The sequence below is a fragment of the Marinobacterium marinum genome (assembly GCF_013868415.1).
Taxonomy (GTDB): Bacteria; Pseudomonadota; Gammaproteobacteria; order Pseudomonadales; family Balneatricaceae; genus Marinobacterium; species Marinobacterium marinum.
This window is the reverse complement of sequence record NZ_JACEMT010000043.1, coordinates 57,672-115,342: the sequence shown is the minus strand read 5'-3', so window position 1 is coordinate 115,342 and position 57,671 is coordinate 57,672. Positions and strand designations below refer to the sequence as shown.

At 55.0% G+C, this 57,671-nt stretch carries 47 protein-coding genes, 1 tRNA gene and 1 pseudogene (2 of these 49 cut by a window edge); 21 read left to right on the top strand and 28 right to left on the bottom strand.

All coding sequences use genetic code 11. The features are described from left to right. From nosP to H1S06_RS07605, 7 genes are all read right to left on the bottom strand, one after another. A protein-coding gene (gene nosP, locus H1S06_RS07635; protein ID WP_181738853.1) for a nitric oxide-sensing protein NosP crosses the window boundary here: on the bottom strand, window positions 1-226 show its start. The gene continues 935 nt to the left of window position 1, outside the view; only the first 226 of its 1,161 coding nucleotides appear in the window; its start codon is at window positions 224-226; its stop codon lies off the left edge, out of view. Window positions 227-524: 298 nt separating this feature from the next. Then, window positions 525-1,670 carry a porin gene (locus H1S06_RS07630; RefSeq protein WP_181738851.1) on the bottom strand — a complete coding sequence of 382 codons (1,146 nt, stop codon included), beginning with the start codon at window positions 1,668-1,670 and terminating at the stop codon, window positions 525-527. 321 nt (window positions 1,671-1,991) lie between these two features. Next, a complete protein-coding gene (locus H1S06_RS07625) occupies window positions 1,992-3,764 on the bottom strand; it encodes a PQQ-dependent methanol/ethanol family dehydrogenase (RefSeq protein ID WP_181738849.1) in 1,773 nt (590 codons plus the stop codon). Window positions 3,765-3,972: 208 nt separating this feature from the next. Beyond that, window positions 3,973-4,905: a DMT family transporter gene (locus tag H1S06_RS07620; RefSeq protein ID WP_181738847.1), complete on the bottom strand. Its 933-nt coding sequence runs from the start codon at window positions 4,903-4,905 to the stop codon at window positions 3,973-3,975. Between the two features lie 101 nt (window positions 4,906-5,006). Continuing rightward, entirely contained in the window at window positions 5,007-5,714 is a 708-nt protein-coding gene (locus tag H1S06_RS15725; RefSeq protein ID WP_181738845.1) for a helix-turn-helix domain-containing protein, read from the bottom strand. Between the two features lie 149 nt (window positions 5,715-5,863). Further along, window positions 5,864-7,357 (bottom strand): CoA-acylating methylmalonate-semialdehyde dehydrogenase, encoded by a 1,494-nt coding sequence (locus H1S06_RS07610; RefSeq protein ID WP_181738843.1) that lies wholly within the window; start codon window positions 7,355-7,357, stop codon window positions 5,864-5,866. A 36-nt stretch (window positions 7,358-7,393) separates the two neighbouring features. Then, complete coding sequence (locus H1S06_RS07605) at window positions 7,394-8,716, bottom strand: aspartate aminotransferase family protein (protein ID WP_181738841.1); 1,323 nt, start codon at window positions 8,714-8,716, stop codon at window positions 7,394-7,396. Window positions 8,717-8,884: 168 nt separating this feature from the next. On the opposite strand from H1S06_RS07605, the gene H1S06_RS07600 reads away from it, so the two are divergent. The 5 genes from H1S06_RS07600 (at window position 8,885) to H1S06_RS07580 (ending at window position 13,380) form a co-directional block, all read left to right on the top strand. Further along, on the top strand, window positions 8,885-9,814 hold the full coding sequence (locus H1S06_RS07600) for a LysR family transcriptional regulator (protein ID WP_181738839.1): 930 nt from the start codon (window positions 8,885-8,887) through the stop codon (window positions 9,812-9,814). Window positions 9,815-9,947: 133 nt separating this feature from the next. Continuing rightward, the gene (gene dctP, locus H1S06_RS07595) at window positions 9,948-10,967 is read left to right on the top strand and encodes a TRAP transporter substrate-binding protein DctP (protein WP_181738837.1); all 1,020 of its coding nucleotides are present in this window, start codon (window positions 9,948-9,950) and stop codon (window positions 10,965-10,967) included. A 64-nt stretch (window positions 10,968-11,031) separates the two neighbouring features. Next, complete coding sequence (locus H1S06_RS07590; RefSeq protein WP_181738835.1) at window positions 11,032-11,604, top strand: TRAP transporter small permease; 573 nt, start codon at window positions 11,032-11,034, stop codon at window positions 11,602-11,604. After that, complete coding sequence (locus H1S06_RS07585) at window positions 11,601-12,908, top strand: TRAP transporter large permease (RefSeq protein WP_181738833.1); 1,308 nt, start codon at window positions 11,601-11,603, stop codon at window positions 12,906-12,908. Before H1S06_RS07590 ends, H1S06_RS07585 begins: the two co-directional genes overlap by 4 nt. 154 nt (window positions 12,909-13,062) lie before the next feature. After that, the gene (locus H1S06_RS07580; RefSeq protein WP_181738831.1) at window positions 13,063-13,380 is read left to right on the top strand and encodes a hypothetical protein; all 318 of its coding nucleotides are present in this window, start codon (window positions 13,063-13,065) and stop codon (window positions 13,378-13,380) included. 56 nt (window positions 13,381-13,436) lie between these two features. Here H1S06_RS07580 and H1S06_RS07575 read toward each other — a convergent pair whose 3' ends face one another. The 3 genes from H1S06_RS07575 to H1S06_RS07565 all read right to left on the bottom strand — a co-directional run bounded on the left by H1S06_RS07575 (window position 13,437) and on the right by H1S06_RS07565 (window position 16,182). After that, complete coding sequence (locus tag H1S06_RS07575) at window positions 13,437-14,240, bottom strand: ABC transporter ATP-binding protein (RefSeq protein ID WP_181738829.1); 804 nt, start codon at window positions 14,238-14,240, stop codon at window positions 13,437-13,439. Next, on the bottom strand, window positions 14,237-15,142 hold the full coding sequence (locus tag H1S06_RS07570) for an ABC transporter permease (RefSeq protein ID WP_181738827.1): 906 nt from the start codon (window positions 15,140-15,142) through the stop codon (window positions 14,237-14,239). The genes H1S06_RS07575 and H1S06_RS07570 overlap by 4 nt, the downstream gene beginning before the upstream one ends. A 65-nt stretch (window positions 15,143-15,207) precedes the next feature. Further along, a complete protein-coding gene (locus H1S06_RS07565) occupies window positions 15,208-16,182 on the bottom strand; it encodes an ABC transporter substrate-binding protein (RefSeq protein ID WP_255482938.1) in 975 nt (324 codons plus the stop codon). Window positions 16,183-16,460: 278 nt separating this feature from the next. Between H1S06_RS07565 and H1S06_RS07560 the strand changes: the two genes are divergently transcribed. Beyond that, on the top strand, window positions 16,461-17,384 hold the full coding sequence (locus tag H1S06_RS07560) for a TerB family tellurite resistance protein (protein ID WP_181738825.1): 924 nt from the start codon (window positions 16,461-16,463) through the stop codon (window positions 17,382-17,384). Between the two features lie 8 nt (window positions 17,385-17,392). On the opposite strand, the gene H1S06_RS07555 is transcribed toward H1S06_RS07560, so the two are convergent. Continuing rightward, window positions 17,393-18,124, bottom strand: a complete 732-nt coding sequence (locus tag H1S06_RS07555) for a DUF3465 domain-containing protein (RefSeq protein WP_181738823.1) — start codon at window positions 18,122-18,124, stop codon at window positions 17,393-17,395. Between the two features lie 170 nt (window positions 18,125-18,294). On the opposite strand from H1S06_RS07555, the gene H1S06_RS07550 reads away from it, so the two are divergent. Next, entirely contained in the window at window positions 18,295-18,915 is a 621-nt protein-coding gene (locus tag H1S06_RS07550) for a LysE family translocator (RefSeq protein WP_181738821.1), read from the top strand. Window positions 18,916-19,158: 243 nt separating this feature from the next. Further along, window positions 19,159-21,405, top strand: coding sequence for a TonB-dependent receptor (locus H1S06_RS07545; protein ID WP_181738819.1), 2,247 nt, complete (start codon window positions 19,159-19,161; stop codon window positions 21,403-21,405). A 56-nt stretch (window positions 21,406-21,461) separates the two neighbouring features. On the opposite strand, the gene H1S06_RS07540 is transcribed toward H1S06_RS07545, so the two are convergent. After that, window positions 21,462-22,484, bottom strand: a complete 1,023-nt coding sequence (locus H1S06_RS07540; protein ID WP_181738817.1) for a TRAP transporter substrate-binding protein — start codon at window positions 22,482-22,484, stop codon at window positions 21,462-21,464. 13 nt (window positions 22,485-22,497) lie between these two features. Further along, on the bottom strand, window positions 22,498-23,268 hold the full coding sequence (locus tag H1S06_RS07535) for a class II aldolase/adducin family protein (RefSeq protein ID WP_181738815.1): 771 nt from the start codon (window positions 23,266-23,268) through the stop codon (window positions 22,498-22,500). 113 nt (window positions 23,269-23,381) lie between these two features. Here H1S06_RS07535 and H1S06_RS07530 point away from each other — a divergent pair, with 113 nt between their 5' ends. Together H1S06_RS07530 and H1S06_RS07525 are read left to right on the top strand one after the other, a co-directional pair. After that, window positions 23,382-24,326, top strand: coding sequence for a LysR family transcriptional regulator (locus H1S06_RS07530; protein WP_181738813.1), 945 nt, complete (start codon window positions 23,382-23,384; stop codon window positions 24,324-24,326). 300 nt (window positions 24,327-24,626) lie between these two features. Then, a complete protein-coding gene (locus H1S06_RS07525) occupies window positions 24,627-26,756 on the top strand; it encodes a BCCT family transporter (RefSeq protein ID WP_181738810.1) in 2,130 nt (709 codons plus the stop codon). A 216-nt stretch (window positions 26,757-26,972) separates the two neighbouring features. Here the strand turns inward: H1S06_RS07525 and H1S06_RS07520 are convergent, their stop codons facing one another. From H1S06_RS07520 to H1S06_RS07505, 4 genes are all read right to left on the bottom strand, one after another. Further along, a complete protein-coding gene (locus H1S06_RS07520; protein ID WP_181738808.1) occupies window positions 26,973-27,623 on the bottom strand; it encodes a peroxiredoxin in 651 nt (216 codons plus the stop codon). A 273-nt stretch (window positions 27,624-27,896) separates the two neighbouring features. Next, window positions 27,897-30,266, bottom strand: coding sequence for an efflux RND transporter permease subunit (locus H1S06_RS07515; RefSeq protein ID WP_181738806.1), 2,370 nt, complete (start codon window positions 30,264-30,266; stop codon window positions 27,897-27,899). Beyond that, the gene (locus H1S06_RS07510; protein WP_181738804.1) at window positions 30,263-31,351 is read right to left on the bottom strand and encodes a WD40/YVTN/BNR-like repeat-containing protein; all 1,089 of its coding nucleotides are present in this window, start codon (window positions 31,349-31,351) and stop codon (window positions 30,263-30,265) included. The genes H1S06_RS07515 and H1S06_RS07510 overlap by 4 nt, the downstream gene beginning before the upstream one ends. A 168-nt stretch (window positions 31,352-31,519) precedes the next feature. Then, window positions 31,520-32,575 (bottom strand): AraC family transcriptional regulator, encoded by a 1,056-nt coding sequence (locus tag H1S06_RS07505; RefSeq protein WP_181738966.1) that lies wholly within the window; start codon window positions 32,573-32,575, stop codon window positions 31,520-31,522. Between the two features lie 272 nt (window positions 32,576-32,847). Between H1S06_RS07505 and H1S06_RS07500 the strand changes: the two genes are divergently transcribed. Continuing rightward, window positions 32,848-34,788 carry a DUF1302 domain-containing protein gene (locus H1S06_RS07500; protein ID WP_220183802.1) on the top strand — a complete coding sequence of 647 codons (1,941 nt, stop codon included), beginning with the start codon at window positions 32,848-32,850 and terminating at the stop codon, window positions 34,786-34,788. A 22-nt stretch (window positions 34,789-34,810) separates the two neighbouring features. Then, window positions 34,811-36,151, top strand: coding sequence for a DUF1329 domain-containing protein (locus tag H1S06_RS07495; RefSeq protein WP_181738800.1), 1,341 nt, complete (start codon window positions 34,811-34,813; stop codon window positions 36,149-36,151). A 125-nt stretch (window positions 36,152-36,276) separates the two neighbouring features. Here the strand turns inward: H1S06_RS07495 and H1S06_RS15720 are convergent, their stop codons facing one another. After that, window positions 36,277-36,831 carry a Spy/CpxP family protein refolding chaperone gene (locus tag H1S06_RS15720; protein ID WP_220183801.1) on the bottom strand — a complete coding sequence of 185 codons (555 nt, stop codon included), beginning with the start codon at window positions 36,829-36,831 and terminating at the stop codon, window positions 36,277-36,279. Between the two features lie 226 nt (window positions 36,832-37,057). On the opposite strand from H1S06_RS15720, the gene H1S06_RS07485 reads away from it, so the two are divergent. Together H1S06_RS07485 and H1S06_RS07480 are read left to right on the top strand one after the other, a co-directional pair. Then, window positions 37,058-37,134, top strand: a tRNA-Val gene (locus tag H1S06_RS07485). A 301-nt stretch (window positions 37,135-37,435) separates the two neighbouring features. Further along, window positions 37,436-37,777: pseudogene (locus tag H1S06_RS07480) on the top strand (transposase); the annotation flags it as partial. A 114-nt stretch (window positions 37,778-37,891) separates the two neighbouring features. Here H1S06_RS07480 and H1S06_RS07475 read toward each other — a convergent pair. From H1S06_RS07475 to uvrB, 5 genes are all read right to left on the bottom strand, one after another. After that, on the bottom strand, window positions 37,892-38,389 hold the full coding sequence (locus H1S06_RS07475) for a hypothetical protein (RefSeq protein WP_181738793.1): 498 nt from the start codon (window positions 38,387-38,389) through the stop codon (window positions 37,892-37,894). A 360-nt stretch (window positions 38,390-38,749) separates the two neighbouring features. Next, window positions 38,750-40,510 (bottom strand): sensor histidine kinase, encoded by a 1,761-nt coding sequence (locus tag H1S06_RS07470; protein WP_181738791.1) that lies wholly within the window; start codon window positions 40,508-40,510, stop codon window positions 38,750-38,752. Continuing rightward, window positions 40,464-41,603 carry a substrate-binding domain-containing protein gene (locus tag H1S06_RS07465; RefSeq protein ID WP_181738789.1) on the bottom strand — a complete coding sequence of 380 codons (1,140 nt, stop codon included), beginning with the start codon at window positions 41,601-41,603 and terminating at the stop codon, window positions 40,464-40,466. Before H1S06_RS07465 ends, H1S06_RS07470 begins: the two co-directional genes overlap by 47 nt. Window positions 41,604-41,636: 33 nt before the next feature. Then, window positions 41,637-42,374, bottom strand: a complete 738-nt coding sequence (locus tag H1S06_RS07460; protein WP_181738787.1) for a sulfite exporter TauE/SafE family protein — start codon at window positions 42,372-42,374, stop codon at window positions 41,637-41,639. A gap of 36 nt (window positions 42,375-42,410) precedes the next feature. Continuing rightward, window positions 42,411-44,423, bottom strand: coding sequence for an excinuclease ABC subunit UvrB (gene uvrB / locus H1S06_RS07455; RefSeq protein ID WP_181738785.1), 2,013 nt, complete (start codon window positions 44,421-44,423; stop codon window positions 42,411-42,413). Window positions 44,424-44,621: 198 nt separating this feature from the next. Between uvrB and H1S06_RS07450 the strand changes: the two genes are divergently transcribed. The 7 genes from H1S06_RS07450 (at window position 44,622) to H1S06_RS07420 (ending at window position 54,123) form a co-directional block, all read left to right on the top strand. Further along, entirely contained in the window at window positions 44,622-45,809 is a 1,188-nt protein-coding gene (locus H1S06_RS07450; protein WP_181738783.1) for a pyridoxal phosphate-dependent aminotransferase, read from the top strand. A 58-nt stretch (window positions 45,810-45,867) separates the two neighbouring features. Continuing rightward, window positions 45,868-47,034 carry a GGDEF domain-containing protein gene (locus H1S06_RS07445; RefSeq protein WP_181738781.1) on the top strand — a complete coding sequence of 389 codons (1,167 nt, stop codon included), beginning with the start codon at window positions 45,868-45,870 and terminating at the stop codon, window positions 47,032-47,034. Window positions 47,035-47,119: 85 nt separating this feature from the next. Further along, window positions 47,120-47,725, top strand: a complete 606-nt coding sequence (locus H1S06_RS07440; protein ID WP_181738779.1) for a TetR/AcrR family transcriptional regulator — start codon at window positions 47,120-47,122, stop codon at window positions 47,723-47,725. Window positions 47,726-47,748: 23 nt separating this feature from the next. Beyond that, window positions 47,749-48,801: an efflux RND transporter periplasmic adaptor subunit gene (locus H1S06_RS07435; RefSeq protein WP_181738777.1), complete on the top strand. Its 1,053-nt coding sequence runs from the start codon at window positions 47,749-47,751 to the stop codon at window positions 48,799-48,801. Continuing rightward, the gene (locus H1S06_RS07430) at window positions 48,798-51,854 is read left to right on the top strand and encodes an efflux RND transporter permease subunit (RefSeq protein WP_181738775.1); all 3,057 of its coding nucleotides are present in this window, start codon (window positions 48,798-48,800) and stop codon (window positions 51,852-51,854) included. Before H1S06_RS07435 ends, H1S06_RS07430 begins: the two co-directional genes overlap by 4 nt. A 22-nt stretch (window positions 51,855-51,876) precedes the next feature. After that, a complete protein-coding gene (locus H1S06_RS07425; RefSeq protein WP_220183809.1) occupies window positions 51,877-53,178 on the top strand; it encodes a TolC family outer membrane protein in 1,302 nt (433 codons plus the stop codon). Between the two features lie 108 nt (window positions 53,179-53,286). Then, complete coding sequence (locus H1S06_RS07420) at window positions 53,287-54,123, top strand: AraC family transcriptional regulator (RefSeq protein WP_181738771.1); 837 nt, start codon at window positions 53,287-53,289, stop codon at window positions 54,121-54,123. Here the strand turns inward: H1S06_RS07420 and H1S06_RS07415 are convergent. The 5 genes from H1S06_RS07415 to apbC form a co-directional block, all read right to left on the bottom strand. Further along, window positions 54,109-54,699 (bottom strand): LysE family translocator, encoded by a 591-nt coding sequence (locus tag H1S06_RS07415; protein WP_181738769.1) that lies wholly within the window; start codon window positions 54,697-54,699, stop codon window positions 54,109-54,111. The genes H1S06_RS07420 and H1S06_RS07415 overlap by 15 nt on opposite strands. Window positions 54,700-54,865: 166 nt before the next feature. Then, window positions 54,866-55,657 (bottom strand): hypothetical protein, encoded by a 792-nt coding sequence (locus tag H1S06_RS07410; RefSeq protein WP_181738767.1) that lies wholly within the window; start codon window positions 55,655-55,657, stop codon window positions 54,866-54,868. A gap of 33 nt (window positions 55,658-55,690) precedes the next feature. Further along, the gene (locus H1S06_RS07405) at window positions 55,691-56,338 is read right to left on the bottom strand and encodes a hypothetical protein (RefSeq protein WP_181738765.1); all 648 of its coding nucleotides are present in this window, start codon (window positions 56,336-56,338) and stop codon (window positions 55,691-55,693) included. 21 nt (window positions 56,339-56,359) lie between these two features. Beyond that, window positions 56,360-56,926 (bottom strand): dCTP deaminase, encoded by a 567-nt coding sequence (dcd, locus tag H1S06_RS07400; RefSeq protein ID WP_181738763.1) that lies wholly within the window; start codon window positions 56,924-56,926, stop codon window positions 56,360-56,362. A 112-nt stretch (window positions 56,927-57,038) separates the two neighbouring features. Beyond that, on the bottom strand, window positions 57,039-57,671 hold the 3' portion of the coding sequence (gene apbC, locus H1S06_RS07395) for an iron-sulfur cluster carrier protein ApbC (RefSeq protein WP_181738761.1). Its footprint extends 465 nt past the window's final position; 633 of the gene's 1,098 nt are visible here — the last part of the coding sequence; the start codon falls outside the window, past its right edge; it ends in the stop codon at window positions 57,039-57,041.

The following is a 57,671-nucleotide window of genomic DNA, read 5'->3' as shown; positions in this document are numbered from 1 at the left end:
GCGTCAACTCGCCGGCCGTCGTGCATCCTGCCAGGCGTATGTCAGGAAATACGGCTGTCAGGCTGGAAGAAAGCGCTTCCAGATCATACTCCGCAGAGCAGAAAAAGAGTACAAATCCCAAATCGGGGTTGCACAACTGGGCCGCCAGCTCGGTTGCGGCGCACGCGGGGTCGCGCGAAGAAGACATGGCCGAACGAATAGGATCTTTGAACAAGGGCGCGTTCATGTGCAGGTACTCGCACTGAAAATATGGCAATCTGAATTGTAATCGGAGTGGGCCCTTGGAGGTAATTCTACTTCAGTACCTTGTACAGCGCCAAAAATAAATTCCAACTACTTGATATTAAAAGATAATTTAAAAAAATCCGGCTCTATCGGCTCAGCCTCGGGTAAAATTACTACCAAAGCACTAGCTGCATCTACCGAAACCTGCTCATCAGGGGCATCTTTTTGCTTCCAGACATGAAAAAGCCGCGTAACCGGTGAAGGGGTCCAGTTACGCGGCCAGCTGTCACATTAGGGACTTACCAGGTCAGTACGGCCCCAAGTGCAACGGTATCGTTTTCCTCAGTGCCCAGCGTGGTGCCGCTGATTTCGGTTTTGTCATACTCGGCTACCAGCTTCAGGTTGCTGTTAACGGTATAAAACCAGGCCACTGCCGTATTTTCATACGTGAAGTCAGAGCTGTTCTCGCCTTCGTTCTCACCGTAAGACAAGGCAATGCGGTTAGGACCAAAGGTATAGGACCCCTGCACCAGATACCCATCCATTTCGGCACTATCGGATACAATAAAGTTGTCGATGGCGGCCGGGTGAATACCCTCACTCTGGAAACCCGAGGCTGTCAGAGACAGATCACCCAGCTTAACGTTGGCACCATAGGATACCCCGGTCGAATCAATGCTGTTCACCTCTGTGCCATCAGGATCATCGGAGCTTTGGTACAACCCGCCCAGCCAGGCCTTGAAGGCTCCGTTATTGAAATCGGTTGCATAGGTCAGCTCACCCTCAAAGCGAGGTGTATCCTCGGACGAGTCCGAATCGGACTTGCTGGGGTCAAAAATACCGACCGCCAGCTGGAAACCGTTCTTGGTCGGGCTTCTATAGGTAATCTGCGCTTTCGGGAAAGGGTAGGTGTAGCCACTGCCGATGTTGCCGAAAGATACGTTGCCACCATCAATCAGCCCCAAAGCATCTGATGTCTGACCATATCCCAACAGCAATTCGTCTGACATGATGTTGGTACGGTTGAACAGACCAAAGTCCTTACCGATCAACACCTGCCCCCAATCGGCGTCGATGGTGCCGTAAAACTGACGGACATCGATACCGGTATCCGTGCCCAAAGACTCGCCACGCCCCTGGGCATTGGCGCGTACCACATCCGAATCATTGATGCTGACCCAAAACGAGGAGCGGGCACCCAGCGTCAGATCACCCGTCTCCTTGCCGAAATTGAAGCCGATCCAGTTGGGCAAAAAGCCCATTTTTACACGCGACTGTTCACGACCGTCGTTATCACTCTGGACATAAAAGGCGTTGATCATACCATCGGTACTGAATGTGGTGCCGTCCTGGTCATACAAGGTAATGCCCGCCTGGGCCTGTGTCGCCATGCCCAGTGCAATCATTGCAGGCAGCAGCTTGGTGGTCAGTTTCTTATTGTTCATGGTTTCCCCCAGATTGAAACGTCAGTCATGACATCGTGATTGCGATGGCTTGATATTCACGTTTGCGGGAGGGCAAACCCATGCTGCAAAGGCATTGTTGAACTGCCACTTTGGCGCCATGAAAGGGGCATTAATACCGGTACTAGGGCAGCGGTCGTACGACCCGACCCCAAAGTATCAGACGCGGCTACAACATAATGCTGCCCGAACGATTTCTCGTAACAGCCGGTATCAATGGAGAATGGAATTGCAGAAAAGTTCAACGCAAAAAGCCCCGCCGAAACGCCGGCAGGGCTTTGAAGAACGGAGGCTAATGGCTGATCAGCTGTCTTTCGGCAATTTGAACGTCCAGACAGAGCCACCCTGGTTCAAATGCTTGACGCGCTTGGCAACTTCCCCGCCCCAAAGCGGTACAGCACCACCCCAGCCGGAGACAACAGATACGTATTGCTCGCCGTCCATTTCCCAGGTAATGGGTGAACCGACAATGCCTGAGCCTGTCTGAAACTTATACAGCATTTCGCCGGACTTGGCATCGAACGCCATCAGATAGCCTTCCGGGTTGCCGGTGAATACCAGGTTCCCCTTGGTAGCCAGAACACCACCCCACAGGGGCGCATAGTTCTCGTAACGCCAAACTTCCTGGCCGCTTTTCGGATCTATCGCACGCAACACCCCGATATAGTCCTCATTCATCGGCCGGATGGTAAAGCCTGCGCCCAGATAAGCCGCGCCTTTTTTATAGGAAATCGGTTCATTCCAGATATCCATCGCCCATTCGTTGGATGGAACATAGAACAGTCCCGTATCCTGACTGAAAGCCATCGGCATCCAGTTTTTCCCGCCCAGGAAAGACGGGGCGGACATGACAGACTCACCTTTGCCACCGTCTTCGGCATCAGCCGGATTGCCTGGACGCCCCCCGTCCTTGAAGATAGGCCGCCCTTTTTCATCCAGTCCTTCCGCCCAAGTGATTTTGTCTACGAACGGGAAGCCGCGAATGAAGTCGCCATTTTCACGGTTCAGTACATAGAAGAAGCCGTTGCGGTCTGCGGTTGCAGCCGCCTTTACAGTCTGGCCGGCCTCTTCGTAATCAAACGAGATCAACTCGTTTACGCCATCAAAGTCCCAACCGTCATGTGGCGTGGTCTGGAAATGCCATACGATTTTCCCGGTATCCGGATCGATCGCCAGACGGGAAGAAGAGAACAGATTATCGCCCGGACGCAAATGAGAGTTCCAGGGTGCCGGGTTACCGGTTCCGAAGAACATCAGGTCGGTTTCAGGATCATAAGTACCGCCCAACCAGGTTGCCGCTCCCCCTGTTTTCCAGAGATCGCCCGGCCAAGTCTGGCCCGGCTGGCCACCTGACAGCCCGTTCTCCACTTTTTTTCCATCCTTCCAGATGTAACCCATATGACCTTCAACGGTCGGTCGCGTCCAGATGATATCACCGGTCTTGGCATCGTAGGCTTCAACCTTGCCAACGACACCAAATTCACCGCCGGAAACACCCGTAATAATGTTTCCCTTCACGATCAAGGGAGCGGCGGTAAGAGAGTACCCTTCCTTGTAATCGGCGACGGTTTTTTTCCAGACGACCTTGCCGGTGTCCTTGTCCAATGCCACCAATTTGGCATCCAGAGTACCGAAGATGACCAGATCGCCATACAAAGCGACCCCGCGGTTGATGACGTCACAGCAGGGCATGATCCCGTCCGGCAAACGGGCATTGTATTCCCACAGTTCTTCACCGGTGCGGACATCAACGGCAAAGACCCGGGAATAAGACCCGGTGACGTACATGACGCCATCCTTCACCATCGGCTGGGATTCTTGTCCACGCTGCTTTTCACCGCCAAACGAAAACGACCAGACCGGGCGCAATTCCTTAACGTTTTCAGTATTCAGAGTGTCCAGCGGGCTATAACGCTGACCACGTGGACCCAAGCCATTCGAGACCACATCATCGGTCGTTATTTGGTCGTCCAGGATATCCTTGTCTGTAATGCCGGCCTGCGCCGCACCGGCACAGGACATGGCGACTACCAGAGCGGTCAAGGCAAAGCCTTTGCTGCGGCCAATCTTCTTCATCTCGGTCCCCTTTCAGGATTTTTTTGTTGTCCGGGAGCTTTCGGGATTTTTTCCCGATCCGTACAGGCATTCTTGAACCTGGCCCCCAATCCAACAATTGAACCGGCGCAGCAGTTTTCTCCTCACTTGGTAGTAATACCTCGCCTTTCGACACGACCGGTACACAAACAGTCGGCATAGGCACACCGACCGCGACGACACGCTCTGGTCAGGCCCCTGCTTCAACGGTTGTCGCCGATACACCTGGCCGCTTGACGATCTGCATCAACAGCGATATCAGAATCAGTCCGACACCACACCAGCCCATACCCATAAAGCGTTCACCGACCACCACAACCGCCAACATCATGGCAACTACCGGTTCAAGCAATGTCAGCAAGGTCGCATGGCTGACATCCACATAACGGAGGCCATAACTGAAACAGAGATAACCCAGGAACATGGGCACTACTGCCATGTAAACTGCAACACCCGCATTAACGGGTGTCACAAACAGATTGCCACCGGTAAACGTCAGTGTTGGCAACAGGACGAGCGACGCCAGGCCAAATACTGCCGCCATGGCCGATTTTGAGTGTACGCCCCGTTCAATCAGTTGCTTCGCGGCCCATGAATACATCGCATAGGTCAAACCCGCAACCAGCCCCAATACGATTCCCAGTTGCTGCCCGATGCTGGAGCTTGACGCACCATCGGTACTCGGTGACTTTCCCAAGGCCAACAGCAGAATGCCCACCGCTCCGACAGTAAAGCTCGCCAACCACTGTGGAGACAGTTTTTTCCGGTTGATCAGACGCTCCAACAGTGCAGCAAACAAAGGTGCGCTGGCCAGAGACACCACCGTTCCTATGGCCACACCCGAGAGTCGCATGGAGGAATAAAATGCCAGAGGGTAGATGGCCACCGCCACCCCGCCCACGAACAGTATGCGTGGATTGGCCAGCAGCAAGGCACTATCCTTGAGCAAGGCTTTCAGTGCATTCAACACCAGCAAAACGCCTCCCATACCCATGGCAAAGGCGCCAATAGCCAGTGCACTGATGTCCGGTGCAAAACTGGCAGCAGTCCCCGTGGTACCCCACAAGAAACAAGCAAAAATAATCGCCAGAATACCGCCTCCGGCTCCTTTCATATCTCGCATCGTGCAGGACTCTCCTCACTGGTATGTTCGGACGTAGTCTACTCGGATACATTGACAAAATTATGCTGAAAGGACGCTCTTGCCTGCTGTTCGGACGGATATCACTGCGTTAACCGACTCGGTGTCAGACCAAAACAGGCCTGGAAACGTCGACTGAAAGCCGACAAATCCGTATAGCCGACCTGCCCGGCAATGAACTGCACGGAATAATCCGTGTGCTGTAACATCGCACGGGCCTTGTCCATGCGCTGGCAGGTTACGTACTGCATCACCGTTTGACCGAGTTGCTCCCGAAACAGTTTCTTGAATTGTGTCTCGCTCAGGCAGGCCACCGCCGCCAGCTCGCGAATGGCCATTTTGTCAGGCAGGTGAAGATCAATATGCAACAGCACCCGTTGAATGCGCGGATCAGCCTGTGGCATCGGTTTCTGTTCAGCCAGCAACAACGCAAACGTGGCAAACATGGAACGCTCGACCTCGGCATTAATCTGATGCTCCAACTGGGCCTCGATAAAGTCGAGATAGCGCACCAGGGGAGCATTAATGGCGAAGGCAATCCGATCGGCACCGACAAGGCCTTCCGGTAACACGTCCATATCCGCAATCACGAAGCGCGCTTCGGTATTGGCGGTAAAGTGATGCAGCTTTCCGCGTGTAATCACAACACATTCGCCCGGTGCCACCTTGCCGGCAAACCCGTCCAGCTCGATATTGATGACCCCGCGCAACGGCAGTACCAGCTGGTGAAAGTCATGCGTATGGCCGCGCCGCCGACGGCTGTAGGAGCGAATGGACAAGTGATTGGACACCGGCAACCCCGAGAATCGAGAAATAGGCAGGCGAAACACGATATGCCAGCAGCCGTTTTTTTACAATCCGAACACAAAAAAGCCCGGACCTGGTCCGGGCAAAGTGCTAGGCAGAGAGGTGGAAACCAGGGATTAGCGGAGCCGCCCGCTCAACTTGGGAACGCGAACTGAGCGCCTTCTCGCACACCGGCCGATGGCCAACGCTGAGTGATGGTTTTGCGTTTGGTGTAGAAACGCACGGCATCCGGTCCATAGGCATGCAGGTCACCGAACAGGGAACGCTTCCAGCCGCCGAAACTGTGGTACGCCACCGGAACCGGCAAGGGCACGTTGATACCCACCATGCCGACCTGGATGTTGTCGGAGAAGTAGCGGGCCGCCTCACCGTCACGGGTGAAAATACAGGTGCCGTTGCCGTATTCATGGTCATCGATCAAAGCCATCGCGTCCTGCATGCTGTCAACACGCACCACCTGCAGCACCGGCCCGAAGATTTCCTCCCGATAGCTGGTCATTTCCGGGGTGACCCTATCGATCAGGGTACCGCCGACAAAGAAACCGCCCTCATGACCGGCCACCTCGGGGTTGCGGCCATCAACCACCAGAGTGGCGCCCTGCTCTACCGCGCTGGTGATATAGTCATTGACCTTGTCCCGGTGCGCACCGGTGATGACCGGACCGAAATCATTACTACTGTCGGTGAAGGCCCCCACCTTCAGGCCCTGCATCGCCACCTGCATTTTTGCAATCAGTGCATCGGCCGCCTGGTCACCCACGGCAACGGCAACGGACAGTGCCATGCAACGCTCGCCGGAGGAACCGAACGCAGCGCCCAGCAACTGATTCACGGCGTTATCCATGTCCGCATCCGGCATGATGATGGCGTGATTTTTGGCGCCTCCCAGTGCCTGGCAGCGCTTGCCATGGGCGTTGGCGGTCGTGTAGATGTACTCGGCAATGGGTGTTGAACCGACAAAGCTCACCGCCTTGATGCGAGCGTCGGTCAGCAGCGTGTCCACCGCCTCCTTGTCACCGTTGACCACATTCAACACACCATCCGGCAGGCCAGCTTCCTGCAGCAGCTGGGCGATGAACAGCACCGAACTGGGATCACGCTCGGACGGCTTGAGAACAAAGCAGTTACCGCACACCAGTGCCATCGGGTACATCCACAGCGGCACCATGGCCGGAAAGTTGAACGGCGTAATGCCGGCCACTACACCCAGCGGCTGAAACTCGCTCCAGGAATCGATATCGGGACCGACGTTCTTGCTGTGTTCGCCCTTCAGCAACTGCGGTGCACCACAGGCGTACTCCACGTTTTCGATGCCGCGCTGAAGTTCACCGGCCGCATCATGGAAAATCTTGCCGTGTTCTTCGCCGATCATGCGACAAATTTCGTCACTGTGCTGTTCCAGCAATTCCTTGAAGCGGAACATGATACGGGCACGCTTCAGTGGCGGCGTGTTACGCCAGGCCGGAAATGCCGCTTCTGCCGCCGCAATCGCCTCTTCTACCGTACTCTTGCCGGCCAGGGCGACCTGACGCGAAACCTCGCCAGTCGCGGGGTTGAATACGTCCTGGGTACGCGCGGCATCGGTGCGCAGGTCGCCGTTGATCAGATGTCCAACCAGTGCTGTCATGGATATGTCCTCGTGTTTCTTATCATTAATGTCGGGTTATCGGCTCAGTTCGTGCAAGGTGTCGCCCAGCGCATTCATCAGGCGATCCATTTCCTCCGGCTCCACCGTGAACGGCAGTCCCAGCTGGATGGTGTCGCCGCCATAGCGGACGTAAAAACCCTTCTGCCACATTTTCATCGCCACCTGGTAAGGACGCAGCGCAGGCTCGCCGGGAGCATGTTCCAGCGTGATGCCACCCGCCAGGCCGTAATTGCGGATATCCTGCACGAACGGAGCCCCTTTCAACGCATGAATGGATTCGGCAAACAGGGGAGCCATCTGTCTCACGCGCGGAATCAATTGGTCGTGTTCCAGAATATCCAGCGAAGCCAGGGCCGCCGCACAGGCCACCGGGTGGGCGGAGTAGGTATAACCGTGTGGCAGTTCCACCATGTACTCCGGCCCGCCCTGTGCCATGAAGCAGTCATAGATGTCGTTCTTGACGATCACCGCCCCCATGGGAATAGCACCATTGGTGAGCTGTTTGGCCACGTTCATGATGTCGGGCGTAACACCAAACTCCTCGGCCCCCGTGTAAGACCCCATGCGGCCAAAACCGGTAATGACTTCATCGAAAATCAGCAGGATCTGGTGCTGGTCGCAAATATCACGCAGCCGCTGCAGGTAGCCCTGGGGAGGCGGAATAACACCGGCAGAGCCGGCCAGGGGCTCCACAATCACCGCAGCGATATTGGAAGCATCATGCAGTGCAATCAGCTCCAGCAGTTCATCGGCCTGATCGGCGCCGCGCTCCGGCATTCCCTGAGTAAAGGCATTTTCAGCCTTCAAGGTGTGCCCCAGGTGGTCAGCATCCACCGCCTGACCATAAAGTGTGCGGTTGGGACCTATGCCGCCGACACTGATGCCGCCGAAGTTCACGCCGTGATAGCCCTTGGCACGTCCGATCAGCTTGGTTTTGGTCGGCAACCCTTTCTTGCGCCAGTAGGCTCGGGCAATTTTCAGGGAGGTATCGGCAGATTCGGAACCGGAACCGGTAAAGAACACATGATCCAGTCCTTCCGGCGTCAGTGCCTTGATGCGATTGGCCAACTCGAACGACAACGGATGTCCGAACTGGAATGCCGGTGCGTAATCCAGTGTGTTCATCTGACGTGCCACCGCCTCGTTGATCTCGGGGCGGTTATGACCGGCACCGCAGGTCCAGAGGCCGGAAAGACCGTCGAAAATTTTGCGACCGTCGCTATCGGTGTAATAGTTGCCTTCGGCGGCCACGATCATGCGCGGATTCTGCTTGAATTCGCGGTTGGCACTGAAGGGCATCCAATGCGCATCGAGAAACGCCGGGGTGTATTGACTCATAAGGCACTCCTGACAGAAGCCGGTTCTGTGTTGTTATTGTGTGTGGGCTGAAACGGGCCTTTTCGTGCTCTCGCCCTCAACCGTGTATAGACTTTGCAACCCGACATCAGTTAAATAAATCTAAATTTCCTAACCTTCAATTAATCTTTTACTTACCTGAGGAGTCGTATGAAAGGGTCAGAGTTCAAGGGCCAACTCAGCGATGTGGACCTGCGCATGCTGCGTATTTTCCGCGCCGTTGTAGAGTCCGGCGGTTTTTCGGCGGCCGAAGTTGAGCTGAATATCAGTCGTGCGGCTATCAGCATCGCCATGGCCGATCTGGAGGTACGGCTGGGGTTCAGGCTGTGCCAGCGTGGTCGTTCCGGGTTTTCGTTAACCGACGAGGGGAAGCAGGTTTACGAATTCACGTTACAACTGCTGTCTTCGCTGGAGGAGTTCAAAACCCGTGTCAATTCACTGCACGCCCACCTCAAGGGCGAGTTGAATATTGGTATTACCGACAACCTGGTGACCATGCCGCGAATGCAGATCACCCACGCCCTGTCACGCCTGAAACAGGTCGGGCCGGAGGTCAAGATCAATATCCGCATGAGTCCACCCAACGAAATAGAACTGGCGGTGCTGGATGGCCGCCTGCATGTGGGCATGGTCCCCCACCATCGCGCACTGGCCGGATTGGATTACCTGCCCCTGTACGACGAGGAGTCCCGCCTGTACTGCAGTAACGATCACCCCTTGTTCGACATGGCCGATACCGATATTGCCTCGCTTGCAGACTGGGATGCGGTCGTGCCCGCCTATGCCCAGAGCGCCGACATCAAACGCCATTATCAGCCCCTGCACGGAGTGGCCACGGCCACTGACCGCGAAGGCGTCGCCTTCCTGATTCTGACCGGTGCCTACATCGGTTTTCTACCGGAACATTTCGCCGCACTCTGGGTGGCCGAAGGACGGATGCGGGCCATTGCACCGAAGGCCCATCATTTCGTCACGCCCTTTGCCGTAATCACCCGTAAGGGCGCCCGTTCCAACCTGGTACTGGATACCTATCTGGAGTCCCTGCGCCAGATTCAGACAGATATCGAAAAAGGTAAGTAAAAAGTTATCTTTAATTAAACAAATATAGATTTAATTAACAATTTACGGGCCGCAGACTGCCTTGACACCTTTGGCAAACGCAACGGTTGCCAAGGTGTGATGACCACATATAAAAACAACACCGGAGGTCACAATGACTATTAAACCCAAACTTTCCGCTCTGCTCACATCCTGCGCACTGACGGCGGCACTGAGCCTGCCGTTTGCTCCGGCCGCACAGGCCGACGACAGCTTCATCCTCGCCCAAGCCATGAACACGGATCATATATTTCATGCCGCATCCGAACGTTTTATCGACGAGTTGAAAGCACAAAACTCCTCTTATGCCGTTGCCTACCACCCGGGAGGAGACCTGGGAGACTGGACATCACTTTTTGAGCAAACGGTTGCGGGGGCCATTCCGATGACCATCACATATGGCCACTCGGAATTTGACCCGCGTCTGGATTTGACCTGGCTGGGGTATGTCGTAGACAGCTGGGCATCTGCCCGCGAGGTTTACGGCCCCGGCGGCCCTATGGTTGATGTCTACAACCGGATCCTGGAAGACAACGACCTTGTATCACTCGGCGTTATTCCCACCGGTTTTGGCTCTATAACCATGCGCAAGGGCACGGGTAAGGTGCCTACCAATTTCCCCGAAGATGCCAAGGGCATCAAGATCCGCGTCGTTCCCACACCTTTGGCAGTGGAGCGCTTTAACAACCTTGGCTTTAGCGCTGTTCCCATGCCGCTTGCCGAGGTCTATACCTCCCTGCAACTGGGCACTGTTGATGCACGCGCTTTCGGTGCCGCCGTCGAAATCTGGCAAATGCGCGATGTGCTGGAGAGCTATATTCTGACCCGTGACTATTTCGAACACGCCTTCTGGCTGGTTAATCGCGACTGGTGGATCTCATTGCCGGCCTCTGAACGCGACAAGATCCAGACTGCAGCCAATGCCACACTGAGTTCTGTCTGGGACACCGCCCAATCCATCGACGAGAAATACCTGGATAAGGTTCGCGACCATGGCATTAATGTTGTTGAACTGACTCCCGAACAGATGCAACAGGCCAAAAACAGCCTCTATACTCACGAATGGCCTTACATGGAAGAAATTGTAGGCTCTGAAATCATGCAGATGATGCGAAAAATCGCGGCTATCGACTGAGCACTCCATGCCACTGTGCTGCCACACTCCGTGGCAGCCACGCTGCTTTTTAGAGGCTACCACCATGCAACACTATTCGCCTGTATTGGCGACCTCCGACAAGGTAGAGGTCGCACGAATCAACCTGGCATCCATCACCGAATTTTTGCATACCGCCTATAAGGTCATGATGTTCCTGGCCGGATTCGGACTTGCCGCACTGATGTTTGCTCAAGTCATCCTGCGTTACTTTTTTGACTCGCCTTTCGCCGGGGTAGAGGAAGTTTCCATCCTGTTGGGGGTGTGGGTCTATTTCCTCGGTATGGGTTATGCCACTCTGACTCGAGAGCATATTCAGGGAGGCATTGTTTCCCTGCTGGTGCAGGACCCCTGGAAACTGAAGCTGATCGAGCTGCTGGCTCTACTCATAAGCCTCACGGCCGCCATTATATTTGGTTATTTCGCCTGCAAATACGCAATTTTCGTCATTGAAAAGGGCCGCAGCAGCATCTATTTGCGGTGGCCAAAAGGCTTGTGGAGCGCCAGTATGATTGCCGGTTTCGGCATGATGTGTATCTGCTTCCTGGTCCAGGCAGGAAAGGCCTGGAACGAACTGCAACAACTGAGCCGTAACAAGACGACAGGAGGTACGGAATGACCCTTTTCCTGATCGCCATGACGGTCATTGTGGTCCTGCTGCTGGCACAGGTACCGGTGGCCTTCTCGTTCGGTATTGGCGCCCTGCTGTTTGCCTTTTTGACCGACAACAACATTTCCTTCCTGATACCACACGGCTTCAAAACATCCAGCGGTTTCGCCCTGCTTGCCCTGCCCCTGTTCATCTACGCCGGTATTCTGATGGCCGAAGGCGGCATTTCAGAGCGGTTGCTGAACTTCGTCAACTCGATCGTGGGACGCATCAAAGGCGGCTTGGGCGCAGTAACCGTGGTCACCTGTGCCCTGTTCGGGGCAATCTCCGGTAGTTCGACAGCCGCCATTGCCGCAATCGGCCAAGTGATGATCCCACGCATGGTGCGAGAAGGCTATCCGGCCGGCCATGCCACGGCGCTGGTCGCCTGTTCATCGGTACTGGCGTTGATGATCCCGCCCAGTATTCCGATGATCGTATTTTCCATTACCGGAGGTATTTCCGTTGGCGCGGCCTTCCTGTCCACTATCATTCCCGGCATCCTGCTGGCTTTGGTATATTGCGGCCTGAACTTCTGGTTCCTCAAGGACAACAACCAGATCAAGGTGGACGCACCGCTTCCCATGACCGCAGCCGCCAAGGGCGTCATGAAGTCAGCTGGCAGCGCCGGTTTTGCACTGCTGATGCCTCTACTGATTCTGGGCGCCATCTACAGCGGTATCGCAACTCCAACCGAGGCCGCTGCCATTGCGGTACTCTACGCCATTCCCGTTGGCCTGTTCATTTACCGGGGCCTGACTCTGAAAACAGTTGGTCAAGCCACCATCAAGGCGGTCACCATGACCGGGTCAATCATGGCGGTTCTGTTTTTCCTGTTTATCATGAGCCGCACCATGATTCTGGAGCAGGTTCCCAGGGAGCTGGCCGATGCCCTGCTGCAGATATCCGATAACAAATACGTCATCCTGTTCCTGATCAACATCCTGTTGCTGCTGATCGGCATGATTGTTGACGATATTTCCGGCAGCGTTCTGGCCGCCGTCATTTTCCTGCCGGTGATACAGCAGTTGGGTATCGACCCGATCCATTTTGCAGCGGTTGTGGGCGTTAATCTGGGCTTGGGTAATATTTCACCTCCCTGTGCCCCCATGTTGTACATGGCCGGGGGCGTCAGTCAGCTGTCACTTGACCAATACTTGAAGCCAACACTGAAATTTCTGACTCTGGGGCACCTGCCCATGGTGTTGCTGGTGACTTTCGTGCCCCAGCTCAGTCTGATGCTGCCCAAGCTCGTCATGGGCTATGGTGGCTAATGTATATTCTGGCCGGAGGCCGTACCAAACGGCCCCCGGAAACCCAAATACTTGCCCTGCCCAATCAATTTCGTGCTCCGTCGGTCCAGGCTTGAATTTTTGTGCGTTCATGGAGATGATCGTACGCATAACGGCTGACAACGAGAAGAATACAATGCTGAAAATTGCCCCCTGCACATCTCCACACCCGCAGAACACACAACATCCACAGGCAAGCAGTGACGAGAGCGCAGGCTTTGCTGCGATACTGGCCGACCTGAGCACGTCAAAAGACGAACGGCCCAATACACGAGATGAGCTTTTGTCCATTGTGTCGATGACGCCCGCCGAACGTATACGTCATCAGCTGTTACACGGGATGGGATTAACCGAAGAAGCCTTGCGTAACCTGCCGGTGGAAGAACGCATCAGAATAGAACAGCGAATTCAGGAAGAGATCGAACGCCAGCTCGCCGGCAACACCCTTGGATAGGGATTCGATGAACAGACACCCGCTCCCGCAGGTGCCTGACACCGATTGAAGCCTGATCAGGCTCCGAGCAACAGTTTGTCGTCGTCCAGTTCATCACCGTCCGGGCGAATCTTGGCAAACAGATTCAGCAGATCTTTGACACCATACTGGCTGCGCTCTTCACCCGACAGGTCAAATGCCACCTGACCTTCATGCATCATGATCGTGCGGGTACCATAATCCAGCGCCTGACGCATGGAGTGTGTCACCATCAACACGGTCAACTGCTTTTCAGCCACAATTTGATCGGTAATATCCATCACCAAAGCAGCCGTTTTGGGGTCGAGGGCTGCGGTATGCTCATCCAGCAACAGAATTTTACTGGGTTGCAGTGCCGACATCAGCAGGCTGACGGACTGACGCTGACCACCCGACAACAGTCCCATTTGCGTATTCAGGCGATTCTCCAGCCCCAGGTTGAGGCGGGCCAACTGCTCACGAAACAATTGACGCAGAGGTTCATTCAGCGCAAGCGTCAGGCCCCGACGCTTGCCGCGCCCGTAAGCCAGCGCCATATTTTCTTCGATGGTCATTTCACCACAGGTGCCCGCCAACGGGTCCTGAAAAACACGGGCTACATCACCTGTCCGTGCCGCGGCTGACAGCGCGGTCACATCTCGGTCATCAAAGCAGAGCTGCCCCGATGAACAGCGAATATCACCGGCAATCGTATTCAACAGGGTGGATTTGCCCGCCCCGTTGGAACCGATCACGGTCACGAACTCGCCCTGAGGGATCGTTAAATCCACCCCCTGCAAAGCCTTTTTTTCTGTTGCCAGTCCGGGGTTGAAGGTCACTTTGACCTGTTTACAACGAATCATACCGTATCCCCTTTGGCAGCCTTGCGTGCTTTCCACTCACGCCGCAACTGCGGCAAAATCAACGCCAATCCCACCAAAACAGCGGTAATCAGGTTTAGGTCCGAGGTCGTGAACCCGATGAAATCGGCATTCAGAGCGACCGCTATCGCCAATCGATACAGCAAGGAACCGACAATACAGCCCAATACTATGATCAGCATGGAGCGACTGTTGAACAGGCTCTCGCCTACGATCACGGCCGCCAGCCCCACCACAATGGTACCGATACCCATGGTCGAATCGGCAAAGCCGTTAGTTTGTGCAAACAGGGCACCCGCCAGCGCCACCAGGCCGTTGGACAGGGCCAGTCCAGCATAGATTTTCTGATTCACCACGATGCCATTGGCCTGGGCCATGCGCGGGTTGGCGCCGGTCGCCCGCATCGCCATGCCGTATTGTGTATTGAGAAACCAGGCAACCAGCAGCCCGACCGCAACCACAACCAGACCGACAAATATCACCTTCAAATACATGTTGGGGATGCCCAGCGACATGAAGGGTGACAGCACCGTGGGCTCAGTGATCAAAGCCAGGTTCGGTTTACCCATCACACGCAGGTTGATCGTGTACAACGCCGTCATGGTCAGGATACTGGCCAATAGATGCAGAATATTGAAGCGCAGGTTCAGCCAGGCCGTTACCATGCCCGCCACGGCACCGCCCAACAGCGCACAGAACGTCGCTATGTAAGGGTTAACACCAGAAATAATCAGGGCCGCAGCCAAGGCCGCACCCAGGGTAAAGCTGCCATCGACCGTCAGGTCAGGAAAATCGAGCACTCGGAAAGTCAGGTAAACGCCGACCGCCACAAGACCGAAAATAAAACCGATCTCCAGCGTGCCCATAAAGGAAAAGAGGGACATATGAATTGCCTTGTCAGGTGTACAGCCCGGCGTGCCCTATCGATACAGGCACGCCGGTACAGGTATTACTCGATGATTTTGGTCGCACGCTCACGTACGGCCTGGGGGATTTCGACACCCATCAACGGTGCCATCTTGGCATTCACGAAGAGGTCGGAACCGGTCGCAACGCGAACGGGAATATCACCGGCCTTTTCGCCATTGAGGATGCGTACGATCACATCGCCAGTCTGACGACCGATATCAAAGTAATTGAAACCCAGAGCGGCAACGGCTCCACGCTCGACCGAACCGGTATCACCGGAGAACACCGGCAGACGTCCGTCAATACCTACTTTCACCACGGACTCCAGCGCCGTCAGGATGGTATTGTCGGTCGGGCAGTAAATCGCATCGGCTGTACCGATCAGCTTTTGTGATGCCATCATCACATCCGACGACTTGGGTGCCGGTGCTTCAACGATTTCAATGCCCCGTTTCGCGGCCTCTTCCTTCAAAATCGCAACAATGGCCACCGCGTTGGGTTCGCCCGGATTATAGGGTACACCCAGCTTTTTCATGTCGGGTACAAACTCGCGAATCAGGTCCAAATGCTGAGCAACAGGGGTCTTGTCAGACAGACCGGTGACATTACCACCCGGCGCTTCCAGGCTGGAAACCAGCTTGGCGGACAAAGGGTCGGTCACGGCTGAGAACACGACCGGAATATCGCGGGTTGCGCTCGCCAGACTCTGTGCGGAAGGTGTGGAAATACCCACCACCACATCAGGGGCTTCGCCCACCAATTTGCGGGCGATTTGTGCAGCGATGGCCGGATTGCCCTGGGCACTTTCGTACGTAAATTTCAGGTTGTCATCCGTATAGCCCTGCTCTTTCAGCGTCTGCTTGATGCCATCACGCACGGAGTCCAGTGCCGCATGTTCAACAATCGCCGTCGTCGCCACATACACGGACTCTTCAGCCTGGGACGTTGATGCCGCCAAGGCACTGGCTGCCACTGCTGTTGCCAATAACTTCTTCAAGGTCATTACAGGTTTCATCGATAACACTCCTGTCAGTTATCTCTTTATCAGGATGTACATGCCTTAGGCCCCTGGTACATGGATCCGCTCTCAGGGGTACCCCGCGACAGCCATGCTCTGTTTTTTGTTGTTTTTAACTGGTCAGACCAGGTTTATTTAATACATTTAATACTTTTTTTCACAGTTTACCAGAGAGAGGCGTCTGTGATCAGTAACGCGCTGATTTCAGTGCAACCCTTCTAATACCACGTATAATCACGAGTATCCATCAACCAGCAACATGTTGAAGGCGGTCCATGACCATGACACAGGAAAACAGCCCGTCCTGGGCACAGGGTATCGAACAGGTTCTTGCCAATGATCTCCGCTTCAAGGCTCAACTGGATATTGGTGAAGACGCCTTTGCGTCGCTCAAGTTGAAGCGCTACCTGCTGGACGCACTGGATGCCGGTAATGGCGCCATCACCGGCGCTGCCATCGCCAAGTCGTCCTTTGTTGCCGGAACCTTTTTTGCCCCCAGCGGCATCCTGGGTCTGTTGGGGTTGGGCACGGCCGTAACGCCATTGGGTTGGGCCATTGCCGCCGGGGCGCTGGGAGCCGGGCTGAGCGTCGTCATTGGCAAAACCTTCGTCCGCGGCAATTCCAGCCGGGTGAAAGTCATTCCCGAATTCATCAATACGCCGCTCGACATACTGGCTGTAGGGCTCTTTGACCTGATTGCGACACTCAGCCTCAAGGTGGCCACCACCGAGACGCCATCCAGCGCCGATGAACGCGCCTTTCTCGAACAATATTTTATCCGGGAATGGGGCTATGACCCCACTTTCGTCACCACGGGACTGGATGCTATCCATGCAGAGCTGGCCCAGTGCAGCCTGCATGAGGTCGCTCAAACACTGGCAGGCTACAAACAGCGCAACCCGGACTGCAACTATAAGACAATGAGCACCGAAGTCCTGCGCCTGATTGATCAGGTCATTGCCGTGGACGGTCTACCGAGTGAGCAGGAGAACATCGCGCGCGATCAGGTCAAGGCTATCTTTGACGAAGCCGGCTCGCTCAAGCTGGGCGATAAAATCAACACCCTGGCCCGGAACATCGGCAACGGCAGTCAGCGCAGCCTCGTGATGATCGGTCGCGGCGGCAAGGGCGTGTACACCCGCCTGCGTGGCACTATCCGCAGGCAAAAGCGGCAGACAAACACACCCGAAGAAGACTAATGCACACCCTACTGGTAAGTGCGCCCACGGTGCTTCAGCCAGCCATGTTCATGACGACCAGCCGGGTCATGATGCGTCCAGTGCACGACACCGCCATGACGTGTCCACTCGTACTCGCCATTGAATGACACCTGATCACCCTTTTCCAACCCGGTCAGACGAGGGGCCAAGTCGATATTATGCGCAACCAGCAACGTCTGCCCGCTCTGCAATCTCAGAATGAACTTCTGATGTCGACTGCCTTCCAGATCATCCGGCAACACTCGTTCCACCACGCCCACACCTCGTACCTGGACATCACTGAGCCGGTTTTCATACAACCGCGCCAGCTCCAGATCATGGGTTGCCGGGGCCTGTTCGGCCTGTTCAGCAGTGACAGAGAGTTCGGGTTCAAGCTCGACTATCGTTTTGCCGACCAGTGCGGTCAGTACCGACACCAACGCCAAAGGAATCAGTAGACGTTTCGCCGCCAAACGGGATACAAGTGGGTTGCGTCTTCCCCTGTCAGGCGGACCTATTCGGCTCTGGACCTTCTGCATTTTCACATCGGTCGCGCGCCAACGTCCCCGTGCATCCTGTGTCGGCCGATACCGCACCCGGTCCCCGACTCTTGGTGCCTCAGGAAGCCTGCCGAAATCCCTGATATGTACAAACAGGTCCGCCCCGTCCGTATCAGGCTTGATGAAACCAAACCCGCGATCCCCTTTCCAGGCCTTGATTGTTCCCGTCTGAGGTAACATGAATGTCGTCCTTGTTACTTGCCGTGGCTGACTGCTCCGGCATGAATTGTGTCAGCAAACCTTGCAAAAGTTATACTCTTGCACAACATTTTGGAATGCCGACTTGCCCGTTTGTCCTTATACTGGCAGTTGACACATAATGTCCTTTTGCTCAGCCCCCAAGGATTCCAATGACCGTCGAAAGCGCACTCTCTTTTTTTCTAGCCGTACTGGTTTTCGGTATTACCCCTGGCCCCGGCGTCTTTGCCATTCTGGCCCGCGCACTGGTTAATGGTGCCGGCAGCTGTACGTTGCTGGCTCTTGGCATGATTTTCAGTGACATTCTGTACCTGATAGCTGCCTGTCTGGGACTGGCAGCCATTGCCACTCACTGGTCGGAGCTGTTTACCGCCATCCGCATTATCGGGGCCGCCTACCTTTTTTACCTGGGCTACAAGATGTGGACAGCCCCGGTTTCGGCAGAGGCCATGAGCGACAGCAAAATCAGCCGTTCCGGCATGGCCACCAGCTTTCTGCAGGGGTTCCTGATCTCCGCCTCGAATCCCAAGGTTATCCTGTTTTATATCGCCTTTTTGCCAACGTTCATGGACCTGAGCATCCTGACCGCCAGCGACATCGTACTGGCCTCTGTACTGACATTGGTCGCACTGATGATCGGCATCATGTCAATCGCAGCCTTTGCCGCCAAGGCAAGGGGGCTGTTTCGCTCCGAACGTGCCATGAAGCGATTGAACCGCAGCGCCGGTTCGATCATGGCCGGAGCCGGTGCCTACCTCGCTCTGCGCCAGTAAAACCGGGATAGCGTCGGGAGGTGTCCCGGCGCGCCCCCCCTCCTTTCCTTTTCACCCGCCACGGCCTGTTCCAGCAAAGCGCTGCGACACTATGCCTCATCCCTGCCCGTTTGTATTTGCATACAATGCCGCCACCCCTGTAACCCGCTTGCAGCATATCGATTGATGCCCGGCACTGCCGCCAGACGATCATCCGAAAAGCGATATGCCGAAAGGGACTTTACTGAACATTCAGGAGCTTGGATGAATACAATAACGCTGCCCGCCTTCCGACCGGGCCTGCTTTCAGCCGCCGTGGCCTGTATCACTTTGACACAGTCCGTCAGTGCACAAACCTCTTCACTCATTGTAGAAGGTATTCTTGAACGCGGTCCGGCGGACAATGCGCTCATGGTTCCCCCTCCGGCATTGAAACAGCTGCGTACCGCCACCAATGACAGCGCCAGTCTATTGCGCAATGTGCCTGGGGTCAGTCTGAATGGAGCAGGTGGCGTGTCCAGCCTCCCGGTAATCCATGGCTTGGCCGACGATCGGCTGCGCATCAAGGTGGATGGCATGGACCTGATTGCCGCCTGTCCAAACCACATGAACCCGCCTCTGTCCTACATTGAGCCAAGCAATATCGGACAGCTTAAGGTCTTTGCCGGCATCACCCCCGTAAGCGTAGGGGGCGACAGTATCGGCGGCACCATTGTTGCCGACCGACCTGAACCTGAATTTGCGCGTACCGGCGAAGGCCACCTGACCACAGGTGAAATCGGTGCTTTCTACCGCAGTAACAACAAGGCCATGGGCGGAAACCTGTCGGCTACGCATGCCACCGAGGATTTCAGCCTGCGCTACAGCGGCGCTTGGAGTTCCGCTGATAACTACACGGCAGGCGGCAATTTCAAAACGGTCATGGAAACAGGCCGCCCCGGACACAGCCTGCCACTGGATGAAGTCGGTTCCACCGCGTATGAAACCCAAAATCATACGCTGGGCCTGGCATTCAAGTCCGGTGACGATCTGCTGGAAGCCCAACTCAGTTATCAGAACATGCCCGAGCAGCTGTACCCGAACCAACGCATGGATCTGCTGGAGAACGAACAACAATCTCTTAACCTGGCCTGGACCCGGCGTTTCGACTGGGGGATGCTGGAAACTCGCGTCTACCATGAGCAGGTTGACCATTTCATGGACTTTGGTGATGACAAACGCTACTGGTACGGCGCGCTCTCGGGCCCTGGCAACCCCTGCAGCCCCATCGGTTTCATGGTCGATGGCCGTGCCAACACCTGCGCCGCCGGCATGCCGATGTACTCGGAAAGCCGTAATACGGGATTAACCATTAAGGCGGACATCAATTTCGGCACCGAGCACCTGATGCGCACGGGCGCCGAATATCAACACTTCCGCCTGGACGATTACTGGACGGCCTCGGGCGGCGGCATGGGGCCAGATACCTTCCAGAACATCAACAACGGCCAGCGTGACCGCATCGCCCTGTTTTCCGAACTGGAGTCTCGGTTGGATAAGCACTGGCTGACACTGGTCGGTATCCGTTACGAACAGGTCTCTATGGATGCCGATGATGTTCATGGCTACAGCCTGATGGCCAACCAGGGCAGCGAGTCTGCCGCTTTCAACGCCAGCGACCGTACCCATACCGACCACAACATCGATATCAGCGCTCTTGCACGCTATCGGCATAGCGACAGTCTGGATATCGAATTGGGTCTGGCCCGCAAGGTGCGCTCACCCAACCTGTATGAGCGTTATACCTGGTCAAGCTGGCCAATGGCCGCGACCATGAACAACTTTGTCGGCGATGGCAATGGTTATGTCGGTGATATCAACCTGGACCCCGAAGTTGCCTACACCGCGTCGGCCACCCTTGACTGGCATGCAACAGACCGCAGCTGGACTCTCAAGGCAACACCTTTCTACACTCGAGTCAACGATTACATCGACGCCGTGAAGACGACAAGCTGGGGCAGCGATCAATTCAACGTCCTGCAATACACTAACCAGAATGCACGCCTGTACGGTATTGATCTGGCCATGCACATGCCACTGGGCCAAAGCCCATGGGGAGTCTGGGGACTGGAAGGCGTGATCAACTACACGGATGGCAAAAATCGCACGACAGGAAGTGACTTGTACAACATCATGCCGCTGAACGGCCGTTTCACCCTGACCCATCAGACGGGTGGCTGGGAGAATGGGCTGGAATGGATCGTCGTCGATGACAAGGACGATACATCGGACATCCGCAATGAATTGAAAACCGCCGGATACAGTCTTATCAATCTGCGTGCCAGCCACAGCTGGAAACAGACTCGGCTGGACTTCGGTATCGAAAACCTGTTTGACCGCAATTATGATCTGCCAACCGGCGGTGTCTACACTGGTCAGGGACGTACAATGTCCATGAATGGCATTCCCTGGGGCATTGCCGTACCCGGCATGGGGCGCTCCGCCTACGTCGGCATTAATATGAAATTCTGATCGACCCTCAATGCAACAAGGCCCTTGCCAGGCAAGGGCCTTTAAATGCATCGAAATCAATCCTGCGCGGCGGCATACTCCCGCGCAATCCGCATCAGGTCATCAAGAGCGGCCTGTGCATCAATGGGGCGATCAGCCACACTGGCAATCCAGTCCGCATGCATTCCCTTCACCTTCTCGCCAAAGGCAATCGTGATCGGATCATCCACAGACAGGGTTTTGATTCGAACCCCAAGTTCCTTGGCTGCATCCAGGCCCTGCGCATCAGATGCTCCCCAGCTGCGTCCGGCCAGTGCCGACAGTTTCTCTCCTGAAACCGACATAATGGCCTGCTGATCCGCCACTGACAGATCGTCAAACACGTCCGGGTTCATGAAAATGGTGAAGGCAGTGGTATACATGCCGGACGGAAACAGCGTCACATCCGTCACGACTTCATTCAAACGTGAATATTTCAACTCCTGAGTCGGCAGGAATACCCCATCAATGACGCCCTGCTGCATCATTTCATATACCTTGGTCACCGGCGCAAAAACAGGGACCACACCCAACCGCGTCGCCAGATCGTTGACAACACCACCACCGGTACGGATTTTCTTGTTCTGGATATCGGCCAGGTCATTGACTTCAAATGTTGTGAACAGCTGGCCCGGACCGTGCACGAACATGCCCAGTACTTTCAAGCCATCAAACTCTCCGGCACTCTCGAAATGCTGCAGATACACCCGCCACAAGGCAACCGAAAGCGCTTCCGGATCAGATGTTTCAGCCGGGATCTCAACCACTGCAGGCAGCTTGAAGCGCCCCGGCAGATATCCGTTGACACCAAAGCTCACATCAGCCACGCCATCTTCCACCATGCCGAACATGGACTTGGGATGACCAGAGCCATACTCAAGCTCAATTTTGACACGACCTTCAGTGGCGTCTTCAACCCACTTGGCCCAGGTCGGCCAGACCACATCATTCTGCCCACTCGTGGGCGGCAGCCATGTCGCCACCCGCAATGTGGTTTGAGAGTATGCCAGTGTCGGGATTAACAACGCACAGAAACAGGCTATCGTTTTTATTATATTCATTGTAAGAACCTTTTTAATATTTATAGGACGGGTCTTTCTTTTCAATCAAACGTTCAAGCGCTGCGACCGCATCACGACCTGAACCGTATTTCGGGTTAAACAAGGGTGTGTCACGTGCACAACGTTCCAATACCGACTCAGGGATGGCAAGCGTTTTCCCCATCGACATGGACGCCAATTGCACTTCACAGGCACGGTTCAACAACCACATCAAAGAAAATGCCTGTGGCAAATCGGCCCCGATAATAACCGGACCATGGTTTTTCAACAACAGGACCTTCTTGCCCTCGCTACTCGCCACAATGCGGTCACCCTCATCCATGCGTACCGTGATGCCTTCAAAGTCATGATAGGCAATCTGGTTATACAACTGCGCCGAATAGAAATTCGTGAATGAAAGCCCTTCTTCCAAACAGCAAACAGCCAATGTCGGCGTTGTATGCACGTGCATAATACAATGGCCATCCGGCACATGCTGATGAATAGCGCTGTGAAACGTAAATCCAGCCGGATTAATCGGCCAGTCAGAATCACCCACGATATTGCCGTCTATATCGATCTTGACCAGATTGGAGGCCCGCACCTCACTGTAATGCAGACCAAACGGGTTGATCAGAAAGTGATCGGGTTCTCCAGGAACACGCAATGATATATGATTATAGATAGATTCATCCCAGTTGAGATGATCGAAAATGCGGTACATACAGGCCAAATCCTGTCTCGCCTTCCATTCTTCCGCACTGTATTTCAGAGGGCGATCAAAATAATAATCCTGTTTTTTCATGAGGTCTTTTCCCGTTATTTTTATGCCGCCACCAGCATAGGAAAAGGGCACAGCAGAGAAAACAAAGAATCAGGCATAGCCACTATAGGCAATGCCTATAGGCACCCCGATTCATGAACACGAAACAGCTCACCTATTTTGTAAAATCCGCCGAACTGGGCAGTATCGCTGCGGCTGCCAGGGAGCTGGACATATCCCAACCCAGTATAAGTCAGCAGATCTCCGTGCTGGAGCATGAACTGAAAACAACCCTTTTTAATCGCGATGTGCGAGGGGTATGCCTGACCGAAAATGGGGAGCGCTTTCTGGCTCATGCCCGCTCCATTCTGCGCCAACTGGATCAGGCGCAAAGCGAGCTGCACCAATCCACCGCCGCACCATCCGGCAAGGTGACTCTTGGTTTTACTCAACCGATCTGCAATATTCTTGCGGTTCCGCTGGTCACCCTGATCGAACGGCAGTATCCCGATATCGAACTCAGCATTTATACCGGGTATTCCTCTGATCTGATCAAGATGATGAAATCCGGTGATATTGATCTGGCCGTGTCGTCATATGATGAAAGTGACAGCAAGAATATTCGATATGAAAAATTTTTCAGGGAAAATATTTATCTGCTGATGGGTAATCGACGCTTTTTCCCTTTTGATGAAACACACATCCGGCAAGGAAACATTCGGTTTTCTGAGCTTAAGCAGTACGAGGTCATGGTGACCGAGCGGACGGATTCGCTGGGCTACATGATCGAACAATATGAAAAGGAAACCGGTTGTTTTCTGCACAAACGCCGTCCCTATGGCCAGCTGATGACCACTCTCAGGTATGTCACAGAAGGGCACGGCATGCTGATCACACCCTCTTCGTCCTTTTTCCACCTGGAAAAAAACGGTGAGGTTAACGCTCTGGACATTATCCAACCGGCTCTCTACCGGGATGTTTTTCTGGTCTCTTCAATCGACAAACCACTCACCAATGCAATGGCCGTCATCATGACACACATCCGCACCATTACTCGCCAGGAAAACGATAAGGGACACTGGCGCGGCTGTCTGGTGTAGTTTCCCGACCGGAAAAACCGGCGTACATCCCTCCTGGACAACATCCATTCCCGCGCGTGCCAGCCACCCGCATAAGCGGGGAATACCTGCCCGGCATTGGAAGCCGGCCCAAAATCCCTTTATCATCGGGCCCTGTGATCGCCGAAGTTGCCTCTGTGACACATCAGGCAGTGGCACACATATTTCCCGGCGTTTCACGTTCCAGGGCATCACATAGCATGCCGCGCCATCGTTCAACTGCAGGATATTGATATAGGACCTACGCCCACCCGATTACTCGCAATGTAACAAGGATATAACATGCAACAACAACAGAAATGGAGCTCGACCATTCTGGTGCCGGTTTTCTTACCGGCCGTTCTCGTCATCGCCCTGATGGTTATCGGCACCATCAGCAATCCCAAACTCGCCGGTGAAGTGTTCGCCGATACTCTGAACTATGTCACCACCAGCTTCGGCTGGTTCTATATGCTCGCTGTCGCGATCTTTTTGATTTTCATCGTCAGTGTCGCATTCAGCAGTTGGGGTAACACCAAACTGGGCCCCGATCATGCCGAGCCCGAATACGATTTCAAATCATGGTTTGCCATGCTCTTTTCGGCCGGATACGGTATTGCCTTGCTGTTCTTCGGTGTTGCCGAACCCGTTCTGCACTACGCTTCACCACCGGCAGGCGCCCCCGAAACCATCAATGCTGCCAAACAGGCCATGCAAATCGCCTATTTCCATTGGGGATTTCATATTTGGGCCATTTACGGCCTTGTCGGCCTGTCTCTGGCCTACTTTGCGTTCCGCCACGGGCTCCCTCTGGCCATGCGCTCGACGCTGTACCCATTGATCGGTGACCATATCCATGGCTGGATGGGCCATACCGTCGATACCTTTGCCATCCTCGGTACCCTGTTCGGCATCGCTACAACACTGGGCCTGTCGGTTGCACAAATCAATGCCGGGGTACACTACCTGTTCCCGTCCATTCCAGTCAGCATAACCTTTCAGGTCATTGCCATCGCCATCATCACGGGACTGGCCATTTTCTCGGTTGCTGCCGGGATGGACAAGGGCGTGAAACGCCTGTCCATGATCAATATCGGATTGGCCATTGCCTTGATGGTGTTCGTGTTCCTGGTGGGCCCGACCATCTTCATTCTGGAGACCTTTGTCGAGAACACCGGCAGCTACCTGAGCAATATCGTCGAGCGTACGTTCAGCCTGCAGGCATATACATCCAGTGACTGGATCGGTAACTGGACACTGTTCATCTTCGGCTGGACCATCGCCTGGGCCCCCTTTGTCGGCCTGTTCATTGCCAAGATCAGCCGCGGGCGAACCATCCGCCAGTTCGTTGTTGGCGTCATGCTGGTACCCACCATTTTCACCTTTCTCTGGTTCTCGGTGTTCGGTGATACAGCACTCCACATGATCATGGTGGAAGGCTATACCCAGCTGATTCAGGAGGTACAGGACGACCATGCCATCGCGTTGTTTAAACTGTTTGAACGCCTGCCGCTGACCTCATTTATATCCTTTGTTACCGTCATACTGATCATCACCTTCTTCGTGACATCATCAGACTCCGGTTCTCTGGTCATTGATTCGCTGGCATCGGGCGGCGCTCTGGATACACCGGTCTGGCAGCGTGTATTCTGGGCAACGACCGAAGGCGTAGTCGCGGCTGCGCTGCTGTTGGCCGGTGGCTTGGGAGCACTGCAAACCGCATCGATTGTCAGTGCACTGCCCTTCGCCGTGATCATGCTGATCGCCATGGTCGGCATGTGGCGAGCGCTGGTGATCGAACAGCATCATGAAGCCAGCTTGCAGAGTCATATGCAGTCCCACCGTCAAAGTGGCAACGGCAAGCAGGGCCCCGGTTTCTGGAAAAAACGACTGGCTTCACTGGTCGATTTTCCCAGCAAGTCCGATGTGGAAGCCTTCATCCATACCCGCGCCTATACCAGTATGGAACGTGTCAAACAGGAGCTGGAAGAAAAAGGATGGCCAGCCGAAGTTACATTCGATGAACACAACTGGCGAGCCCATATTGATGTCATCAAGCCGGGGGAGTTGGAGTTTATCTATGAAATTCGGCTGCGCGGCTATGCCATGCCCGCCTTCGCCTACCCGGAAATGGACCGTGATCCCGACGACGACGAGCATTACTACCGCGCGGAAGTGTTCCTGCGCCGTGGCGGTCAGGCATATGATGTCTACGGCTATGATCAACAAGACATTATCAGCGATATTCTCGACCAGTTCGAAAAATATCTGCACTTCCTGCACACCTCGCCCGGTATCCTGCCCTGGCAAATGGAAGAGCATGATGATGACCTGATCAAGCCGGAAGAACCCGATCCTTCAAACGATGCCGATATGGACGCCGGACCGGACACGCCGGCCGACACATCCAGAGAGGCTACAGAAAAAGCCTGACCTTCTGCCCTCCCATGGCATTACCATGGGAGGGCAAGATACTGGATAAATGAATGACCGAGATTGTATTATCCGACCGACCGCCGGTCAGTGATAATGATTTTCGTTTTGATCAACTTATCGAGTCATTGTCATGAGTCCACACTGCAACAGCGGCGCAAAAAAAACGCCCTGCCAAAGGCAGGGCGTTCTCATTAACCGCTGATCACGTCATGGTTACGGCTGACGAGTTGTCCGCAGGTACGGCAGTTTGACATCAATATCGCCGAATTTGGCTTTTGCTTCCTCATCATTCAACGAAAGTGCCACGATAACATCCTGACCTGCGACCCAGTTGGCAGGTGTAGCAATCGGCGTCTGATAAGTCGCCTGCAATGCATCCAGTGCCCGCAGAACTTCAGCAAAGTTACGGCCGACCGACATCGGATAGGTCATGGACAGCTGCAGCTTTTTATCCGGGCTGAAGATAAAGACCACACGCACACTGGCAGAATCCGCAGCTGTACGACCATCCGGCAAATAGGCATCGGCAGGCAGCATGTCCAGTGCCTTGGATACGGCCAGATCATCATCCGCAATGATCGGGAAGCCGGCCGTTGCGCCAGAGAATTTCTCAATATCCGCTTTCCATTCAACATGCTCATCAACGCCGTCAACCGACAGGCCGATCACCTTGGTACCGCGCTTTTCCCACTCGGCCGAAAGCTGGGCCACAGCACCGAACTCGGTGGTGCAGACAGGTGTAAAATCCTTCGGGTGACTGAAAAGGATCGTCCAGTTGTCACCAATAAAGTCATGCAGCTTGAACTCGCCCAGATCGGTTTTCAGATCAAGGTTGGGTACGATGTCATTGATACGAAGCGCCATCTTTGGTTTCTCCAGTTGTCGTCCATCTATGCGCATCGGAGCCATTTGCTCCGTATTTGCGCCTCCACTGAGAACATAATCGACTAAGCTTATAACTTTTGGAAATTCATTTTCCCAATCAAGCCGATAGCCAAACCTCATTACAAGGCAACCACTATCCTACGTCAATCACGACAGCCTGTGCCAGACGGAATGTCACACCCCTGCTTTCGCCCGCCTGTTAGCGGTACAAACAGCATGGCCAATGCGTAGTCCGCACCGGCCAACACCTAATCAAAGCACGGTCTGCGCCACTTCTCTGGGTTGACGACGATAATTGAGTACACAGGACAACGCCGGCAGCAGAATCAGTGCACCCAACATGTTCAACAGGAACATGAAGGTCAGCAGAATACCCATGTCAGCCTGAAAGCGGATGGGCGAAAACACCCAAAGCACAACCCCGATGGCCAGTGTAAGCCCCGTAAACGCAACCGACTTGCCGGTAGTACGCAAAGTTTCCCAGTAGGCTTCAGGCAAGGCCATGCCCTGCTGCAGATAGGTATTCAAGCGCGACTGAATATAAATGCCATAGTCGACGCCAATGCCCACACCCAGTGCAATAACCGGCAGGGTTGCCACTTTGACCCCTATTCCGAGCCGCGCCATCAGCGCCTGGCATAGTAGAGAAGTCAGCGCCAGCGGCAGGATAATACAGGCCACCGTCCGCACCGACCTGAACGTCAACAGGCACAGCAGGCTGACAACACCGTACACCCACAACAGCATCTCGTACTGCGCATCCGCGATCACTTCGTTGGTGGCCGCTTCAAAGCCCGCATTCCCGGCCCCCATCAGAAACCGAATGTCATCCCGGTTATGACGCTCCGCAAAGTGATCAACTGCCTGCGCAACTCGCTGCAATGTAACGGCCTTGTGATCCTCAAGAAACAGGATAACCGGCAACAGTGAACAACTGGCATTCATCAGTCCCGAAGGCGCATACCGCAGCGAGGAGTTGATTACATACTGGTTGCGACTGACGCTGCGCCACTTCAAATTGCCCTCATTCAACCCGGCCGTGACACGCTCAGCCACATCGACTAGCGACAGACTGCTCTGCACGCCGGCAACGTCATTCATGAAGTACTGGAAACGATCCACCAGTTGCAGACTGTCAAAACGACTGCAGGACTCTTCCGGAGTCTTGACCATCACCACAAACACATCGCTTGAATTGCTGTAATGTGATGTAACAAACGCATTATCGCGGTTGTAACGAGAATCAGCCCGCAGCTCGGGCGCCCCGGCGCTCAAGTCGCCGATTTGCAGATCTCGACTAACAGTCCAGCCATACCAGGCCAACATCACGGCGATCCCGATGGCGATCAGGGCACCACGTGGACGTGAAAAACGTACCAAAGCCCGCCAGACGACAGCGCTGCTCTCGCGGCCATGACGCTCCTTGTGGATGGCCTTCTGGCCAATGCCAGCCCATGAAATCAGCAGAGGCAGCAGCAGCAGGTTAGTCGCCACAATCACCAGGACACCCAGTGCCGCCGCCACCGCCAAATCCTGAATCACCTGAATATCGATCACCATCAGGGTCACAAACCCCAGCCCGTCAGACAGCAAGGCCGTAAACCCGGCAATGAAAATCGTTCGGAACGCCTTGCGAGCTGCCGTCATTTTATCGGCCCCGGCAGCCGCTTCAATACGCACATTATTGACGATCTGAACCCCGTGGCTGACACCAATGGCAAATACCAGAAACGGAACCAACATTGAATAGGGGTCCAGGCCATACCCCAGCCAGCGTAACAGCCCCAGCTGCCAAATCACGGCCGTTAACGAGCACAGCAGCGGAATCAACGTACCCGCCAGACTGTGCGAATACAGGTACAGCAGTACCAGCGTAACCAGAAAGGCAATACCGAAAAATATCGCCACATACCCCGCTCCTTCAATCAGGTCGCCAACAATCTTGGCAAAACCGGTGACATGAATGGCGATTTGGTCCGACTGGTACCGCTCACGCACCAGAGTTTCCAGCTGCGCAGACAGCTGCTGGTAGTTCAACTTTTCACCCGTTTCAGGAATACGCTCGAACAGAGGCACCTCAATCAAGGCAGACCGAAAGTCATTGGCGACCAGACGTCCCAATTGGCCCGAACGCAAGATATTGATACGCAACTGTTCCAGCGCGGCAGGAGAGCCGTCGTAATCTTCGGGGATAACCGGACCACCGGCGAATCCCTCTTCCGTAACTTCAGTCCAGCGCACGTTCGGCGTCCAGATCGACTTCAGGGCCGAACGGTCAACACCGGGCAAAAAGAACAGTTCATCCGTAATCGCCTGCAGCTGTTGCTGGAACGATGCCTGTAAAATATCGCCCTCTTTCGCTGCAACAACCACGCGAATACTGTTACCCAGCCCGGCAAGATCATCACGGTGCTCCAGATAGTTGGCAACATACGGGTGAGAAGACGGAATCATTTTGACAAAACTGGCGTCGGGGCGGATCTGCACCGCCTGCCACCCCAATGCCAGAGTCAGGCAGGCAAACACCAGCGCCATCAGCCGGCGATAATCAAACAGCATATGCTCAATCAGGCGCTCACCGGACCTGATCGGTGCCAGCAGCCACTGGTCAATACGGCTCATTGCACATCTCCCTGTTTCAAGGCAATACGATGAACACCACCCTCACCGGTCAGCAACAAGTACTTATCCAGCAGCAGGCCGGCTGTAAAACCATCTCGAGAATTGGACTGCACCGGCGTAAAGCCTGATGCTTCTCGCCGCAGGACAGTACCGCCCAGCCCAAGCAGGTACACCTGCTCCCGGCGTACCACGGCAGCATTGAGAGATGCCGTGGTCGGTACCGGCTCCGACTGCCAGGTCAGACCATTGGTGGAGCTAAACAGGTGCCCACGCAGCCCCAGCAGATAAAGCCGGTCACTTTCCGCCAACCCGAAGAATGAGCCATCATAGGGCGACTCCAGTACTTGCCAGTTCGAACCCAGATCATCGCTGTACATCAGCAGCCCCGCCTCCCCGGCCAACAACAACCGACCGTTACGGCTTTGCAAGAGCGCATTCAGGTGTAAACGATCTGGATTGGTCAGACGGTGTCCAAGACTCTGCCAGCTGTTGCCGCCGTCCAGAGTACGAAACAGACTGCCATAGGCTCCGATGACAAAGCCTCGCTGTCCATCGAGAAAATGCAGATCCAGCAACGTAGGCATACCGCCTTCGTCCAGCGCAGCCAACACGTCATCCAGCTGCCACTGCAGGTTTTCCCGGCGCTCAGGATCATCGTATGTCCCTGTCGCCAGAACCTGCTCCAGTTCAGCCTTCTGCCATTGCAGCAGATCCGGCCCCGCAGCCTGCTGGCGCCAATGCTCACCACCATCATCCGTGCGCAGGATGACACCATCATGCCCCACGGCCCAGCCACGTGTCGGCGATATCATTTGAATCGCCGTAAGCAAGACCGACACCGGCACCTGAGCCTGCATCCAACTTTTCCCTTGGTCATCGGAATACAGAATACTGCCATGCTCACCCACCGCCAGAACACGCGGTCGTTGAGGTACGGCAACCAGGTCCAGCAATAGCCCCTGCTCGGCAACCAGGGAATGGTGCGAGGTCTGCTCGACACGGTCAAAAGTCGCCGTGGCCCACCCTGGCCGCCAAGGCGACAGAGACAGTGCCAGACACAGGAGGAATAACAGAATCTTGTGCATGAAGCCCCCGTTCTTGTTGTCATTATCGGGAGGCCGACCGGGCAGAAGAGACCGGTCGGTACCGGGTAGATCAAAGCGTCTCTCCCGGGAGCATTTGCTGCAATGGCAAAACACGCCTGAATCGCTGACATTCCACGTCAATCGTGCCGCAAAACAGGTGCTTGAGCGCTATGGTATCCTTTCCTTGGGCTCCAACAACTGCCGGTAAGCGTCACTGCGGCGATATTCGCCCGGCGTCATTCCGGTCCAACGTTTGAAAGAACGAAAGAAGGCCGAAGGATCATCAAACCCCATCAATTCGGCCACATCATTAATCGCCAGCTGCGGCGATCCCATGTAGTGCAACGCGGCCCGCTTGCGGCATTCATCCTTGATCGTCTGAAAGGATACATCCTCTTCCAGCAGGCGGCGCCTCAACGTCGAGACCGACAGGTTGAGTGCTGAGGCGATCTCTTCCGCACTGGGCAACGGACGACTGAAATCCTTGCCGATCAGGGCTTCCACCTGAGACGTCAACGAGGCATCGTCATTCACCATGGCGATCAGCTGATAGGGTGCCGTTTTCAGAAAACTGCGCAGGGTTTGTTCAGTCTGTACCAAGGGCTGATCCAGATACCGTGCGGCAAACACCATCGCGTTATCATGCTGATCAAAACGTACTTCCGAGCGGAACAACTTGTGATAAATCTCCACATCACCCGGCTCAGGGAAACTGAAATAGGCCGCCTTCAACTCCACCTGAGCCCCCAGCAACCAACTGATGAAGTGATGCCACATGGACAAGGAGGTCCTGATCCGTTCGGGGGCTTCATGCTCCAACAGGGTTTCCAGTGTCAGCCCTGAATGGTCGGTCGGCGCAAACGAAATCTTGGCGTATCGCCCCTTGCGCACCAGTACCGGTTTCACCTGAGCGCCCCGGCAGATTTCATGAAATGCGCTGGCCCGGTACACCGCCTTTTCCAGGGTTGTGCAATGGATGATCGCATGGCACATCATACGGAAGGTCCCGTTCGGCACCTTGCCTCCGCTGATCATGCCGAAATATTCATCCTGAGCGATGTACATCAAGCGTTGATACAAAGCCCCGAAACGTTCGGCGCTGATTTCCGCACATGTCTCGATTTCACTCGCATCGATCCCCACGGCCTGCAACAACTCATCTGTATCAAACCCCTGAGCCTGCGCCTGCTGAAGTAAATTCACAACGTAGCCTGATGGCACCATCACTGTGCGCTGTATCACTCTAGTCACCTGTTTTGTTCTTGTTGTGTACGTCAAACCTGCCTTGAATCTACTCCATTCGGACCACTTTTGTCAGTCAATCTGCACCGCATTGTCATTGAGAAGACCCTTCCAGCCAGAGAATATGCATATCAGGGATCAACCTGGGGCAAACGGGGCAGGCTGTAAAAAAACATCAAGTTTTCAGCGCATTACCCCGGCATGCTTCCAAGTGACCGAATCAGGATAAAAATAAAAACGTCTCGGTGAACGAAATGGAAATAAAAAACGGCACTTTCTTGCGCAATCTCGGGCAGGTACCCGGAATACGCCCCCCGGTTCTTGCCTTGCTGGTGACCGCGGCGCCGGCTGCCCATGCAATCCAATTCAACCTGGGTGAAGTCGAGGGACGCTTTGATTCCCAGCTTTCCTTCGGTGCCAGCTGGCGTCTGGAAAATCCCGACCCGGCCCTGATTTCAAGGCCCAATGGCGGTACCAGCGCGGGTTCAGGAAGCTACGATGACGGCAATCAGAACTTCGAACGCGGCAAAACATTCTCTAAGGTTTTCAAAGGGCTGCATGAGCTTGATCTGCGGTATGACAACGTCGGCTTCTTTGCGCGTGGCAAATACTGGTTTGATTTCGAGCTGGAAAACGAAGGTCGCCCACACGGACACGCACCCAACGGCTATCAACCCGGCAGTAAACTCAACGATGACGGATTCAATGATTATGCGCAGTTTTCCGGTGCGGAACTGCTGGACGCCTACCTCTATGGCAATTTCGATTTGGGCGGCGACGGGCAGCACCCGATGGATGTACGCCTTGGCCGCCAAGTCGTGAACTGGGGTGAAAGCGCATTCATTCAGGGAGGCATTAACAGCATCAACCCCATCGATGTCAGTGCCGTACGACGTCCCGGAGCCGAAGTTCGCGATGCTTTGTTGCCAACCAATCAGCTATTCGCCTCGCTGGGCCTGAACGAAAACCTGAGTCTGGAAGGCTTTTACCAGTTCCAGTGGGAGCCTACTGCCATTGATGGCTGCGGCACTTACTTTTCTACCAATGACTTTGCCGCCGAAGGCTGCGTCGGCATCCGTATTCCCTTGCCACTGACCGACCAGCAGTATTTCAACACCGCTTTTACCGGCCAGGCGCTGGGTTTTGACCCGGTCGTCTACCGACATCCCGACGGCCGTCGAGAAGCGGACGATGACGGCCAGTTTGGTCTCGCGCTGCGCTACTTCGCCGAAGAACTGAACAGCACCGAATTCGGCTTTTATTTTGCGCGCTACCACAGCCGCCTGCCCGTCACCAGCGGCGTGAATACCCCAATGTCATTGACCGAGCTGAAGATGATCGGACAACAGGCCGCTACACAGTACATCGTCAATCATGCTGCCAATCCCATGGCTCCAACCCCCGGTGAACTGGCAGCAGCGGCGACAGCCGGACAAGCCGCCGCCACTCAGGCCGGAACCGCTGGCGTATTCCAAAGCCGTTACTATATATCCTATCCGGAAGAGATCGACATGATCGGCCTGAGCTTCAACACCAACGTCGGTGACCTGGCCTGGTCCGGTGAGATATCCCATAAACGTGATGTACCCGTACAGGTCAACGGCCCCCTGCTGGTTGGTGCAATTCTGACTCAGTTTACCGGCGGAATCGGTAACACTGCTGCCGACCAGATGGTTGCCGGTGCAGGCCCCGGCGGCGAAGTGCAGGGCTACGGATTGTTTGATGTGACTCAAATGCAGACCAGTTTGGTCAGCATGCACAGCCAAGTCCTCGGCGCCAGTCGTATGGCACTGATCGGCGAACTGGGCTGGACACACGTGCACGGCCTGGACGAGGGTGTGAACGCACTGAAATATGGCCGTGCCGGCAACTTTGGCTACGCTGCCGGCGATGACGAAGGCTTCGTAACCCAGGACTCTCTGGGCTATGTCCTGCGTGCATCACTCACCTACCCCAATGCCTTTGCCGGTGCCAGCCTATCACCGGAAGTCAGCTTCCGGCACGGCGTTTACGGCAACGGCCCGGAACCGGGAGCGGCTTTCCGCGAAGATGAAAAAGCACTTGGCCTGACCCTGACTGCCGACTACATGAACCAGTACCGTGTGCAATTGGGTTACACCAACTTCTTTGGTGGCGACTACAACGCCATTGAAGACCGAGACTTCCTATCACTCAGTGCATCAGTATCCTTCTGATTCAGGTTGAGGAGACACAATAATGACTACATACTTTCCAACCACGATCGGCCTGCTTTCCCTGTCCGTCAGCCTTGCCGTTCAAGCTGCCGTACCCTCTGACCAGGCCGCTCGTCTGGGCCAGTCGTTAACCCCCGTCGGGGCCGAAGCACAAGGCAATGCCGAAGGAAGCATTCCGGCCTGGACCGGGGGACTGGCCAGGGATGATGCGCGCTACGCCAACCCTTTTGCCGATGAGCAACCTCTGTTCATCATCACAGCCGAGAATGTCGAGCAATATGCTGACCGACTTAGCCCGGGGCAACACGCCCTGTTCAAGCGTTATCCCGACAGTTTCCGCATGCCGGTTTACCCGACACATCGCACCGCAGCCTACCCTGACGCGGTGTATGAAAAGGCACGCAATAATGCACTGAAAACCGAACTGACCAACGACGGTAACGGGCTCAACAACTTTAATGAAACCATCGCATTCCCGATTCCACAAAACGGTCTGGAGGTAATCTGGAACCATATAACCCGCTATCGAGGCGGTGCTCTCGAGCGTACTTTTGTACAAGTACCCGTACAAAGCAACGGTAGTTTCACGCCGATTCGCATCAACGAAAAAAGCAGCTGGCCCGACTACCTGACCGACAAGGACAGCACCGACAAGGACAACATACTGCTTTACTTCGTACAGCAGGTTCAGGCCCCCGCCCGTCTGACCGGAGAAGTTCTGCTCGTCCACGAGACTCTGAATCAGGTCGAACAGCCCCGACAAGCCTGGACTTACAACGCGGGACAGCGCCGAGTACGCCGGGCGCCTCAGATCGCCTATGATGCACCCGGCACCGCCTCTGACGGGCAGCGTACAACCGATAATCTGGATATCTTCAATGGCGCCCCGGACCGATACAACTGGGAACTGATCGGCAAACAGGAGCTGTATATTCCCTATAACAGTTTCAAACTGGCTGACCGTAGCCTCAAGTACGATGATATTCTTCAGCCCGGCCACCTTAATCCCGAACACACCCGTTACGAGCTCCACCGTGTCTGGACCGTCGAAGCAACACTGAAGGACGACGAACGACACATTTACGGCAAGCGCGTGTTCTACATTGATGAAGACAGCTGGCAGATTGCCATAGCCGACCATTATGACACCCGGGACCAGCTCTGGCGCGTTGCCGAGGGACACGCCTTTCCCTACCGGGACGCGCTCGTCCCCTGGTACAGCGCAGAAGCTCTGTATGACCTGCAGTCAGGCCGGTACCTGGTCGGCAGCCTGACCAACGAAGAAGGACAAGGGTTCGACTTTACCCAACGTTTCAAATACAGCGACTTCACGCCACAGGCGATCCGTCGTCTGGGGCGTTAGCCGACTGTAGCCGCCTGTCGTCCAGCCGACAGGCGGTAGCTCGCAAATTACTTGGAATCCGGCGGATAGCCGTCATATCCGGGCAGGCTTTCCAACCCCCAAAGACTACCCCTGTAATGCCAACATCACTGACGCATCATCTGCTTCATCTGTTGACGCTGCTCATCAGTGAGCACGGCATTCATTTCTTTCCGCAGCTTCAGCGTCTCTTCCAGCATCTCATGCTGGTCTTGCTGAACCTTCCGGTGTGCATCCAGAACCTTGTCTCGATCAGGTATATCCTCCATCATGAGCTTCTGCAACTCGTTGTGGTGTTTCCACATTTCCTGCATCTGCCCTTGGTGCTGTTGCCAGAACATTTCATGCAGCTGTTTCATCTTCATCTGCTGCTGCTCATCCAGCTGTATACCATAGCCACCCTGTCCCGCCATCGGACACGGCATCATCCCCATACCACCCATCATGGGACTACCTGGCATCATCCCCATACCATAGCCCATCATGGAACCATACCCCGGCATCATGCCCATCCCATGGCCCATCATGGGGCCATACCCCGGCATCATGCCCTGACCGTGGGGCATGTCACCACGGACCGGCATGTGGTGATCAGCACTGGCAACGGATGGCAAACTCAGTGCCAAAGCCAGCGACACCATACCAAGGGATCGTGTGAACACTTTCATCATCATTACCTCACGTGTAAGTCGTAAATAAAATCAGCACATTCAGCATGGCAGAAGCTGGAGGTAGCGCAACTCGAACCGGAGCAGCAGCATGGTCCTGCCTGGGGCTCAAATCTGATCATAAGCTGTACAGTTGTTGCATCCTCATGAAAAAGAACGAAAAAACTTCAAAAAAGACTTGCGCGCCGAAAGTCCATCTATATAATACGCAGCACATCGAAGGACTATAGCTCAGTTGGTTAGAGCACCACCTTGACATGGTGGGGGTCGCTGGTTCGAATCCAGTTAGTCCTACCAAATTCTACAGCAAAAGCAGCCACTTACGGGTTAAGCCGAGTGGCTGCTTTTGTTTGTGCGTTTAAAACATGCTTTTGGGAAATGCTTGGGGAACAGCACTATAGGGCTTCGTACCGTCACTAGAGATCTGTGTACCAGGAGGTCTTGCGAAAAGATAAATACGGAAGCGATTATTCCCTGATTACAGCGTGTGTGGTTCCGCTCTATTGGAATGGTATAACAAGCGAACTGGAAACTGAGGGTTCTACCCTGTTACTGCGGACACTTCTGAAAAGAGGCACAATGTGCCAAAAAAGTGTTTATGACCCACCGCAGAAAACACAGCGCCGAGCTTAAGCGAGAGTCTGTTGCTTTTACCCGTCCACCGGGTGTCAGCTGTCGTCAGATCGCCTTAAAAATCTGTGTGACCCCAAACGTGTTGCCCCGCTGGCGGCGTGAAGCCTATGAGGCAACCGACAAGGCCTTCCAGGGATCCGGCTCCCCCAGAGATGAGGCATTGGCTCGTCTGAAGCGGGAGCTGGCCCGGGTCAATAGAGGAGCGCGATTTTTTGCGCGAAGCGGCTGTGTTCTTCGCCAAAAAGTCATCCCGAGATACCAGACCATCCAACACTGTCGCAATGATTTTCTGATACGATCAATGTGCTGATGACTGAAGGTATCGGCCAGTGGATATTACGCGTGGGCATCGAAACCCGCTTGATGTCAACGAATGACATCCAAGGCTGGCCGTGGAAACGGGGTAGAACCCTCTGGATTTTCAGCGTTTACGTGAACACTCAAAGTTGACACCATCTTCACCTTGAGTGATTAGTTTCTGATCGCTCAGCTCAACAATCAAGGAACGGTCTGCATCATCGGCAGGAAACATATCAGCCAACTCTGCAGCTCCCAGCTTGGAGTTGTTGGTAAGATTGGTTCCCTGAACGTGAGTTGTGGTTTCGAGGAGATAGCCGTCCTTAATCTCCCATTCCCCCTGAAGATCATACTGATTTGCCATAGCGACCATGCCGCCCACAGTGACTTTCAGGTTGCCAAGGCTACGAATAGTGCCGTTTGCGTTATACGACACATCAAAAATAGCTGAGATATGCGTACCTTCATCATTCTCTTCATGACTGCATGCCCAATTGCCATACAACATGGTTTCATCAATTGCGGCTGCCTGTACTGAGGCCGAGCAGACAGAAGCAAGTAATCCCGCAAGCAGAGTATTAACCGTTTTGTTGCAGCGATTCTGATAGTTAAACAAAGACATCTTTCTTTCCCTGAAGAACATTCAATAAAAGGGTTGATTACTAACGCTGGTTGACTGGGTGCACCCTGGAATAGATGTGCTACTCCTGATTAATCCCAGAGTGAGTGTTAAGGAATTGCAGGCCGTAATGTGGACCTTCTGCACCCTTGTGCTTCATCGTAGCGCAGATGGTAATAGAGCCTGGGGCTTTTACGCCAGCAAAATCATCGGCTTTTGGCGGTAAGTATTCTTGGGGAAATGGGGTGGACTTATTCGCAGCTTTGTTAGGCGGCTATGAGGCTTAGTCGTCAGGCCACTGTTCGTCCCGCCCAAAACCGAGACACCCCAGGCCCCAAAAAACGAGGGCTAATGACCCGCCGGTCATGACCCGGGCGACTCAGGGAGGGGCGATACATACGCATATTGCGCCGGGATAAACAGCTCAATCCGCACACCCTCTTTGGACGTAATCTTTAAGTCCGCGTGCATGTGTTCCGCTCGCTCGCGAATACCGAGCAGGCCAAAGCCACCGGTATGACTGGCTGCGGTATCACCCAGTCCTGCGCCATCATCTTCAATGATCATTCGAAGGCCCTTGGCCTCATCCTTCAATTTGACCAGGACGTAGGTCCCACCCGCGTGCTTAATGACATTTGACAGGGTTTCCTGGGCGATTCTGTACAGGTTCGACATCAACTCCCGGTGCAACGGACGCTCCTGATCAATATCAAATTCGACCGCGTAGTCCAATTGCTCGAGCAGCTTAACGGCCGGCAGCGATGTCAAACTGACACCCAAACCAAAATCGGTCAGCTCGAACGGCCTGAGGGTACGAATCCGGTTATATACGGTGTCATAAATGGAGTTGACCAACTCTATCGCCTGCTCCAGATTTTCCGGTGAGGCTTTACCTTTTCTCAACTCTTCGTAGTGCAGCTGAAGATTCATCTTGACGGCCACCAGTAGCTGAGCCATGTCATCATGCAATTCGTTGGACAGGCGCAAACGCTCACGTTCCTGAGCCTGAATCAGGTGCTGTAATATCTGACGCTTGTCGGCATTGTTTTGCGACAGCTTCAGGTTGAGTTCTTCCAGCTCGTCTTCTCGCGCCTTGAGGCAGTTCACAATGCTGACCACTTCTGCCCCGATCTGGTTAAACTCTTGGATATAGGTTTCGGGCCAACGCGTATGTCGATCCCGGTTAGCCAACCGGGTGAAGGTAATCAATTGCTGCAACTGTCGATCAACCGCGCCCGACAGCAAAAGAGCGATAACCAGCGAGCCTCCCAGCGCCAACAGGCACCCGTGGATCAGTGTTTCAATCAACACATCTTGTAGCTGAACCTGAGCCTCATCCGTCGATCGGAGGCCGATACGTATATTCTCGCCCAGTGGTGTTACACCGGCAGAAAAAGCGATTCTGGAGTCTTGCAGGGCTGCCGTGTTCTCGCTGCTGCGCTTGATCTCGACCAAAGGCTCATCAGCACTGAACAAGCCCAACATAACCAGCCCGTCGGCAGGTAGCAGCAGCTGATTCAACAGGAAACGGTTTTTTTTCAGGCGAATGCCAACCAGTATCTGACCTACAATCTTGCCACTGTCTTTCAAATCCAGTGGCTCGGAATAGACCGCCAGCCATTCGCCATCAACCTGCACCTGACGCCAACCATGCGAGGTAAAGCGACTGCCTTCTCGTACCAGGGACTCACAAGGCAATGCACTGAGCTCAGGGACATAGCTGCGCGACAGAGAACAATGCTCATCCTCAAACAGGGACGTCACGACAAAATCGTAGTGAATATTCTCATACCCTTCTTCCCAACGTGTCAGGCTGGCATTGAATCCGTCATTATCACCGGCATACAATGCTTCAACTCGTTCTGCGCTGGCACTGATGGCATGAGCCTCTTCTTCCACCAGGCGGATATATTCATTGAAACGCTGCAGATAGCGTTCGGCCAAGGCCAGGCTATATCCTTCAGCCTGCTGCTCAATGACCTGTTTTGAGCCGACAAAGGCACTGCCTACAAAAACCGTCAAAAACACCAGAGACGAAGCCAGTGCCAACAGGAACGTCAGCAGTTTGAATCGTGGTTTATTGGGCATCCGCTCTCCCGGAATATCGGTGCGCTTCCAGTTCATACCGTCGAATATCATCCGCTGTCATCTTGTCATCCAAAACCACAAAACGCCCCGAAAATACTTTAGGGACCGGCAGCCCCAGCAGGTCACGCCCAATACCCTCAGCAATGGCGATACCGGCTTCGTCACTCAGACGCATCAAGACCACCGGCAACTCACCCGAGCGTAACCGCTGAATCTCTTCGGGGCCGCCTCCCCAGCCATTTACCAGTACATCGTTGCGCTCTAATTGCTGCAGGGCACCCAAAGCACCTAGCGCCACATCGGTAGAACAGGCATAGATGTAATCCAGATCGGGGTGCTCGGCAAGCATGCGCAAGGCGGCATCACGCCCACCATCCAGACTGGAATCGGAGTAATAGCCACTCAGCAGACGATGAGCGGCAGGCACCGCATTTACAAACCCGGCCCCTCGCATCTGACTGACCAATCCTTTGCTGCGAAACAGTACGCCGTAGCTGGCATCCGGCAAGCGCCGGGCAAAATGCTCTGCCAGCAGACGCCCGCCATCCATATGGTCAAAGCCGACGTACATAAAGGGCTGACGTTGCTCCCAGGCCTTCAACGGCGTCGTGATATTTTGCAGAATCAGCCGCGTGTCCGTATTCTGCATCAGACGCTCAACCAGCAGTTTCTGGCGCGGTGAATCCAGGGTATAAATCAGATAATCCGGCTCCCAGTCCAGCAATTCCCGAATTTGACGGATCTGCGCTTCCAGTTGAGTATTGGGACTGGTCGAGCGCGTTTCCAGCTGATATTCGATCCCCAACTCTTCCAGCCGCCCCACCATGGCCTGCTCACTATCTGACCAGTAACTGGAAGCCTGCACTCCCGGATACACCTGAGCGATTTTAACCGGCCGCTTCTGAACGCCGCGCACCAGTGGCACAGCGTTGCCGCGTACAGCTTCTTCCAATTCGTTCAGCCAGAGGCGCTGCTCGGCATGGCGGTTGTAATACTCATCCAGAGTCCAATAGTCACCGAGCCCGGCAGCAGTTGCCGTACTCATACTGGTCACCAGCAAGACAGCAAGCAATAATTGATGCACCAGACTCCCCGCCTGCGGACATCCTCTCTGTTGCGTGCTTTTCATCCTTAAAATCCTTTCCCTGTTCAACCCTGTCCGTTATGCGCGAATGAAGAAGATGGCCGTCATCACCAAGCCGACAAATACCACAAAAGCCTTAACCCAAAGTGTCGGCAAAAGCCGCGACAATGCAGCGCCCTGATATCCGCCCAGAGTCGCCGCCAACATCATGACCACGGCTTCAACCCAAAGCACCTTACCTGCGATGGCGAACGCCACGACCGAAATCAGCGAAATCACGAACGAAATCCAGTTTTTCAAGCCATTCATCAACAACATGCTGGTCATGCCAGCGGCAGCAAACATCGCCAACAGCATGATACCCAGCCCACCATTAAAATAGCCTCCATACACCGCCACGACAAACAACCCCGGCAGCAATGGCAATGGGTGGTCACTTTTTCGAATCAATCCCATCAGGCGCTGCCCAAACGCAAACATCAGCGTCGCCAACAGCAACAAGAGCGGCACGACCTGTGAAAACAATTCGGCTGGCGTTACCAATAGCAGCAGCCCGCCACAGAGCCCCCCAGCCAACCCGACTACCGACATCTGCACATGCTGACGCCGGCTCATTTCGCTCAATTCGCGTTTGAAACCCGCCGCACCACCTAAATAGCCTGGTAATACGGCTACTGCACTGGTTGCATTAGCCGTTATAGGCGGCACGCCGGTCCACACCAGTACCGGAAAGGTCAGAAAAGACCCTCCTCCGGCAATCGCGTTCAGCACCCCCGCCAGGTACCCGGCAGCTATCAGTACAATCCATTCCAGCATACTCCCTCCCGACTCCTGTCGATTCGCAACGGCGAATCAGCCACTGTGTTTCAGCCGTTCCAGCTCATCACGATAGGCTGCGGCTTTTTCAAACTCCAGATTCTTGGCCGCTTCATACATTTGATCTTCCAATCGATTGATCGCCCGAGTCAATTCTGCCGGGCTCAACGCTGCTGCATCAACGGTATAATCCGCTTCCGGCTCAGCCACTTTGCGTACCGCACCCCGCCCTTTCCGACCAGGCACCTGCTGAGCCCCCTCCATGATATCGGCAACCGATTTTCGAATTCCCTGCGGCGTAATTCCATGCTCGACATTAAAGGCCATCTGTTTTTCGCGTCGGCGTTCGGTTTCTGTCAAGGCGCGCTGCATGGAGCCGGTAATTCTGTCAGCATACAGAATGGCGCGTCCGTTGACGTTACGTGCTGCACGTCCAATAGTCTGAATCATGGACGTATCCGAGCGCAGGAACCCTTCCTTATCGGCGTCCAAAATGGCAACCAGCGCTACCTCCGGCATGTCGATACCTTCACGCAACAGGTTGATCCCGACCAGCACATCGAATTCGCCGATTCTGAGGTCGCGAATGATCTCGACCCGCTCCACCGTATCGATATCGGAGTGCAAATAACGCACTCGCACATCATGTTCCGCCAGATATTCAGTCAAGTCCTCCGCCATTCGCTTCGTCAACACCGTAACGACAATTCGCTCCTTGCGTACTACAACCCGGTTGATTTCAGCCAGCAGATCATCCACCTGGGTGCTGGCGGGCCGCACTTCTACCACCGGGTCAACCAGCCCAGTCGGACGCACTACCTGCTCGGCAACAGCCTGTGCATGCGCCGCCTCATACTTGCCCGGCGTCGCCGAGACAAAAATCATTTGCGGTGCAATGCGCTCCCATTCATCGAATTTCATGGGCCGGTTATCCAGCGCCGAAGGCAAACGAAAGCCGTATTCGACCAGCGTTTCCTTGCGGGAGCGGTCGCCCTTGTACATGGCGCCGATCTGCGGCACGGTCACGTGGGATTCATCAATCACCAGCAGGGCTTCATCCGGCAGGTAGTCAAACAAGGTCGGCGGCGCAGCCCCCGGATCCCGACCGGACAGATAGCGTGAATAGTTCTCGATTCCCGAGCAGTAACCCAACTCAAGAATCATTTCGATGTCATACAGCGTGCGCTGTTCCAGGCGCTGAGCTTCCACCAGTTTGTTATTGTCACGCAGCTGCTCGAGCCGCTGCTGCAACTCGTCCTTGATATGTTCCGTCGCCTCCAGCAATGTTTCGCGTGGCGTGACATAGTGGGTTTTCGGGTAGATGGTGGCACGCGGCACCTTGCGCAGCACTTCACCGGTCAAGGGATCAAACCAGGCAATCTGGTCAACCTCGTCGCCGAACAATTCGATACGGATCGCTTCTTTTTCGGATTCCGCCGGAAAAACATCAATCACATCCCCCCGCACCCGATAGGTGCCACGGTGAAACTCGACATCATTACGGGTGTACTGTAATTCGGCCAGACGCCGTAGCAGATCCCGCTGATCGATCACATCGCCCCGATCCAGGTGCAGCATCATGGACAGGTAGGATTGCGGATCACCCAAACCGTAAATAGCTGATACCGTTGCCACGATAATCGCGTCATCGCGCTCCAGCAGCGCCTTGGTTGCCGAGAGTCGCATCTGTTCGATGTGGTCGTTGATCGAGGCGTCCTTCTCAATGAAGGTGTCAGACGCAGGTACATAGGCTTCAGGCTGGTAGTAATCGTAGTAGGAAACGAAATACTCCACCGCGTTATCGGGGAAAAACTCGCGAAACTCGCCGTACAACTGGGCCGCCAGCGTTTTGTTGTGCGCCATGATGATCGTCGGCCGCTGTACCGCTGCCACCACGTTTGCGATGGTGAAGGTTTTGCCCGAACCCGTTACGCCCAACAGTGTTTGTGCCGACAATCCCGACTCCAGCCCATCGACCAGCGTTTCGATCGCCTTGGGCTGATCGCCTGCCGGAGCAAAAGCCGACTGTACCTTGAACCTCTGTTTCATGACTCCACCACTCGCCTCGCTGACCGGCCAGTATACCCCGACTGAAGTCCCGCAATAAATTGTTCCGCCAATGGATCTGTCATCTTGCGGCCGCTTTTTTAACATAAGGGCATTCAGACCCGATCATTTATGCTGTATGCTCTTTTGGCTATATGCATTGATGGACACCTTGCACCGATTTATAGAGAGGACCAAGGCTTGGACGTGCAGCTTTCCAACCGCGTTAACAGCATCAAACCTTCCCCCACCCTGGCAGTGACCAACCGTGCTGCCGTGCTGCGTGCTGAAGGTAAAGACATTATCGGCCTGGGTGCCGGCGAACCCGATTTCGACACCCCCGAACACATCAAGGCCGCAGCTACCAAGGCCATTCAGGACGGTTTCACCAAATACACGGCCGTCGATGGTACTCCTGCATTGAAGCAGGCGATTATCGCCAAATTCGAGCGCGAGAACGGCTTCACCTACGAAGCCAACCAGATTCTGGTCTCCAGCGGCGGCAAACAGAGCTTCTTCAATCTGTCACTGGCTCTGCTGAACCCCGGGGATGAAGTGGTCATTCCGGCACCCTACTGGGTCTCCTACCCGGACATGGTACTGGTTGCCGAAGGCAAGCCGGTTATCATCACCACTACTCAGGAACAGCGTTTCAAAATTACGCCTGAGCAGCTGGACGCCGCCATCACCGACAAGACACGTCTGGTGGTACTGAACAGCCCCTCCAACCCGTCAGGCGTGGCCTACACGCTGGAAGAGCTGAAAGCGCTGGGCGAGGTTCTGAAAAAGTACCCGAACGTTCTGGTCGCAACCGATGACATGTACGAGCACATCCTATTCACCGGGCAGCCGTTCGTTAACATTCTGAATGCCTGCCCGGAACTGTATGAGCGCACCATCGTACTGAACGGTGTTTCCAAGGCCTATTCCATGACCGGCTGGCGTATCGGCTACGCGGCAGGACCGGCCAAGCTGATCGGGGCCATGAAGAAAATCCAGTCTCAGAGCACCTCCAACCCGAACTCCATTGCTCAGGTTGCTGCTCAGGCTGCACTGGACGGCCCTCAGGACTGCATCGAAATGATGGTTAACGCGTTCAAACAGCGCCATGACTATGTCGTCAAGTCACTGAACGAGATTGAAGGCGTGAACTGCATCGAAGCGGACGGTACCTTCTATGCGTTCCCCAGCTTCCATCAGGTCATCGAATCTCGCCCCGAATTCGAAGACGATATCGCTCTGGCCGAATTCCTGTTGCAGGAAGCAGGAGTCGCACTGGTGCCCGGCTCAGCCTTCGGCGCTCCCGGCAACATGCGACTCTCGTTCGCTACCAGCCTGAGCGTACTGGAAGCCGCCATCGAGCGAATCAAGGCAGCTCTGGAAAAGTAACCCCCCATACGCCCCGGTCCGACCGGGGCGTTTTCTTTCCGCTACAGACAGTCCAGCCATGAAAACCCGTGCCCTGACCCAACTCCTCTCAAACACCTCAGCCCCTGCTCTGCTGTTGAAAGAAAACAGCGTGCAATGGACCAATCCGGCTTTTGATGCCCTGCCCAAGGACGATCGTCATCAGGTCGAACACTGGGGGCAGGACGAATCCGCCGGCATTCTGATCTGCGCCGGCACCCTGTTTGAGCGCCTGATCGCCGGCGACCATACTCTGGTGATCGCCAGTGGACATCGTGCCGCCCAACAGCAACGCCAGTTGATGCAGGCACTGATCCCGCAGCTGCAACAAGGCGCAAACCCGTTTTTCGCTTTACCCAAAATCCTGTGCGAATTGCTGGGCTGGAATTCATCCGCCGCCTGCACCCGCCTCAATACAGAACAGATTGCCCTGGTCGGTCACTGGCACAACCAGGCACAACATTCACCCCGGACACTTGAACTGAGTGCCAGCCTGGCCGCCCCACTCTACGCAGGTCATACCAGTACCCCCCAGGTACAGGAATGGAATCAGACCACAACCGATCCTCTCCTGCCCGAAAAGGGCATCTGGCTGGGCCAATCCGTACAGGATGCAGAAGGCACCATTGTTGGCCATCTGGCCTTGTGGGACACCGAGCCCCAAACCAGCCTCGCTGACAGTATCCACCTGTTACAACTCAGCGCCGACCTGGTCGGAGCCTGGCTTCCGCCCAAACCGGCCGACGAAGAGCCCCAGACTTTCAGCACCGATCCACTGACCCACCTGCTTCAGCGTGACGCACTTGACCATGCGCTGATCCGCAGCGAAAAACAGCATCCCGAGCACGACTACCTGCTGGCACTGATTGATATCGACGGTCTCTCTCAGATCAATCACGAACTGGGGCAACAGGAAGGCGACCGCATCCTGTGCACCTTTGCTGCCAAACTGCAGCAGATCTGCCGCCCCAACGATCAGATCTTTCGCTTTGGCGGTGACGAGTTCGTCCTGTTGATTCCGGTCGGCAAACAGCCCCCACCTCTGGCAAAGCGTCTGGACCAAATCAACCGCAGCATGGCTGAACAACTGAAGTTGCCCTTCCATGCCAGCGCGGGCCTTGCCCTGATGAGCGAAGTGCACGGCAACAGTGATGAACTCATGTTGCTGACCAACAGCCGCCTGCAACAAACCAAGGCACAGAATTAAGGTCTCACACCACGCCAATTTAATATTGAACCGATCGTTCCAATCAGGCAAAATAGCCGCTTTCTAGAATGATCGGTTCAATTTAATGAGCAGAGGCAGACCGCCTACCCACAGCCGCGAATCTCTACTGGATATCGGAAATTCCCTGTTCCAGCTGCATGGTTACCACGGCACCAGCCTGAGCATGATTCTTGAAGCCTGCACCGTGTCACGCGGGTCTTTCTACAACTACTTTGGTGGCAAGGAAGCATTCGCCATTGAAGTAATTGCACATTACCAGGCGCTCGAGTTTGACCATTGGCAGGAAGAATATGCCACTCTTGAAGGTTTGCACTCCCAGAAATTGAGAGTCATGATGGAGCGATTGGTCGAAGATCTCGACATAACCCACGAGCGCGTAGGCTGTCTGCTGGCCAATTTGTCTGGCGAAATGGCACTCGCCTCGGACAATTTCCGCGCCGCTATCCGTCAGGCCATCAACCGCATCCTGGACTCCATCCGGGATGACATGCGAGTCTGCCAGGCGGAAGGCAGCGTCCGTACTGATCTTACGGCAGACCAGCTGGCACAGCTGATCTGGGATTACTGGCAGGGCGCACTGTTACGCATGAAAGTTGAAAACGACCGTGCCCCACTGTACCAAGCCATCGATATGCTCTGGCAGCACCTGCTGCCACCCAATAGCCACTAGAAATACAACTTTAAGAGCCCGACATGAAAAAAGGAATTCTCATTATCTGCCTGGCCGGACTGCTCGCTAGCCAAACAGTGCTGGCTGAAGACAGCCAAGCCGCCGGGCTGCCCGCTGAGGTCGTTCGCGTTCAACCTTCAACACTGGAACATTCCCTGACCGCCATCGGCGTACTTCAAGCCAACGAAACCGTCATGATCCGTCCTGAACAGAGTGGCCGCATCAGCGAAATTCTGTTTACCGAAGGTGAACAGATCAACGCCAACAGCCCTCTGTTCAAGCTTGACAGTGCCCTGTACGACGCCGCTTTGGCCCAGGCTCAGGCGCGCGCGCGCCTGAGCAAACTGGAATATGAACGCGCCGCCAGCCTGCTGGAAAAACGCGTCGGCTCACGTACCGATCATGATGCCAAAATGGCCCAGTTGCGCGTGGATGAAGCCGAGGTTGCACTGGCCCGTACCCGCTTGGAAAAAATGACCATACGTGCGCCTTTCTCCGGCACTGCCGGTCTGCGTCTGGTCAGCCCCGGCGATTTTGTGGCCATCGGCCAGGATCTGGTCGAACTCACCGACATGTCCACCCTGAAAGTGGAGTTCAGCGTCCCCGAACGCGACCTGCAACGGCTGAGCAATGGTCAGGCCATCACCCTCAATATCGATGCTTTGGGCGGCCAACAGGTGCAGGGCAACATCTATGCCATTTCACCCAGTGCCAACCCCAATAGCCACAATATCAGTGTGCGGGCACGAGTACCCAATACCGAGGGCCTGCTCCGCCCCGGTCTTTTTGCCCGCGTCAGCATTACCACTGAGCGTAATGATCAGGCTCTGATCGTACCCGAACAGGCTCTGATTCTGCAGGGTGCGCAAACGCTGATCATGCAGGTTACGGAAAGCAACCAGGTCGAACTGGTGCCTGTCACCACCGGCAGCCGCCGCTACGGCGAAGTACAAATTCTGTCCGGCCTGGAACCCGGTGCCGTTGTCGTAACGGCCGGTCACATGAAATTGCATCCCGGTATGCCCGTAACACCCATCTTCCCTCAACCGGTCGCACCCGAGGGTAACGGCGCATGATCCTGTCCGATATCAGCATTAAACGCCCGGTGTTGGCCAGCGTGATGAGCATTCTCATCCTGCTGGTCGGCCTGATCGCCTACGACCGCCTGAGCGTCCGTGAATACCCCAAAATTGATGTCCCGGTCGTTTCCGTAGAAACGGTCTATCCCGGTGCCAGCGCCTCGATCATTGAGTCGCAGGTCACCAAGATCATTGAAGACTCGCTCTCCGGCATCGAAGGCATCGACTTTATAAGCTCGATCAGCCGCTCTGAAAAAAGCCAGATATCGGTCACCTTCCGCCTCGAGCGAGATCCCGATGACGCCGCCAGCGAAGTCCGTGACCGTGTCGGGCGTGTGCGTGGCAAGCTGCCGGATGATATCGAGGAACCGGTGGTCGCCAAATCCGAAGCCGATGCCCAGCCGATCATGTGGATCGCGCTTTCGTCCGACAGCCATACCACCATGGAGGTCACCGATTACGCGGAAAACCGAGTCAAGGACCCGCTGCAGACTGTTCCCGGCGTCGCCAGCGTGATGATTGTTGGTGAGCGCCGCTACGCCATGCGCATCTGGCTGGACCCCCAAAAAATGGCGGCCCACAATGTCGTGCCTCAGGATATCGAAGCCGCTTTGCGGTCACAGAACGTCGAAATCCCGGCCGGACGCATTGAAAGTCGCGAGCGCGAATTTACTGTCCTCGCCCAGACCGATCTGAATACCGCTCCCGAGTTTGAGCAGATCATCATCCGCAACGACAACGGTTACCCGGTACGCGTAATTGATGTTGCCCGTGTCGAAGTTGCCCCTGCTGCCGAGCGCAATACCGCGCGTTTCAATGGCAATAACGCCGTTGCTCTAGGGGTAGTGAAGCAGTCCACGGCCAACCCCTTGGACGTTTCGGCAGGCATACGCGAAATGCTCGTCCAAATTGAACAGAACCTGCCACCGGGCATGGAAGCACAGATAGGGTATGACTCCTCTCTGTTTATCGAAGAATCGATCGACTCCGTATTCACGACACTCTGGCAAGCCGGCATTCTGGTTGTTCTGGTTATCTTTTTCTTCCTGCGCAACCTCAAGGCTACGCTCATTCCGGTGCTGACCATCCCGCTATCGTTGATCGGTGCCTTCGCAATGATGATGTTGATGGATTTTTCCATCAACACGCTGACCCTGCTGGCCCTGGTGCTTGCCATTGGCCTGGTGGTGGATGATGCCATCGTTATGCTGGAGAATATCTATCGCCACGTAGAAGCCGGACTGGACCCGATTCAGGCCGCATTCAAAGGCGCGCGAGAAATCGGCTTTGCTGTGATTGCCACCACTGCAACACTGGTGGCCGTATTCGTCCCTGTCGCCTTTTCTACCGGGCGCACCGGCAAGCTGTTTACCGAGTTCGCCCTTACGTTGGCAGGCTCGGTGGTGGTATCGACTTTTATCGCTCTTTCACTTTCGCCGATGCTCAGTTCCAGACTGCTGCATCATGAGAAACGCCACAGTGCCGTTTTCAACCTGATCGAAAGCTGGCTCAACGGGATCAGTGCCATTTACCAGCGCCTGCTGGCCAGGGTCCTGCGCTCCCGCCTGCTGGCAATCATTCTGCTGGGCACCAGTGCCATCGGAGCGGTGTACTTCTATCAGCAACTGCCGCAGGAACTGGCCCCGACCGAAGACCGCGGCACCATCATGACCTTTTCCATTTCACCGGAAGGCTCATCGGTCGGATATGTCGATCGCTACGCCCGGCAAGTGGAAAACATCGTTGGCCAAGTGCCGGAAGGCATGTATTACTTCGGAGTCGTCGGCTTCCCCAGCGAAACCAACTCGCTTACCTTCCTTCGTCTGCAAGACTGGGATGATCGCACACGCAAGCAACAGTCGATTACCGACAGCCTGACACCACAGCTGTACGGTGGTGTTACAGGTAATATGAGCTTTGCCATGAACCCGCCCTCATTGGGACAGAGTATCATCTCGCGCCCGGTCGAGTTTATCGTCAAGACAACGGCCGACTACGACCAGCTGGCAATCATAACCGATAAAATGCTGGCCAAAATGGCTGAAAATCCGGGGCTTGCACAGCCGGATACAGACCTGAAACTGAACAAGCCTGAACTGTTGGTCACGCTCAACCGCGACAAGGTGTCCAGCGTCGGCATTGACGTTAATACCATTGGCCGCACCCTTGAAACTTTCATGGCAGGCCGCGAGTTGACACGCTATAAGCAGCAGGGTGAACAGTACGATGTCATCCTGAAAATCGAGGACCGTTTCCGCCAGATCCCCGGAGATCTCAGCAACGCCTACGTGCGCGGCAACCAGGGCGAAATGATCCAGCTGGCCAATCTGGTCAGCATTGAGGAGAGCATTACGGCCAAAGAGCTGAACCATTTTGACAAGCTCAAGGCCGTGAAAATCCAGGCGATGCTCGCCCCCGGCTACAGCCTGGGCGAAGCACTGAGCTTCATGGAAGAAAGCCTCCAGGAAGTCGCCCCGGATGCACTCTACGACTATGCTGGTCAGTCACGCGAGTTCAAGGAATCCAGCAACACCCTGCAGATGACATTCGGTCTCGCACTGATTTTCATCTTCCTGGTGCTGTCGGCGCAGTTCGAGAGTTTTAAAAACCCACTGATCATCATGCTGTCGGTTCCCCCGGCGCTGGCAGGCGCCCTCATGGCGCTCTACTACAGCGGCGGCTCACTGAGCATCTACAGCCAGATCGGCCTGATTACACTGGTCGGCCTGGTGACCAAGCACGGCATTTTGATTATTGAGTTTGCCAACCAGCTACAGGACCGTGGCACCGCATTGGGTGACGCAATTGTAGAGGCTGCAGCACTGCGCCTGCGCCCCATTCTGATGACCACCGGAGCCACCGTTCTCGGCGCTCTACCCTTGGCCATCGCGTTTGGTGCTGGCGCCGAATCCCGACAGCAAATTGGCTGGGTTATCGTGGGCGGCATGCTCCTGGGCACCTTGCTGACCCTGTTTGTCATTCCAACAGTCTATAGTTATTTCGGTAAACGCAACTTCCGTCAGGTCGAGCCTGATCCTGCACATCGATAAAGGAAGCACGCACGTGAAACAGATGAAAAAACGATTGATCCCTCTGCTGGCTGCCGGCACCTTGGCTTGCTCGACAGCTCAGGCAGGTGCACTGGCAGATCTCTACCAGCTGGCACTGGACAACGACCCACAACTGAAAGCAGCGGAAGCTTCCTATATGGCAGGCCAGGAGGCCGTCCCCCAAGGCCGGGCAGGACTGATGCCCCAGATTCAAGCCGGTGGCAGCTACACACAGTCGCACAGCAGCGCACTGGACCAGGAAGCCGGTGACCGCGCCTGGCAGGTATCACTGGTTCAGCCGGTCTTTGATACCACCAAATGGTTTACCTTCCAGAAAAGCAAAACCATCAGCGAGCAGGCCAAGCTGCAGTTCGACCTGGCCCAGCAACAGTTGATCCAGCGCACCGTTGATGCCTACCTGGGCGTCCTGCGTGCCATGAGTTCTCTGGATACTGCACAAGCTCAGGAACGCGCTCTGCAGCGCCGTCTGGATCAGGTCAATGCACAGTTTGATGTTGGTCTGATTGCCATTACCGACGTACAGGAAGCACAGGCTTCTTTTGACAATGCCGTGGTCCAGCGCATCGATGCAGAAGGCGCTCTGGCCAACAGCTACGAAGCATTGGAGCGGCTGGCCGGCCAGCCGCTGGACCAGGTTGATCCCCTGCGCGCCGACTATCCGATCGAAGCCCTCTCCCCCGCCGAGCCCAGCGCCTGGCTGGAAAAGGCACGTGATGGCAACCTGGCCCTCAAGCTCAGTGAGCTTGGCGTGGAGACTCGACGTCGTGACAGTCAGATTGCACGCTCGGGCCACCACCCCAAGGTCAACCTGGAAGCCGCCTACGGGTACAGTGAGTCCGAGTTCAGGCAGGAGCCTTGGGATGAATCCAGCCAGGTAGCACTGACCCTTAACGTCCCGATCTTTACCGGTGGCGCAACCAGTTCCAAGGTGCGTGAAGCCGAACAGGGACTTTATGCGGCACAGTATCAACGTGAAGACCAGTACCGCAGCGTCACCGAACAAACCCGCTCCCTGCTGCGTGATCTGCAGACCAGCGTACAGAGCGTGAAGGCCCGCCTGCAAAGCATCAAGTCGCGCGAGACGGCGCTGCGTGCAACTGAAGAAGGGTTCAATGTGGGTACACGTAATGTGGTCGACGTCCTCCAAGCCGAACAGGCGCTTTACCAGGCGCGCCTGGACTACGCCAACGCACGCTTCAACCACGTCTCGACCCTGTTCCGCTTCAAATTGCAGCTGGGTACTCTGAACCCGGATGACCTGCTGGCACTGGATGAGTGGCTGCAGTCGACCGCAGCCTCCTGAGTCTTTTGACGGCACAGGCTAAGGCTGACCTTAGCCTGTGCCGATGAGCATCTATGATGATCAACCCCCCTTCATGGGGGTTTTGCCGATAAATCAGGAGAAAATGCCATGCCTGATGCAAACACTCCTCAATTCTGGCGCGATAGCCGCATGCCTCATGTCGAGCTGCGGCAGATTAGGGATACCCTCAAGACCTGCTACGCCCCGCACAGCCATATTCAGTGGTCACTGGGTGCCATTACTCAAGGCTGCAACACCTTCCTTTACCGAGACAAGCAACTCCGGGTCGATACTGGTACTCTGGTTATCATTGACCCTGATGCCATACATGCCTGTAATCCGATTGACAATCAGCCCTGGGGGTATCGGATGCTGTACATCGATACCGACTGGCTCACGGCGCTGCGCTACAACAGCAGGCTGCTCGAATCACCCCACTGGCGGGATATCCCCGTAGCCACCTTATCCGATCCCCACTGCTACGCCAGCTATCTGCGCATGACCGACTGCCTGATCGACCCGCATCGGGCCTTGCTGGAAAAACAGACCGCGTTGACGGAATACCTGACAACCCTCCTCCACAAGCTTGCCAAACAGCCCCTGCCGCCACTGCCTACATCAACCGGCCGCATCCCGGAAATAGCCTCTTTCCTGCGAGCTCACGCGACCGAAGATCTCTCTCTGGACATGCTCTGCCAACACTTTGAGATCAGCGCCGGTCACCTGATCCGCGCCTTTAAAGCCTATTCGGGTTTTACGCCCCATGGCTACTTGATTAATTGCCGCGTACAACTTGGCCAACAAGCACTAAAAGCGGGCAACCCTATCGCCGAAGCCGCCCTGCAGGCCGGTTTTGCGGATCAGCCCCACTTTCAGCGCACCTTCAAGCGCATGGTCGCCGCCACTCCGAACCAATACCGCCGCACACTCCTAAATCAGCATTAATACGCTGCTGGACGCCAGTAACAGTGCCATGATCCGATTAAGGAGTACGATAAGGCCGGGACGTTGGATATACCGTCGCATGAATGCACCGGCGCATACCCAACAACTCAAAGAAGCCCAACAAATTGGCAGGTACAGACTGGCAAACAACGCGACCTGCTGCAGGTCACTGCCATCGGTATAGGCCCCAATACCCGAAGCCGATGCCAGCCAGGCTTTAGGGTTAAGCCACTGCATGGCAGCCCCGGCCATAAAACCCGGGGCATAAGCCGACTTGGTTTCTGTAAGTTGCCCGTTATCCCGAAACAATTGCATGCTGAGATACAGCAGGAAGATGACGCCACCCCAGCGCAACGCCGACTCCAGCCAGGGAAGGGCCGCCATAGCGGAATAGAGTCCCAGACCAACGGTCACGAAAAGCACGATAAAACCCAGTGTCGCCCCCGTGACAAACACCATTCCTCGCCCCAGGGGATAACGGATGCCACTGCTTAAGCACACCAAATTAACGGGACCGGGGGAAATCGAAGCGGCCAGCGCAAATACGGCCATGGGGGCGATCAATGAAATCGTCATGCTCAAATCTGTCCATGTGGTTAGATGGCTAGAGTGTGCCGCCACTCCCACACAAAAGATTGAACAAAATTGCTCTGGATCGACTCGATCCGGATATCGAAAACCGGCCTATGCTCAGACCTGGAAGCCTGCCCGCAGCTGAACGCCCCAGACAGGCTGGAACGGTTCAATGCACCGTAGGGGTATCATCTTCGGCGTCGGAAAAGATGGGCTGCCCCGAACTGTCCAACGCCAGGGCACCCTGCTCATGTGCCAATTCAAGCAGTTGCTGCAGCAACATCTCGGTCAAATGAGCACTGATGATCAATCCGGCGGGCGGATCACTCTCGAACAACTCCTCGTCAACCAGGCCGTCTTCTCTGAGCCCCAGCAACAGTGGGTTTTCAACAATCAGAGGAGCCAGGTCATCCGGCGCAAAAATCACATAGTCGGAAGATACCTGCAAAGCCAGCTGATAAGCGTCATGTACCGCTTCCGACAACTGGGTGAGGTACACTTTCTCCGCCGCGTTAAACAGCGCACTCAATTGCCCACCCCCGGGCGACTGTAAATCGGGGCCACCGACATCACTGTAATCGATACTGGTGACGGCCGGTACGTTATCCAGTTCCCAGGCATCCACCATAATGCGGTCTTCCGAATCCACTTCCAGCCACTGGCGATTGACGGCCACCATCAGCAGCCCTTCAAGTGCAGCCGCACTGACATTGCTGGTCACGATTACGCCCACACTGGGATTATCCATTTCCTCCGGGTCTTCGATCAACTCACCGGCCCGAGCTGACAGCAGCTTGGGATCGCTGGCAATCAGCTGCGCCAGCTCCACCGGTTTGAGAGCCAGCATCTGCTGACACACACGATGCGCGGTCAGATAAGGCTCAACATGCCCGTTATTGTCCATCTGACGAACATATTCCTGGCGCAACCGATCCATTAAATCAGCCAACTGCTGGCTCATCGTTTTTCTACCTCCGCGTCCCACATCAAGCGGTCAGTGAATGGTGATACCGACCGGTTTAACGTCATCCTTCAAGCGATCAAAGGCTGCTCGCAACTGCTGCAACGGCATCAGGCCAAAATCCAGCGGGTCCGATGGCAGCTCACACCAATCCAGCGCCCATACACGGGTCATCAACTCATACTCGCCGATCAGGGCATCCAGAAAAATCATTACCGCTTCTACACGCGGATCCATCTCCAGAATTTTGGGCGCATCCTGCAAATACACAGCCAGCTGCATCTTGCCATTCACGACCCTTAGAGAGCACCAAAAATCCTCGATTTCGCACAACTCCTCGCCCATATTGACGCAAGAAGGGATAGGGTCGTAACGGTGGTTGAAAGCACGGAAGCTAATACCGCTCAATTCCGGCGCGGCCCCCACAACACTCAAGACGGAATGGATCGATTCAGGATAGCCGTCACATCCGAAAATCATTTCGACAGGGCCTTCTTCATGCTCCCGCTCAAAATGAAACGTCAGATTGCGATCAATTTTCTGCAGACTATCGCGATAGGTATTCAACAGACTTTCGGCATCAAACTGCATTTCCTGCTGACTCTTCAACAGTTGCTCAAGCGTACGTTCGATTTGCTGCCAGAATGCCTCGATCCGTTTCAGATCAGGTTTGAAATTCATGCACACCCAGTATTAGCAGTATCAGGTTCGCGGAACGACAACACCGGTTTGTCCCTGGTATTTGCCGTTACGATCCTTGTAGGACGTCTCGCAGATTTCATCCGCACCCAGGAACAGCATCTGAGCCACACCTTCGTTGGCATAGATGCGCGCCGGCAGCGTCGTGGTATTGGAGAATTCGAGCGTCACATGCCCTTCCCATTCAGGCTCCAGGGGCGTGACGTTGACAATAATACCGCAGCGAGCATAGGTGCTTTTGCCCAGACAGATAGTCAGGACATCGCGAGGAATACGAAAATATTCGACCGTACGCGCCAGCGCAAACGAGTTGGGCGGAATAATGCAAACATCAGACTGCACATCCACAAAGCTGCCTTCATCGAAATTTTTCGGGTCGACGATAGAAGAGTTGATGTTGGTAAAGATCTTGAATTCGTCGGCACAACGCACGTCATAGCCGTAGCTTGATGTACCGTATGATACGATTGGCTGATCATTGACTCGGCGTACCTGACCGGCCTCGAACGGCTCAATCATTCCATGCTTGTCCGCCATTTGACGAATCCAACGATCTGACTTGATACCCATAACACCCTATTACCTGAAAGTACGTTCAGTAAATCAACGGAGCATTCTACCCGCTTTGCACAAAAAAAACCGCCCTGGCTTGCGCCAGAGCGGAAAATTTCATCTCGCTGTACTAATCGTGTTCGACCGCGATGTTAGGCATGAAGTTCCCGACCTGCTGCGATTTTTCCGCCAAGAGCGCACTGGCCCGACGCGCAATCGCCTTGTAGCGCAATGCATGAGGGCTGTTGGGCTCGGCCACCACTGTCGGTTTACCGGCATCGGTCTGTTCACGAATCGACAAGGCCAGCGGCAACTGCCCCAACAGTTCGGTGTGATACTGACGCGCAATGCGCTCACCACCATCGGCACCAAAGAGCGCCTCTTCATGACCACACTCGCTGCATATGTGCACGCTCATGTTCTCAATCACACCCAGCACCGGAATATCCACCTTACGGAACATTTCGATCCCCTTTTGCGCATCCAGCAATGCAATATCCTGCGGAGTCGTCACGATCACTGCGGCACTGACAGGTACACGCTGTGCCAGCGTCAACTGGATATCACCGGTACCCGGCGGCATGTCGATAAGCAGGTAATCCAGGTCTTGCCACAATGTCTGATTCAGCAGCTGCTGCATGGCACCACTGACCATCGGGCCACGCCAGACCATGGGGGTATTTTCATCCACCAAATAGCTCATCGACATCGACTGCAGCCCGTGCCGAATGATCGGCTTGAAATACTTTTCTTCTGCCGTGTC

What these genes read in the sequence shown, in the direction of transcription:
- H1S06_RS07560 (WP_181738825.1), top strand. Translation starts at nt 16,461, where the DNA reads ATGACCATGACACAGGAAAACAGCCCGTCCTGGGCACAGGGTATCGAA.
- H1S06_RS07515 (WP_181738806.1), bottom strand. Translation starts at nt 30,266, where the DNA reads ATGAGCCGTATTGACCAGTGGCTGCTGGCACCGATCAGGTCCGGTGAG.
- H1S06_RS07510 (WP_181738804.1), bottom strand. Translation starts at nt 31,351, where the DNA reads ATGCACAAGATTCTGTTATTCCTCCTGTGTCTGGCACTGTCTCTGTCG.
- H1S06_RS07415 (WP_181738769.1), bottom strand. Translation starts at nt 54,699, where the DNA reads ATGACGATTTCATTGATCGCCCCCATGGCCGTATTTGCGCTGGCCGCT.
- H1S06_RS07600 (WP_181738839.1), top strand. Translation starts at nt 8,885, where the DNA reads ATGAAAGGGTCAGAGTTCAAGGGCCAACTCAGCGATGTGGACCTGCGC.
- H1S06_RS07505 (WP_181738966.1), bottom strand. Translation starts at nt 32,575, where the DNA reads ATGGTGCCATCAGGCTACGTTGTGAATTTACTTCAGCAGGCGCAGGCT.
- H1S06_RS07530 (WP_181738813.1), top strand. Translation starts at nt 23,382, where the DNA reads ATGAACACGAAACAGCTCACCTATTTTGTAAAATCCGCCGAACTGGGC.
- H1S06_RS07460 (WP_181738787.1), bottom strand. Translation starts at nt 42,374, where the DNA reads ATGCTGGAATGGATTGTACTGATAGCTGCCGGGTACCTGGCGGGGGTG.
- H1S06_RS07570 (WP_181738827.1), bottom strand. Translation starts at nt 15,142, where the DNA reads ATGTCCCTCTTTTCCTTTATGGGCACGCTGGAGATCGGTTTTATTTTC.
- H1S06_RS07575 (WP_181738829.1), bottom strand. Translation starts at nt 14,240, where the DNA reads ATGATTCGTTGTAAACAGGTCAAAGTGACCTTCAACCCCGGACTGGCA.
- H1S06_RS07405 (WP_181738765.1), bottom strand. Translation starts at nt 56,338, where the DNA reads ATGAATTTCAAACCTGATCTGAAACGGATCGAGGCATTCTGGCAGCAA.
- dctP (WP_181738837.1), top strand. Translation starts at nt 9,948, where the DNA reads ATGACTATTAAACCCAAACTTTCCGCTCTGCTCACATCCTGCGCACTG.
- H1S06_RS07430 (WP_181738775.1), top strand. Translation starts at nt 48,798, where the DNA reads ATGATCCTGTCCGATATCAGCATTAAACGCCCGGTGTTGGCCAGCGTG.
- H1S06_RS07435 (WP_181738777.1), top strand. Translation starts at nt 47,749, where the DNA reads ATGAAAAAAGGAATTCTCATTATCTGCCTGGCCGGACTGCTCGCTAGC.
- H1S06_RS07585 (WP_181738833.1), top strand. Translation starts at nt 11,601, where the DNA reads ATGACCCTTTTCCTGATCGCCATGACGGTCATTGTGGTCCTGCTGCTG.
- H1S06_RS07440 (WP_181738779.1), top strand. Translation starts at nt 47,120, where the DNA reads ATGAGCAGAGGCAGACCGCCTACCCACAGCCGCGAATCTCTACTGGAT.
- H1S06_RS07465 (WP_181738789.1), bottom strand. Translation starts at nt 41,603, where the DNA reads ATGAAAAGCACGCAACAGAGAGGATGTCCGCAGGCGGGGAGTCTGGTG.
- H1S06_RS07470 (WP_181738791.1), bottom strand. Translation starts at nt 40,510, where the DNA reads ATGAACTGGAAGCGCACCGATATTCCGGGAGAGCGGATGCCCAATAAA.
- H1S06_RS07590 (WP_181738835.1), top strand. Translation starts at nt 11,032, where the DNA reads ATGCAACACTATTCGCCTGTATTGGCGACCTCCGACAAGGTAGAGGTC.
- H1S06_RS07555 (WP_181738823.1), bottom strand. Translation starts at nt 18,124, where the DNA reads ATGTTACCTCAGACGGGAACAATCAAGGCCTGGAAAGGGGATCGCGGG.
- H1S06_RS07475 (WP_181738793.1), bottom strand. Translation starts at nt 38,389, where the DNA reads ATGTCTTTGTTTAACTATCAGAATCGCTGCAACAAAACGGTTAATACT.
- H1S06_RS07525 (WP_181738810.1), top strand. Translation starts at nt 24,627, where the DNA reads ATGCAACAACAACAGAAATGGAGCTCGACCATTCTGGTGCCGGTTTTC.
- H1S06_RS07625 (WP_181738849.1), bottom strand. Translation starts at nt 3,764, where the DNA reads ATGAAGAAGATTGGCCGCAGCAAAGGCTTTGCCTTGACCGCTCTGGTA.
- H1S06_RS07495 (WP_181738800.1), top strand. Translation starts at nt 34,811, where the DNA reads ATGACTACATACTTTCCAACCACGATCGGCCTGCTTTCCCTGTCCGTC.
- H1S06_RS07550 (WP_181738821.1), top strand. Translation starts at nt 18,295, where the DNA reads ATGACCGTCGAAAGCGCACTCTCTTTTTTTCTAGCCGTACTGGTTTTC.
- H1S06_RS07605 (WP_181738841.1), bottom strand. Translation starts at nt 8,716, where the DNA reads ATGAGTCAATACACCCCGGCGTTTCTCGATGCGCATTGGATGCCCTTC.
- H1S06_RS07565 (WP_255482938.1), bottom strand. Translation starts at nt 16,182, where the DNA reads ATGAAACCTGTAATGACCTTGAAGAAGTTATTGGCAACAGCAGTGGCA.
- H1S06_RS07445 (WP_181738781.1), top strand. Translation starts at nt 45,868, where the DNA reads ATGAAAACCCGTGCCCTGACCCAACTCCTCTCAAACACCTCAGCCCCT.
- dcd (WP_181738763.1), bottom strand. Translation starts at nt 56,926, where the DNA reads ATGGGTATCAAGTCAGATCGTTGGATTCGTCAAATGGCGGACAAGCAT.
- H1S06_RS07540 (WP_181738817.1), bottom strand. Translation starts at nt 22,484, where the DNA reads ATGAATATAATAAAAACGATAGCCTGTTTCTGTGCGTTGTTAATCCCG.
- H1S06_RS07620 (WP_181738847.1), bottom strand. Translation starts at nt 4,905, where the DNA reads ATGCGAGATATGAAAGGAGCCGGAGGCGGTATTCTGGCGATTATTTTT.
- H1S06_RS07610 (WP_181738843.1), bottom strand. Translation starts at nt 7,357, where the DNA reads ATGACAGCACTGGTTGGACATCTGATCAACGGCGACCTGCGCACCGAT.
- H1S06_RS07580 (WP_181738831.1), top strand. Translation starts at nt 13,063, where the DNA reads ATGCTGAAAATTGCCCCCTGCACATCTCCACACCCGCAGAACACACAA.
- H1S06_RS07630 (WP_181738851.1), bottom strand. Translation starts at nt 1,670, where the DNA reads ATGAACAATAAGAAACTGACCACCAAGCTGCTGCCTGCAATGATTGCA.
- H1S06_RS07520 (WP_181738808.1), bottom strand. Translation starts at nt 27,623, where the DNA reads ATGGCGCTTCGTATCAATGACATCGTACCCAACCTTGATCTGAAAACC.
- H1S06_RS07545 (WP_181738819.1), top strand. Translation starts at nt 19,159, where the DNA reads ATGAATACAATAACGCTGCCCGCCTTCCGACCGGGCCTGCTTTCAGCC.
- H1S06_RS07535 (WP_181738815.1), bottom strand. Translation starts at nt 23,268, where the DNA reads ATGAAAAAACAGGATTATTATTTTGATCGCCCTCTGAAATACAGTGCG.
- H1S06_RS07410 (WP_181738767.1), bottom strand. Translation starts at nt 55,657, where the DNA reads ATGAGCCAGCAGTTGGCTGATTTAATGGATCGGTTGCGCCAGGAATAT.
- uvrB (WP_181738785.1), bottom strand. Translation starts at nt 44,423, where the DNA reads ATGAAACAGAGGTTCAAGGTACAGTCGGCTTTTGCTCCGGCAGGCGAT.
- H1S06_RS07500 (WP_220183802.1), top strand. Translation starts at nt 32,848, where the DNA reads ATGGAAATAAAAAACGGCACTTTCTTGCGCAATCTCGGGCAGGTACCC.
- H1S06_RS07420 (WP_181738771.1), top strand. Translation starts at nt 53,287, where the DNA reads ATGCCTGATGCAAACACTCCTCAATTCTGGCGCGATAGCCGCATGCCT.
- H1S06_RS07425 (WP_220183809.1), top strand. Translation starts at nt 51,877, where the DNA reads ATGAAAAAACGATTGATCCCTCTGCTGGCTGCCGGCACCTTGGCTTGC.